Here is a 56,964-nt window from a genome sequence, read left to right as displayed (position 1 = left end):
GGCCCGGAGCAGCGGCGGCTGACGTCAGCGCAGTACGCCGGCCAGCCGCTCCATACCGGCGGCGATCTCGGTCGGCCGGTGTGCGGAGAAGGAAAGACGGAGGGTGGCCGGGTCGGCCGCCCCCGTGAAGAACGGGGCACCGGGGACATAGGCCACACCGGCGTCGACGGCGGCGGGCAGCAGGGCCGTGGCGTCGTACCCCTCGGGCAGTCGGACCCAGACGAACATCCCGCCGTCCGGGCGGCTCCAGGTGCTGCCGGGCGGCAGGACACGCGGCAGCGAGCCGAGCATGGCCTCGCACCGCTCCCGGTAGAGGGCCCGCGCGGACACCAGCCGCGCGTCCAGGTCGTGGGTCGTCAGATACCGTGCGGCAGCCGCCTGATCGACCGTGGAGGAGTGCAGGTCGAGGGCCTGCTTGGCCAGCACACAGGCACGGGACAGGGCCGCGGGTGCGCGCAGCCAGCCGAGGCGCAGCCCGGGGGCGAGGACCTTGGAGAGGCTCCCCAGGAGCACCGTGCGGTCCGCGGCCTCGGGGCGTGCCGCGATCGGGCGCACCGGTGCGCCGCGGAACCGCAGTTCGCCGTACGGATCGTCCTCGGCGATCCAGAAGCCGTGCCGGGCGGCGAGGCGGGCCACGGCGTGGCGGCGCTCCGCGGGGAGGGTGTGCCCGGTGGGGTTCTGGAAGGTGGGTACCAGATAGAGCAGCCGGGGGCGTTCCCTGGCGACGACGTCCGCCAGCGCGTCGACGACGATGCCGTGGTCGTCGGTCGGTACGGGGACGACGCGCGCGCCCGCGTAGCCGAAGCACTGGAGGGCGGCCAGGTAGGTGGGGTTCTCCACCGCCACGACGGCACCGGGGTCGAGGATCGTGGTCGCCAGGAGGGACAGGGCCTGCTGCGCTCCCGTGGTGATCACCAGGTCGTCCGCGCCGCTCGGCAGCCCCTGCCGGGACAGACGCCCGGCGACGGCATCGCGGAGGTCGGGGTCGCCCTGTGTGGTCGCGTACTGGAGTGCGCGGTGCGGGGACGCGCTGAGCACCTGGTCGAACGCCGCTCGTATGCCGTCGACGTCGAGGAGTTCCGACGCGGGGAGCCCACCCGCGAAGGAGATCACCTCGGGGCGGCCGGTCAGCGCGAGCGCTTCGCGGATCACCGAACTGCCCGCCGAGACGGATCTGGCGGCGAGGCCGGGAGGAGGAGTGCGCTGGTACATGGGCAGGACGGTCTCCGGTGTCAGGGGGTGCGGTGGTGGTCGAGCAGGGTGAGGACCGTGTCCATGAACCGGCCGGTGGTCCCGTGGCCCCCGATGTCGGGGGTGGCCGTCGGGCCGTCGGCGGCTTCGCGCACACAGGTGCGAAGGAGTTCCGCGGGGGTGCCGTGCCCGAAGTGGTCGAGCATCAGGGCCAGGCACATCAGCGCGGCGTACGGGTTGGCCGTGCCCTTCCCCGCGATGTCGGGGGCGCTGCCGTGCACCGGTTCGAACAGCGCGAAGTGCGTCTCCGGGCACACGCTCGCGCTGGCCGCGAGCCCCAGACCGCCCATCAGGGCGGCGCCGATGTCGCTGATGATGTCGCCGAAGAGGTTCGACGCCAGGACGCCTTCGTACGGCGTCGGGTCGCGGACCAGGTGGTAGCAGAAGGCGTCCACGTACTCCTCGGAGCCGGTCAGCTCGGGGAACGCCGCGAGCTCCCGCCGGAACACGTCCTGCCACAGTCGGCCCGTGTTCGGCACCGCGTTGGACTTGTGCACCAGCGTCACCTTGCGCCGCCCGTCGTCGCGGAGCCTGCGCAGGCAGTACCGGACGAAGTCCTCGACCGCCGCGCGTGTGTGCACGCACTCGTCGATCGCCACGGTGACCGCGCCGGACCGGGTGACCGAACCGCCGACCCCGGCGTAGAGGCCCTGGGTGTTCTCGCGGTAGATGTCGATGACGCCGCTCTTCAAGGCCACGGGGCGGTGGTTCACATAGAGGTCGAGCCCCCGGCGCAGGCCGAGCAGGATCTCGCGGCCGTGGGCCATGTCAGGGATCCGCGGGTCTCCGAGGGCGCCGAGGAGGACGGCGTCGTAGTCGCGGGGGAGGCGCTCGACGGCGCCGTGGGGGAGACCCACACCGGTGGCGAGCCAGGTGTCGGCTCCCCAGTCGAGGACGTCGTACGAGATGTCCAGCCCGAAGGCCTCACCGAGGGCCGTCAGCGCCGGGAGCGCCGCGGGGACGACCTCCTTGCCGATGCCGTCGCCGGGAATCACCGCCAGCCTCATGCCCGTACCCCCGTCCCGAACATGTCCTCCACCGAGCTGAGGCGTCCCGCGATCGCCGTGGCCGCGACGATGTAGGGGGAGGCCAGATACACCTGACCCGGCCCCGAGCGGCCCGGGAAGTTGCGGTTCTGCGCGCTGACCGTGACCTCGTCGGGGCGCTCGGACACACCGGGTCCCGCGTTGATGCACGCGCCGCAGGAGGGGGGCAGGACCTGCACCCCGACCTCCTCGAAGAGGGCGATGTAGCCCCGCTCGACGGCGTACCGCATGACGTTCTCGCTGCCGACCTGGATGTACGCCTGGACGTCCGCGGGCACCTTCGCGCCGCGGGCGCGCGCGAGCTCGAAGACGTCGGCGTACATGTCCATGTCGTAGGCCTTGCCGCCGGTGCAGGACCCGCCGTAGACCTTGTCGACCTTGACCTCCTCGCGGACCGACGCGAGGGGGACGGCGTTGCGCGGGTCGCCGGGGAGCGCCACCATCGGTTCGACGTCGGCCGGTGTGATGTCCACGACCGAGGCGTACGTGGCGTCCGCGTCCGATGTGGGGACCTCCGGGGGCGCGGAAGCGGAGGCACGGGCGTCCCGCGGGTGTGCGGCCAGGTAGGCGTACGTCACGTCGTCGGGCTCGAACAGGGCGGTCATGCCGCCCGCCTCGACGGCCATGTTGCAGAGGGTGGCGCGCTCGTCGATGTTCAGGCCCGCGCATCCCGGGCCGGTGAAGAGCAGGACCTTGCCGAGGGTCTGGCTGCCCTCGATCCGCGGGTGTGCGAGCAGGGCCAGCATGAGGTCCTTGGCGCTCACGCCGGGGCGAAGGCCGCCGAGGAGGTTGATCCTGATGACCGCGGGGACCTTCACGAGGATCTCGCGGTTGTACCAGGAGTTCGCGATGTCGGTCGCGCCCACCCCGAAGGCGAGTGCGCCGACGGCACCGGCCGTGCAGGTGTGGCTGTCCGTGCCGACGATGACGTCGCCGGGCCCGGCGACGTGTTCGAGGATGTGGTTGTGGCAGATGGCGCGGCTGCCCCCGGAGTCCGAAGGACCGATGAAGTGACCCCCGGCGAGTTCGGCGAACTCCTGCTGCCGGCGGCCGAGGTCGTCGACGCGCGCGATGAGTTCAGGGCCGCCCTCGCGGCGCTTGAGCACCTGGTCCGCCAGCGACAGATGGTCCTGGAAGAAGTAGCACGACTCGGGGTCGGCGAGCCGCGCCTGCGGGCCGAACTGCCGACCGAACATGCCGGCCGCCATGGGCGTCACGTACTCGTGCGAGAACCTGACGTCCGTCTCCACGAAGTAGGACTCGCCGATGCGCACGCTGTCGTCGCCCGGCGGGCGGTTCCGGGGTGAGAGCCGACTCTGGATGATCTTCTCGACCACGTTCAGTGGTCTGCGCCCGCTGAACGCGGGGCGGATCGCGGACTGTTCGCCGTCGTGGTGTGCGCGGTGTGCGCGGTGTTCGCGGTTGAAGCCGAACAGGCCGCCGCAGTCGATGATGGCGCGCTCGATCTCGTTGGCGCCGCGCGTGAACGCCTCCAGGGGCAGCTCCTCGCCGTCGAGCAGTGCGGCGAGCACATCGAAGTCGTCGCACGTGACGATGCCGACATTGCGGCAGTTCTGCTGGTAGATCCGCTCGAAGGAGCGGGCGAACACGAGCTGGACCCCCGAGTACTTCTCGGCGTACACCGCGTGCTCGCGGGAGGACCCGCACCCCTTCGCCGCACCGCTGACGACGATCTGCGGCGCGAACCGCTTCACGGCACCCTCGCCGAACGTCCGGTCGCGCAGGCCGAGGTAGGCGTAGTCGCCGAGTTTCTCGTCGTACCAGTAACAGCACCAGCCGGGGATGATCTCGTCGGTCGATATGTTGTCGCGCAGGGGCTCACGCAGCAGTTCCGCCGCCGTGCGGGTACCGCTGCCGTCGAGCTGGGCGGCGAGCAGGTCCGGGTCCTCCGTGACGACCAGGACGTTGCCGCGCAGACTGATGGTGCGGTCGGGGCCGCCGCCCGTGAAATCATCCGGCCGTTGCAAGGATCTGTCCTATCTCGTCGTCCGTCAGCGGGCCGTTGCCGGCCTTCGCCTTTTCAAGAACCTTTTTGATGACATCGGGGTTGTCGGCGGCGTATCCGTGGACGGTCAGCCAGTATTTGACGTTGTTGCTGCCCGAGGAGGCGTCGATGAGGACTTCCTGTTCCCGGCCGAGCAATGCGGCGGGGACGCCCGCATAGACGCTGTCCTTGAGCAGAGTGTTTCCCTTTGTATGGGCTTTGAGGATCGCGGAGGCGTGTACGCCCGCACTGGTCTTGAACACATCGCGGCCGAGCGCGGGATAGTTCTGCGGAATGTCCACGCCGAGTACGGGCGCCGCATAGGAGCAGTAGGCGCGCAGGGCCTTGAGATCGTAGGAGTGGTGGCCGTCCAGGCTGCTGTTCACCATGAGTTGGTCCAGGGGAGCGTTTCCCGCGCGTTCACCGATTCCCAGGACGGTGCCGTGCACGCGCAGACAGCCCAGTGAAAGCGCGGTGAGGGAATTGGCGAGCGCGAGGCCGCGGTCGTTGTGCCCGTGCCATTCCAGTGCCATGGCGTGACCGCGTTCCGCGAAATAGCGCTGCGTCCACCGGATGAGGGCCTCGGTCCCGTTCGGCACGGCCGTCCCCACGGTGTCGCAGAGGGTGATCCTGCGGGTGCCCGTGTCGACGGCCACGTCGTAGACGGCGTCGAGCACCTCGGGGGTGCACCGGACCGTGTCTTCCAGGACCAGGACAAACTCAGCGCCCTCGCGCCGGCAGGTGGCCGCCGACCTGCGGATGGCGGACCGGACCCGTTCCATGTCCCAGTCCTCCACGTACTGCCGGATGGGACTCACCCCGATGAACGCGTACGCCTCGACGCCGATCCCCGCGGTCTGCCCGATCTCGCAGATGGCGTGGATGTCCGCCGGGTGTGTGCGGCCCGCGAAACCGGGTGTCAGCGGAAGGCGGTTCGCGACGATGTGCTCCGTGATCCGGGTGCACTCCTGGGCGGCGCTCACATCCGATCCCGGGAATCCCAGATCGGCGGACCGTATTCCGGAACGCACCATGTGATCCACGATCGCGAGCTTCTCCGCAAGGGCGGGATTCCGCACGTGCGGGGTCTGGAGTCCGTCGCGGAGCGTCTCGTCGAAAAGCGTTCCCGTACACGTCGGTTGGGGAGGCGCACCCTCCGTTCTGACGGTGTTCCAGTTGAACCACACCTCAGTTCCTGGCGCGGTGTTCGCTGAGGTCGATCCGCTCATGTGGACTCCGGACTGCTCGACATGGGGGCGCGTGAGTGCGTGCTGACGGTGCCGTTCACGACCGTGCGCGAGATGTGTGCGCAGGGCGCTTTCCAGGAGGCCCGCACGGCATGAAAGGAATGGCGTGAACTTACCCCAGGAGTTGCTGCACGGCAGCTTCCCTCTGACGTTTCTCACCAGCTCAGAAGGGTGCTTGGGGATTTTTCGTCCCGCTGACAAGACAGCGAAATCACGCCGCGCCGGGAGCGTTGGAACATTCTCATGCGGTCCGTTCCGCACGCCCGTGACATGCCTGCGACGCAGGTGGCGGGCGGATGTGACCGCCCGCCTTCCGTTCTCACCGTCGCCGGTGTCCGGGTACGCGTGGCTTACGCACGTTGCGGTCGTGGCGGGTGCGGGAGCGCGGCCTGCTGGAGCGGTGCCTGTGCCGGACAGCGTCCCGGCGGGCGGTCACGCGATCGTCAGCCGCAGCAGACCGGGACCGTCAAGGAGGCCGCGGCGAGGATCCGTCCGCCACTGTCGTCGACCGTGAACTGTCACACGCTGCTGAGTCTGCACCCGGAGATCGCGAAGCCCGGGCCGAAGCCGAGGAGCACTCCCCGGTGGCCCGGCTCGGTGTCGTCGAAGGAGCGACGCAGCACGTCGAGGACGGAGGCCCCGCCGAGGTTGCCGCACTGCTCCAGGCTGTCCCAGGAGTGCCGCAGCGGTCCCGTGCGCCCGCACTCGCCGCCGTCCGGGCCGAAGGCGCCCCACAGGACTTCTTCCGCGCTGTTGAGGATGGCGGGCCCGCCCGCGTGCACCACGCAGAAGTCGGGTGTGAACGGCGCGCCCGCCTCGCTCAGCCACGCGTGGAGGGCGGGGGCCGTGCGGCCGATGGCGCGGGTCGCCTCCCGGGTGGAGTCGAAGTGCAGCCCGTAGGAGTCGAGGCGCCCTTCGTAGACGGTGAGGCTGCCGGGCAGGGCGTACTGCCAGGTGTCGTCGATCCGGAACCGGGGCCCGCCGCCGTCGGCACCGTCGGCCTCGCGGCCGGAGACGACGCAGGCCGCGGCGCTGTCGCCGAAGAGGACCTTGTAGATCATGCTTTCGCGGCTGGTGTCGACCGGGTTGTAGGTCGCGGCGCTGAGGCACTCGGCGACGACGATGAGGACGCGGGCGCCCGGGTGAGCCGCGATGTGGTCATGGGCGAGGGCGAGCGCCTGCGCCCCGCCCGCGCACCCCTGCGAGCCCAGCGGTATGCGGGATATGTCCAAACGGAGCCCGTCCCGGCCGAGGGCCTGCACCAGGTCGATGTCGAGGCTCGGGGCGGTCCAGGATGTGGTGTGGCTGGTGATGACGCAGTCGATGTCCGCGAGTGCGAGCCCGGCGTTCTCCAGGGCTCGGGGCACCGCGCGCAGGGACAGTTCGAGCGCGTCGTCGTAGGCGGCGCGATTGCGCTCCTCGAACGACGCGTCACCGGCGACGGTGGCCGAATCCAGCGGTCTGGTGAAGTACCGCGTGAGCACGCCGGTGGACCGCGCCGTCCGCAGATAGGCGGCGAGCCGGGGCAGATCCGCGTGCTGACGGGCCATGTCCGCCGTGATGTCGTCCAAGGAGACGGCATGTCTGCCGAGTTCGACGTGGGGTCTGGCGATCAACGCGGGGGACATGGGGTGGCGCTCCTTCGGCCGACGGGCAGAGGAGCAAATCTACGCCGACGCGGGGCACACACTTCGGCCACGGTGTGGATCTTCGAAGCGTAGATTGACTTCATGACAGAGGGGACGAAGACCGGACGAATACGCCGGTCCCACAGGAAGCAGCGGCGTGGGCGGCACGCCGCGCCCGGAGCGACGAGGGTGACGAAAAGGGGTGCGGCCGAGAGCGGGGCGGGCAAGGGGACAGGGCTGATGCGGTCGTCGCTGCTGATGGCGGCGGGCACCGTGGTGTCCCGCGCGACGGGCCTGATCAGACAGGTCCTGCAAGCGGCCGCGCTGGGCACAGGACTGCTCGCCACCACGTACACCCAGGCCAATACCGTGCCGACCAGCCTGTACTTCCTGTTCATCGGCGGCGCGCTGAACTCCGTCCTGGTGCCGCAGTTGGTCCGGGCCAGGACCGAGCACGCCGACGGCGGGCGCGCCTTCGAGCAGCGGCTCGTCACGCTGGTGCTGTGCGTCCTCGGCGTCGGGACGGCGCTCGCCGTGTGGGCCGCGCCGGGGATCGTCAGCCTGTACCAGAGCGATACGCCCGCCAATCACGAGGCGTTCGAGCTGACCGTGACGTTCGCCAGGTTCCTGCTCCCGCAGATCTTCTTCTACGGCCTGTTCAGCATCCTGGGGCAGGTCCTCAACGCGCGGAACCGCTTCGGCGCGATGATGTGGACCCCCGTCCTGAACAACGTCGTCCTGACCGCGGTGTTCGGCGCGTACGTGGCCCTGCTGACCGTCCCCGAGCGGGTGGAGGACATCACCCCCGCGCAGGTGACGCTCCTTGGCGTCGGCACCACCCTCGCCCTGGCGGTGCAGGCGCTCGCCCTGATCCCCTTCGTGCGGGCAGCGGGCTTCCGGTTCCGGCCCCGCTTCGACTGGCGGGGCACGGGCCTGCGCAAGAGCGTCGGCGCCGCCCGCTGGACCCTGCTGTTCGTCCTGGCCAACCTGATCGCCGGGACCGTGGTGACGCGCTACGCCTCGGCTGCCGACCAGGCCCTGCCCGAGGACGGCGTGGGCTTCACCGCCTACTCCAACGCGCAGACGATCTGGATGCTGCCCCAGGCCGTCATCACGGTCTCCCTGGTCACCGCACTGCTGCCGCGGATGAGTCGTGCCGTCGCCGAGAAGCGCCTGGACGATCTGCGTGCGGACCTGTCCCGCGCGCTGCGGATCAGCGGCGTCGTCATCGTGCCCGCCGCGTTCTTCTTCCTCGCCTTCGGGCCGCAGATCGCCCAACTCCTCTTCGCACACGGCGCGGCGGGACCCGACTCGGCCCGCCCGCTGGGATACATGCTCCAGGCGTTCGGCCTGGGCCTCATCCCGTTCTCCGCGCAGTACCTGCTGTTGCGCGGCTTCTACGCGTTCGAGGACACCCGCACCCCCTTCCGCCTCGCCGTGGGGATCGGTGCCGTCAACATCGCCCTCGTGGCAGCCTGCCACCAGTTCCTGCCCCCGCGCTGGGCCGTCACCGGCATGGCGGGGGCGTACTCCGTGTCGTACGCCGTCGGCCTGCTCCTCAGCGCGCTGCGGCTGCGGCGCCGTCTCGACGGGCGCCTCGACGGCAGGAGGCTGTGCCGTACGTACGGCAAGCTGTCCGTGTCCGCGGTGGCGGCCGGAGCCCTCGGCTGGCTCGTCGCCCACGTGTGCGCCGCCTCGTCGGCGGACCCGGCGTCGTGGGCCCCCGCGACGGCCCTGGCGGCGGGTGGCCTCACGATGGTGCTGACGTTCCTGCTCCTGGCGCGTGCCCTGCGGGTCAGCGAGCTGCCGAGGCTGCGCCTTACGGGCCTGACCTGAGACAACGCATCGCGGTCCACCCCGTAGCCTTGCCGCGTGACGATGAACAGGGCCGTAGACGTGAGTGTTGACGCAATGATCGAGGACCTCAGGGCGCTCGTCGAGGTCGAGTCGCCCTCGCGCGACATCGAGGCCCTGACGGCGTCGGCCCATGTCGTCGCCGCGATCGTCGGGAAACGTCTGGGCGGGCAGGCGGTGCTGATCGACAGCGAGGCCGGGCCGCACGTCCACTGGTCGGGCGGCGGCGAGCCGAAGGTGCTGATCCTCGGCCACCACGACACGGTGTTCCCGCTCGGCACCCTGCGACGCCGTCCGTTCCGGGCCGAGGACGGGTACGCCACGGGCCCCGGGGTGTTCGACATGCTCGGTGGCCTGGTGCAGGCAGTGCACGGGCTCGCGTCGCTCGACGACCTGTCCGGCGTCGAGCTGCTCGTGACCGCAGACGAAGAGGTGGGCTCCCCCTGCTCGCGTGCCCTCATCGAGGAACGGGCCCGTGCCTGCGGTGCCGTCCTGGTGGTGGAGGGCGCCGCCGACGGCGGCGCCCTGAAGACGGGCCGCAAGGGCTGCGGCACGTTCCGGGTCGCCATCCGCGGCCGGGCCTCGCACGCGGGCCTCGAACCCGCCGCCGGTGTGAACGCCCTGATCGAGGCCGCGCACCAGGTGCTCGACATCGCGAGCCTCAGCCGCCCCGCCATCGGCACGACGGTGACCCCGACCGTCGCGTCGGCGGGCACGGTGGCCAACACCGTACCGGCGGAGGCGACCGTCCTCGTCGACGTGCGGGTGGAGTCCGTCGACGAGAAGAAGCGCGTGGAGTCCGCGTTCGCCGTCCTCGAACCGCATCTCGCCGGAGCCGACCTCACCGTGCACGGAGGCGTCGGGCGGCCACCGATGCCCGAGTCGGCGTCGGTCGAACTGTTCGCCGTGGCGCAGGCGTTGCTCCCCGGCATCGAGGGCAAGGCGGTCGGCGGCGGCAGCGACGGCAACTTCACGGCCGCCATCGGCGTGCCCACCCTGGACGGTCTCGGCGCCGTCGGCGGTGGCGCCCACGCCGACCACGAGTACGTGGTGATCGACGCCATGGCCGAGCGGGCGCACCTGATCGCCGGTCTCGTCCACGCCCGTCAGCACGCCTGAGGAATCGGGCTTCGGGCGGGGGCGTCCGAAGCCGTCCCCGCCCTTTGGACAATCGGACTAGTTGCACATGCTGCAACAAACCCTGTTTTGAACGGTAGTTCGGACAGTTTTCTCAATGCAGCTATTGCGCCACACCTGTCTCATGGGGCAATCTCATGATCGATCATCGTTCGATGCAACTTCAACTTCCTGTGTGCGCAAACCCGTTGGGGGAGTGTGTCCGTGAGAAAGACAAACAAGGCAAACGAGTCGGACGTGGCGAAGCAGGACAGACAGGTGGGCCGTAGATCCCTCCTCACCGGCGCCGCAGCGGTCGCCGGCGGGGCGGCCCTGTCCACCGCGCTGCCCACGACAGCCGAAGCCGCGCCGCGCTCGGGCGCCGCGGCTGTGGCCGCGACCACCGTCGCCGACGCGGGGACCACCGTCGCCACGACCGACTACATCACCGTCGTCCCGAACGACTCACGCTTCCCCGACCTGGTGCGCGGCATCAACCAGCGCTGGGTCGCGAGCCCCGACTACGTCCGTCTGGTCACGACCACCGCGCAGGCGGTACGGGCCGTGCAGGAGGCCGTCTCCGCCGGCAAGAGGCTCACCGTGCGCAGCGGCGGCCACTGCTACGAGGACTTCGTCTTCAACAAGGACGTCCAGGTCGTCATCGACATGTCCGGGATGACGCAGGTCTACTACGACAGCGGCAGGAACGCCTTCGCGGTCGAGGGCGGCGCCTCCAACCTCCAGGTCTACGAGACCCTCTACAAGCTGTACGGCGTCACGCTCCCGGCCGGGTCCTGCGCGTCCGTCGGTGTCGGCGGCCACATATCGGGCGGCGGCTACGGCCTGCTGTCCCGCCTCCAGGGCCTGACCGTCGACCACCTCTACGGCGTCGAGGTCGTCACGGTCGACAAGAACGGCACCGCCAAGGCGGTCGTCGCCACCCGCGACTCCAGCGACGCCGCTCTGAAGGACCTCTGGTGGGCCCACACCGGCGGCGGTGGCGGCAACTTCGGCCTGATCACCCGCTACTGGCTGCGCTCTCCCGGCGCCACCGGCACCGACCCGTCCAAGCTGCTTCCCAAGCCGCCGTCCGAGGTCTTCGTGCACGCCACGTCCTTCCCCTGGAAGGACATGACCGAGGCGTCCTTCACCCGGCTCCTGCAGAACTGGGGCGCCTGGCACGAGAAGAACAGCGCCCCGGACTCCAAGTACAACTCCCTGTTCGGCCTGCTGAAGCTGAACCACAGCTCCAACGGCCAGATCGGTCTGCTCACGCAGATGGACGCCACGGTCCCCGGCGCCCAGGGCCTGCTCGACGACTACCTGGCCGCTGTCACCGCGGGCGTGGGCGTCACGCGTCAGGCGATGACGAACCGCATGGGCGAGCACGCCGCCATGCCGCAGTTCGCCGCCCCGCGCAAGCTCCCCTGGTACATCGCCACCGACTACCTCAGCGGCGGCAACCCCACGCTGTACGGCAAGTACAAGTCGGCCTACGCGCGCAAGGGCTTCTCCGCCACGCAGATCAAGGCGATGTACAAGCACCTGTCCCGGACCGACTACAGCAACGGCGACGCCCTGGTCCAGGTCGACTCCTACGGCGGCCGCATCAACGCGGCCAAGCCCGGCGACACCGCCGTGCCGCAGCGCGACTCGGTGCTCAAGCTCCAGTACCAGACCTACTGGACCGACCCGGCCGACGAGGCCCGCCACCTGGCGTGGATCCGGGACTTCTACCGGGACGTGTACGCGGAGACCGGCGGCGTCCCCGTACCGAACGAGATCAACGACGGCTGCTACGTCAACTACCCCGACAAGGACCTCGGCGACGCCGCCTGGAACACCTCGTCGGCGACGTGGAACAGCCTGTACTACAAGGACAACTACGCCCGCCTGCAGAAGACGAAGGCGGCCTGGGACCCGAAGAACATCTTCCGGCACGCACAGTCCGTCCGCCTGCCGTAACCCCGTACACCACCACGGCGCCGAACCCTCCGGACCGAACGGCTCGCCCGCCCGGTCCGGGGGGCACCGCGCGGTCGGCACACACATAGTCCGCTTTGCGGACAGTCTCTGTCCTTTGACGCGTGCATAGTGGGATCCATGACGAGTGACATGACCGCACGCGTCCTGCGGCTGCTGTCCCTGCTGCAGGCCCGGCGGGAGTGGGCGGGCGAGGAGCTGGCCGACCGGCTGCACGTGACCGCGCGCACCCTGCGCCGGGACATCGACCGGCTGCGGGACATGGGATATCCGGTGCACAGCGCCCGCGGCCACGGCGGCGGCTACCGCCTGGCCTCCGGCACGGCACTGCCGCCCCTCGTCCTCGACGACGACGAAGCCGTGGTCGTCGCCGTCGCCCTGCGCACCGCGGCCGGCGGGCTCACCGGCATGGAGGACTCCGCCCTCCAAGCCCTGGCCAAGCTCGAACAGGTCCTGCCCCGCCGACTGCGCGGGCAGGTCGCCGCCCTCCAGACCACCCTGAGCGGCATCTCCTGGGAGGACCGCGGACCGCGCGCCGACCCCGCGCTCCTCGCCACCCTGGCCGGTGCCTGCCGCGACCATGAGATCGTCACCTTCGACTACACCACCCGGGACGGCGCCGCCGCCCCACGCCGTGCCGAGCCCTGCCACCTGATCGCCTCCGGCGACCTGTGGTACCTGCTGGCCCACGACACCGCCCGGGACGACTGGCGCCTCTTCCGCCTCGACCGCATGGCCGACCCCGCCCCGACAGGCCGCCGCGTCCCGCCGCGCCCCGTACCCGGCGGCGACCCCGCGGCGTTCGTGGCCCGGCACCTCACCGCCGCGCCCACCCGCCACCGCGCGATCGCCACCGTCGACGCCCCCGCCGAACAGGTCCGCGCCCACACCCACGGCCTGGGCGCCCGCATCAAGGCCCTCGACGACCACACCTGCCGCGTCGACGCCTCCGCCGACGTCCTCACCCGCGTCGCGCAGACCCTGGCGGCACTGGACGCCGACTACACGCTCGACGCGGACCCCGCCGTCCGCGAGCACCTCCGCGCCACCGCCGACCGCGTTCTGCGCGCCATGGAATGACCGGCCGGCTGCCCGGCCCACTGCCCGTAGGTGCTTGCGCCGGACGAGGTACGTGTAGTGCGCTGACACCCATGAGGAAAACGAGAGTTGGTGTACTGACCGTCGCCCTCGCGGCCGGGTCGCTCCTTGCGGGCATGATGGGCCCGAACGCGGTGGCGGCCGGCCCCGACGCCGAGAACCGGCCGACCGGGTCGTCCGCCCTGAAGGGGATCGACCTGGACACAGTGACGATCCCCCAACTGCAAGCGCGCATGCACAAGGGGTCCCTGACGTCGTCGGCGCTGACCCGCGCCTACCTGCGGCGGATCGAGACCGTCGACCCGAAGATCAACGCGGTGCTGCACACCAGCCCGGCGGCGCTCCGCCAGGCCGCGGCCAGTGATGCCAGGCACCGGCGCGGCGAGGCACGCGGGCCGCTCGACGGCATCCCCGTACTGCTCAAGGACAACGTCGACACCCGGGACATGCCGACCACGGCCGGGTCCCTCGCCCTCGCAGGCGAGCCACCGGCCAAGGACGCCGTCCTGGTGACCCGGCTGAAGCGGGCGGGCGCGGTGATCCTGGGCAAGACCAATCTGTCCGAGTGGGCCAACTTCCGGGCGGCGAAGCCGACATCGGGCTGGTCGGCCGTGGGCGGGCAGACCAACAACCCGTTCGTGCTCGACCGCAACCCGTGCGGGTCGTCCTCCGGATCGGCCGCCGCGCTCGCCGCGTCCTTGTCCCAGGTGGCGATCGGCACCGAGACCGACGGATCCATCGTGTGCCCGGCCGGGATGAACGGGGTGGTCGGCCACAAGCCGAGCCTCGGCCTGGTGAGCGGGACCGGCGTGGTGCCGATCTCCGCCGAGCAGGACACCGCGGGGCCCATGGCCCGCAACGTGATCGACACCGCGCTCACCCTGTCCGTGATCGGCGGCGACAACTCCGGGCGACTCGGCGGCGACCGCTCCACGGGCCGCGGCGAGCGCCTCGCCCCCGGCGGGCCGCTCGACCCGCGGAACGTGCGGAAGGGCGGGCTGCGGGGCAAGCGGATAGGGCTGTGGCGGCTGCCGTCCCTCGGCCCCGACGTCGACGCCGTGATGACCCGTACGGCACAGAAGCTACGGGGCGCCGGTGCCGAGGTCGTCGAGGTGACGCCCCCGTACCAGGCGCGCCTCGCCGAACTTGAGTTCCCGGCGCTGCTCAGCGAGTTCCACCGGGACATCGACGCCTACCTCGGCACCCGCGAGGGCCCCCGCGACCTCGCCGCGCTGATCGAGTTCAACCGCACCCACCCGCAGGAGCAGACCTGCTTCGCCGGACAGGAACTGTTCGAACAGGCCCTGGCCGCACCGTCCACCACCGACCCCGAGTACCGCGCCATGCGCGCGGAGCTCGCCGACCTGTCGCGGCGCTCGATCGACGAGACGATGGCCGCCCACGACCTCGACGCCATCGCCTCGCCGGCGAACCCGCCCGCCTGGACGACCGACTGCGCGCGCGGTGACAACGACGTGATCCCGTCCTCGACCCCCGCGGCCGTCGCGGGCTACCCGTCCCTCTCGGTGCCCGCCGGGTCCGTGGGCGAACTCCCGGTCGGCGTCCTGCTGATGGCCGGTGACCACCAGGACGCCGCGCTCCTTTCGCTGGGAGCCGCGGTGGAGCGACAGCTCCACGCCTGGCGCGCACCCCGCTACCTGCCGTCGGTGAGCCCCGCAACGCCCTGACAGTCCGGCGCCGGACCCCTCAGAAGACGGCCGGACCCCTCAGAACACGGAGAGCCCGGTCAGCGTGGTGAAGCGGTCGAGGGCGGCGACGCCCGCCACCGAGTTGCCGCGCCGGTCGAGGCCCGGGCTCCAGACGCACACGGTGCAGCGGCCGGGGACGACCGCGATGATGCCGCCGCCCACGCCGCTCTTGCCGGGCAGGCCCACGCGGTGTGCGAAGTCCCCGGCCGCGTCGTAGGTGCCGCAGGTCAGCATGACCGCGTTGACCTGCTTGGCCCGGCTGCGGGTGAGCAGCGTCGAGCCGTCGGCCCGTATGCCGTGCCGGGCGAGGAATCCGGCGGCCAGTGCGAGGTCGGCGCAGGAGGCCTCGACCGAGCACTGGCGGAAGTACTCGTCGAGGAGGGCGGGCACGGGGGTGCCGATGTTGCCGTACGACGCCATGAAGTGGGCGAGGGCGGCATTGCGGTCGCCGTGCGCGGTCTCGGAGGCGGCGACCTTCTCGTCGAAGCTCAGCCCGTCGTTGCCGGACTCGGCGCGCAGGAAGGAGAGCAGCGTGCCGGACGCGTCGCCGGTCAGGGTCTGGAGACGGTCGGTGACGACGAGGGCGCCCGCGTTGATGAAGGGGTTGCGGGGGATGCCGTTCTCGTACTCCAACTGGACCAGGGAGTTGAAGGGGTTGCCCGACGGCTCACGGCCGACGTGCTCCCACAGCACGTCACCCTCCAGGGAGAGGTCGAGGGCGAGGGTGAAGACCTTGGTGATGGACTGCGAGGAGAAGGGGTGCTGCCAGTCGCCCACTCCGTAGACCGTGCCGTCGAGTTCGGCGACCGCCATGCCGAAGCGCCGGAGGTCGGCGCAGGCGAGCGCCGGGATGTAGTCGGCGGGGCTGCCGCGCCCCGGCAGGGCCTCGATCTCGGCGGCGATGCGGTCAAGGACCGGCTGGAGGGTCGACGGCACGGGAACTTGCTCCGTTTTCGTACAGCAATGCGGTGGGGTGTCCGCCATACCTTACGGCGGCGGACCGCCCGGGACGGGACCGCCCGTGCGTCGCGCCGGGGGAGCCGCGGCCGCGGGCCCTGCCAGGGGCATCCGCGGCCGTGGACTCTGCCCCTGCCGGGGGAGCCGGTGGCCTGACGATCACCGGCGTCGATCGGCCCGCCGCTCCGGTTCGCCGGGTGCCGCCCGGAGCATGCACCAGGTGCGGGGCCCGCCGTCGGGCAGTTCGATATCGGCGGTCACCACGAAGCCGAGGCGCTCGTAGAACGACACGTTCCGCTCGCTGGACGTCTCCAGGAACGCCGCGTGCCCCGCGCGGTCCGCCGCGTCGAGGCCGGGCGCGAGCACCGCCCGGCCGAGACCCTGTCCCTGTGCGTCGGGGGCGACGCCTATGGTCGCGAGGAACCACACGGGCTCGGTCGGCCGGTGCGGCCCCAGGGCCTGCTCGGCGGAGGCGAAGGCCGGTGCGCGCTCGCCCGCGAGCTCCGCGAGGCGCGGCCCCACCTCGGCGAAGCCCGGCCCGGGGTCCTGCTCCGGCGTCGTCCACACGGCCACGGCCCGCGCGTCGTCGGTGACCCACACGCGCCCGTACGGAAGGCCTATCCGGGTCAGGAACAGCTCCTGGAGCCGCCCCACGCGCTCGGCGTGCCCCTCCGCGGCCACCACGTGCCGGGTGAAGGGGTAGTCGGCGAAGGCCTGTGTGAGCGTCCGGACGGCGGCGGGCGAGTCCTGCTCCGTGGCGGGGCGGACGAGGGGTGTGGCTGCCATGTTCTCTCCCTGCCTGTGAGGTGCTGCGTACGCGTCGGACAACGGCACCGCCGTACGGTCCGGATGCGGCGTACGGTACGGACGCCCGAACCGTCGAAGTACGGTTCTGATGCCCGAACCGTCGAACGATCAAGGCGGTCGGCGCGTTCCCCCCGACGGAGCCGGGCGAACGGGCACGTGCGCGTGCTCGGCGCGACAGGCCGTGCGCGGTCGTGGACGGACGGCCTCCACTGACCGATGCTCACGCCCATGCCCAAGCCCATGCCTGCGCCCAGGCCCTCGCCCTCGTCGACCGACAGCACCACGCGCCGCAGTTGCTACGGCGTACTGGTCACCACCCTCACCGCCGCCTGCACGCTGGCGCTCACCACCACCCCGGGCACGACGACCGCGGCGGCCCGTGAAGCACCGTCGGAGACCGCCGCCGACCGCGCGCTCCGCGCCTTCCTCGACCACGGACCCAAGGCCGCTGTGCTGACCGCCGCCCACCGCGGCCAGTGGCGCAAGGCCCCCGAGAACAGCCTGCCCGCGATCGAGGCGGCGTTCGCCGACGGAGCCGAGATCGTCGAGGTCGACATCCAGCTCACCAAGGACGGCGTCCCCGTCCTGATGCACGACGAGACCTTGGAGCGCACCACCAACGGCACGGGACGCGTCGCTGACATCACCTACGCCGAGCTGCGGGCGCTGCGCCTGCGCGTGGGTCTCGGCGGCCGTCAGGCGGCGCTCACCGAGCATCATGTGCCCACGCTCGCCGACGCCATGAAGGCGGCCAGAACCCGCGGACTCGTCAACCTCGACCAGGCCTGGCGGGAACGGGAGGCCGTCATGGGCGTCCTGAAACAGACCGGTACCGTGCGCAACGGCCTGTTCAAGTCCCGGGCGGCCGTGCCCGAGGTACGGGCGTTCCGCACCCGCCACCCGGACGCGCTCTACATGCACCTCGTCGACGACGACAACGCCGGTTCGGTCAAGGAGTTCGGTGACGCCGCCCCGCCCGCTTTCGAGGTCGTCTTCGACGACGTCAAGGACGCGGTGGCCGACGCCGCCTTCCTGAAGGGAGTGCGGGGCACCGGCCGCGTATGGATCAACAGCATGCGCGACGAGTTCGCCGCCCGGCACACCGACGAAGCCTCCCTGATCGACCCCGCGCGCGGCTGGGGCAGGCTCATCGACACCTACCAGGCGACGGTCATCCAGACCGACAACGTCGAGGAGCTGAAGACGTACCTGGCCAAAGGCCCGGTGAACCAGGTGCCGCCCGGCGCGGTGCGGGTCCAGGGGGAGGCGTACGCACCCGGCGAGGAGGGGGTCGCCTACCACGACACCGATCCCGGGAACCGGGGCGACGGACCCGGCCGGCCCGGCGACGGGGTCGACATCTGTGACCACGACGGCGCGGTGGTGGTGTGCTGGATGCGCGGCACGGAGTGGCTGACGTACACCGTGGACGTGCCGCGGACCGGTGACTACACCCTCAGGGCCCGGGTGTCGTCGCCCTACTCACCGGCAGGGACCTACCGCGTCGCCTTCGACCGCGGCCCGGCGAGCGGCCCCGTCCGGGTGGTCAACACGACGGCGCACCACGCCTTCGCCCTCCAGGGCAGCGGTGTCACGCGCCGCCTGAACAGCGGCAGGCACACCCTGCGGCTGTCCCTTGACGACAAGGTGCCGCAGAACTGGAACCTGGACTACCTCCAGTGGGAGCCGGTGCGCCGCTGAGCCCCGCCGCGGACAGCGGACAGCGGGCGGCCCCGGTACCGGGAGGTACCGGGGCCGCCCGGGGGAACGGGACGTCAGTCCAGGTCCATCTCGCCGAAGGTCGGTGTGGAGTTGCCGATGGCGTGGACGGTGGCGTGGACGTTGGTGACGCGCTCGGGAGCGTCGTCGGCGGCGGCGGTACCGGCGGCGGCGACGGTGGCTGCGGCCGCCAGGACGGCGGCGGCGAAGGCGGTACGAATACGCATGGAATTGCTCTCCTGTGGGGAGGGAGGGAGCTGACGTTCTCCATTTGATAGGACTCGGCCGCCGACTGCGAGGAAGCGCAGTGGTGCGTCAGGGTGAAGGGGCGGAGCGGGCCGTAACCTACTCGAACCGGGAGGTGTCCCCGGCGCCCCGCCGGACGATCTCGACGTCGCCGCCGGAGAAGTCGATGACGGTGGTCGGCTCCGTGCCGCAGTCGCCGGAGTCGATGACCGCGTCCACCACGTGGTCGAGACGCTCCTTGATCTCCCAGCCCTGGGTCAGCGGGGCCTCCTCGCCGGGCAGCAGGAGGGTGCTGGAGAGCAGCGGCTCACCGAGCTCGGCGAGCAGGGCCTGGGCGATGGCGTGGTCGGGGATCCGGACCCCGACCGTCTTCTTCTTCTGGTGCAGGAGCTGGCGCGGCACCTCCTTCGTCGCCGGGAGGATGAACGTGTAGCTGCCCGGCGTCGCCGCCTTGATGGTGCGGAACACATCGTTGTCGAGGTACACGAACTGCCCCAACTGCGCGAAGGTCTGGCACACCAGGGTGAAGTGATGACGGTCGTCGAGGTTGCGGATCGAGCGGATCCGGCCGATGCCGTCGCGGTTGCCCAACTGGCAGCCGAGCGCGTAACAGGAGTCCGTCGGATACGCGATGAGCGCTCCGGATCGGATGCTGTCCGCCACCGTGCTGATGGTGCGTCGCTGCGGGTTCTCGGGGTGCACGTCGAAGTACTTCGCCATCCGGTGAGTTTAAGTCCTGTCCGAGGGGACGGCGTGGTGCGGCGCTCAGTCGCCACGCCGTACCCGGGCGGTGACGTAGCGGGTCTGCACCGCGAGCCATGCCGCCGTCGCCGCCCAGGCCATCGGGCGGGTGGCGGCGGTCAGTGCTTGGATGTGCTGGACCCCGGCGAGCTGCGCGGTCGCGGTGGCGTACATGCCCGCGGGGAAGACGACGCACCACAGGGCGGACTCGTACGCGAGCGGCACCCGGTGGCGCAGGTGTCGCCAGACCCCGGCGGCGAGCAGGGCCGGGATCAGGGCGGTGGCCCACACTCAGAGGGTGACGACCGTGCCGGCGAGCAGGGCGTGCAGCGGACCCGGCAGGACGTCCGCCGGGGCGAGGAGCCGGGCACCCGCAAGGATGCTGATGGCGGCGGCCCCCATGGTGACCCAGTAGACGGGCGTGAGCCGGGCGGGACCTGGCGGGTCGCGCAGCAGTCGGCGGACGATCACCGTGAGCGTGGCCGTATAGAGCAGTACGCCCGTACACCAGAGGGAAGTGCCGACGAGCGTGACGGTGTCGCCGGGGTGCAGTCCGGTGAGCGCGACGACGAGGGACTGGAGCCCGACGGCGAGCAGGAACCACGTGCCGTCCGCCTGCTCGGCCGCCTCACCCCGGCCGGTACGCAGGATCCGCAGGACGCACACGGCGAGCACCGGCCAGACGGCACCGGCGAGCCCCAGGAGCGCCCATCCCGCCCAGCGCGCCGGGCCCTGGGTCAGCCGGGCCGCCAGCACACCACTGGCGGCGACGAAGGTGAAGTGACCGAACACCCGCGCGGGGTCGCGGAGTTCCGACCTGAGGCGGTCGGGACAGTGGGCGACCTTGGTCACGGTGGCGGTGAGCAGGACGCAGTAGAGGGCACAGGCGACGCCGAAGAGGAGCTGCGAGACGCGGTGGGTGTCCGGGCGGGCCAGGGCGCGGGAGACGATGCCGGTGGCCATGACGGGGGCGAAGCAGGCCGGTGCCAGCTCCCGGCTCCACCGCGGGGGCACCGCGGGGCGCCGCTCCATGTGCCCGCGCTCCGTCACCACCCGCGGTTCCTGGTGCGCGTCACCGCCGCGCGACGGCGTCCGGCGGCGGCGCGTGCGGGCCCGGGGGCGGCGTCGGGTGCGAGCCGGGCCGTGGCGTCGGGGCGTGCCGGGCGCCGCGGGAGCGGTAGACGACGTAGGGCCGGGCCAGATAGCCGAGGGGCGCCGTGAAGGCGTGCACCAGGCGGCTGAAGGGCCACAGGGCGAACAGGGCCAGGCCGAGCAGCGCGTGGAGCTGGTGGACGAGCGGGGCGTCCGACATCGCGGACACGTCGGGGTCCAGGCCGAAGAGCGAGCGGAACCACACCGAGACGCCGACGCGGTAGTCATAGGGGTGGGGTCGCAGGGTGGTGGCCGTGGCGGCGAGCCCGGCCAGGATCACCGTGAGGAGGACGGGGTGGACGACGCGATCGCTGCGGCTGGTCGCCGCGCGGACGGCGGGCACCCGCAGCCGCCGGTAGACCAGGATCACGAGCCCCGCGAGGGTGGCGAGGCCCGCGGTGCCGCCCACCAGGAGCGCGTTGGCGTGGTACAGCCGCTCGTGGACGTGGGCGCGTTCGGTCCACGACTCGGGGACGGCCAGGCCGATGACGTGCCCGGCGACGACGAAGAGCAGCCCGAAGTGGAACAGCGGGCCGCCCACGCTCAGCAGCCGGTGTTCGTGCAACTGGCTGGAGCGGGTGGTGAACCCGAACCGGTCGTAGCGGTACCGCCAAGCGGTCCCGGTGACCAGGAGAGCGACGCAGAGATAGGGCAGCACGCCCCACAGGGCGGTGTGCAAGTGGTTCACCGTGCGGCCTCCGTGGGCTGTGGGGGGTGCGGGTGCGGAACGTGCGGGAGGGGCAGGTCGACGGGCCCGGGCGGGGCCTGCCCGGTGAACGGCAGCAGGCCGACGGTCTCCGTGGGCGGTCCGGTGCGTGCCAGGCGCAGTGCGGCGGCGCGGTCCGCGGGCGAGGCGCCCGGGAGGGTGTGGCAGACGGCTTCCAGGACGTGGACGTAGGGACTGCGGTGGTCGTCGAGGGCGAGGCGGAGGAGTTCGAGGCCCGCGCGGTGCTCCTGGAGCGCGCGCACCCCTGGCCCCGGGCAGCGGGCGGCGAACTCCAGTGCCAGGGGCAGGAAGTCGGGCAGTTCGTCGGCGGGCGGCCGCCAGCCGTGCGTGCGGTACAGGTCCTGCCAGGTCAGCAGGGACTGCCCGCGACGGCGGGTGTCGCCGTCCGTGTAGTAGGTCAGATGCAGGGTGCGGCGCCGGCTGCGGTCGAAAGTGACGATGTAGCGGGCCGACAGATCGAGGACAGGGACACCGGCGAGGGCGTCGCAGCAGCGCCGCAGCGACCGCTCCGCGGGCCCGGGCACCGCGGCCAGGCAGTCCGTGACGAGACGGATCCTGTCGGGCCACCGGTCGTCGGGGTGGATCAGCAGGAGCGAGGCGGCCTGATGGACGAGCGCGGCGGCCTCGTGGCCGCGCGCGGAAGTCGCGGGGGCGCGCGAGGAGGCGGTGGGGGTGCGGGAGGTGTTCACTCGGGCTTGTCCCCTCGGCGCGGGAAGAGACCGGCGGGACGGCCGCGCCCGTTCCAGCCGAGGAGGTTGACCCGGCCGCGCAGCGACGTCCCCGCGTGCTCCGGCTCGGGGCCGCCCGGCAGCACGGAGGGGCCGCCCGCGGGCGCGTCGACCAGCGGGGCGTGGAAGGTGTCCGCGCCGTACATACCGGGGCCGCCGTCGTGGTCGAGGCTGCAGCCGCCGTCGTCGGCGCCCGGCGTGGGGGCCGTGTAGCTGGTGGGGATGACGTAGCGCTCCTCGTACTTGGCCAGGGCGAGGAGGCGGTACATGGCCTCGATGCTCTCGGTGTCCATGCCCACGGCCGCGGCGATGGCCGGGTCCCGCTCCTCGCCGAGGTTCACCCGCCGCATGTGGCTGCGCATCGCGGCCAGGCGGCACAGGGAGGCCTCGACGGGCACGGGGTCGCCCGCCGTGAACAGCTCCGCCAGATACTCCACGGGGATGCGCAGGGAGTCGATGGCGGCGAAGAGCTTGGCGGGGTCCTCGCCGTCGTGTCCCGTCGCGGTGAGGGACTCGACGACCGGGGACAGCGGCGGGATGTACCAGACCATGGGCATCGTGCGGTACTCCGGATGCAGCGGGAGCGCCACGCGGTAGCGGGAGATCAGGGCGTGCACGGGGGAGCGGCGGGCGGCGGTGATCCAGTCGTGCGGGATGCCGGAGGCCTCGGCGGCGCGCGCCACTTCGGGGTCGTCCGGATCCAGGAAGCAGTCGAGCTGCGCCTCGTACAGGTCGTGTTCGCCGGGCGTGGCGGCGGCCGCGCCGACGCGGTCGGCGTCGTAAAGGATCACGCCGAGGTAGCGCAGCCTGCCCACGCAGGTCTCGGAGCACACGGTGGGCTCGCCCGCCTCGATGCGCGGATAGCAGAAGGTGCACTTCTCGGCCTTGCCGGAGGAGTGGTTGAAGTAGACCTTCTTGTACGGGCAGCCGGTGACGCACATGCGCCAGCCGCGGCAGCGGTCCTGGTCGACGAGGACGATGCCGTCCTCGATGCGCTTGTAGAGGGCGCCGGACGGGCACACGGCCACGCACGAGGGATTGAGGCAGTGTTCGCAGATCCGCGGCAGATAGAACATGAAGGCCTGCTCGTACTCCAGGCGCACATCGGCGTTCATCTTCCTGAGGACCGGGTCGGCGGCGAGGTGTTCGGGGCCGCCGCCCAGGTCGTCGTCCCAGTTCGGCCCCCAGGTGACCGCGGTGGGCCTGCCGTCGATCAGGGAGCGGGGCGGCGCGGTGGGCACGTCGTCGCCGAGGGGCGCGGAGATCAGGTTCTCGTAGTCGTACGTCCACGGCTCGTAGTAGTCGTCCAGAGAGGGCAGTTCGGGGTTGGCGAAGAGGCGGGCGAGGCGGCGCGCCCGGCCGCCGCTGCGGGGCACGAGCCGGCCGTGCTTGAGGGCCCAGCCGCCCTTCCAGCGGTCCTGGTCCTCGTAGGTGCGGGGGCAGCCCTGGCCGGGGCGGGTCTCGACGTTGTTGAACCAGGCGTACTCGGTGCCGGACCGGTTGGTCCAGGTCTGCTTGCAGGTGACCGAGCACGTGTGGCAGCCGATGCACTTGTCGAGGTTCATGACCATGGCGACCTGTGCCATGACACGCATCAGTACGTGACCTCCTGGGAGCGACGGCGGATGACGGTGACCGCGTCGCGCTGATTGCCGGTGGGGCCGTAGTAGTTCGGGGCGAAGGAGAGCTGGGCGTGGCCGCCGATCAGATGGGTGGGCTTGATGAGCAGCCGCGTGAGGGCGTTGTGGACGCCGCCGCGCCGCCCGGTGGTCTCGGACTTGGGTACGTTCACCAGGCGTTCCTGGACGTGGTACATGAACACCGTGCCGGTCGGCATCCGGTGCGAGACGATCGCGCGCGCCACCACGACGCCGTTGGCGTTGACCGCCTCGATCCAGTCGTTGTCGGCCACACCGATCGACGCGGCGTCGGCCACGCTGATCCAGATGACGGGCCCGCCGCGCGCCAGGGTCTGCATCAGCAGGTTCTCCTGGTACTCGGAGTGGATGGACCACTTCGAGTGCGGGGTCAGATAGCGCACCGTCACCGACTTCCCCTCGCCGCTCGCCTGCGGCTGTTCGCCGAGGACGGCCTGGTCGAGGGGCGGCCGGTAGACGGGCAGTTGCTCGCCGTACTCGGCGATCCAGGCGTGATCGAGGTAGAAGTGCTGGCGTCCGGTGAGGGTGTGCCAGGGCTTGCGGTGCTCGGTGTTGACGGTGAACGGGGCGTAGCGGCGGTCGGGGGCCTCCTTGCCGGACCATTCGAAGCTCGCCCCGACCTGCACGGGCCGCGCCTGGGTGTCGGAGAAGACGATGCGCCGCTCGGCGACCGAGGCGGCCAGTTCCCGTAACTCGGACGCGGGCCCGCAGCGTGTGGCGAGCTGCCGGAAACCCTCGGCGGCGACGCGCCCGTTCGTGGTGCCGGACAGGGCCAGGATCGCCTCGCACATCTTGACGTCCGTGTCCAGGAGCGGCCGCCCGGCCGCCGGGCCCCGCGAGACCGTGCCGCAGCGGGCCGCGAGCCAGCGGCTCTCCGGCTCGGCGCGTACGGTGATGCCCTTGGCCGTGAGGCCTGCGGTGTCCGGCAGCGGTCCGAGGGCGGCCATCTTGTCGGCGACCGCGGTGAAGTCCCGCTCCACCAGGTGGAACTGCGGGCCGGTGGCGTCGTCCGGCGGTGCCTCGCCCGGGGTGTCGTGCTGGAGGGCGGTGGCGACCAGGTCGTACGCCGTCTCCAGGCGTCCCTCGGCGAGGCGGCTGACCTCGGCGGCGAGGCCGTGGAAGATCTCGAAGTCGGTGCGGGCCTGCCACGGCGGCACGATCGCCGGTGAGAAGGCGTGGACGAAGGGGTGCATGTCGGTGCTGGACAGGTCGTGCTTCTCGTACCAGGTCGCCGCGGGCAGGACCAGGTCGGCGTACAGGGTGGTCGACGTCATCCGGAAGTCGAGGGCGAGCAGCAGGTCGAGCTTGCCGCGCGGGGCCTCCTCCCGCCAGGTCACGTCGCGGGGCCTGGCCTCCGGCGGTGCCTCGTCGGCGCTCGCGTTGTCGGTGGCGCCGAGGAGATGCCGCAGGAAGAACTCGTTGCCCTTGGCCGACGAGCCGATCAGGTTGGCCCGCCACACCGTGAGCACGCGTGGCCAGTTGGCGGGGTCGTCCGGGTCCTCGCACGCGTAGCCGAGGCGTCCGGCCGCGCGCTCGTCGGCGATCCAGCGCGCGGGGTCCACGCCCGCCTCACGCACCCGCCGCCCGAGGTCGAGGGGGTTGGCGGAGAACGTCGGGTACGACGGCATCCATCCCTTGCGGGCGGAGTGCGCCACCAGGTCCGCGGTGTGCAGGCCGCCGAGGCCGCCGGGCGCGGTCGGCGACGCGAGCAGGTCGGCGGTGAACTTCTCGTAGCGCCACTGGCCGGTGTGCAGGTACCAGTACGGCGTTCCCGGCATCTGCCGTGAGGGGCGCGCCCAGTCCGAGGCCGTCGCCAACTGCTGCCAGCCGGCGTACGGACGGACCTTCTCCTGCCCCACGTAGTGCGCCCAGCCGCCGCCGTTGACGCCCTGGCAGCCGGTGAGGAGCAGCAGCGAGAGGAACGAGCGGTAGATCGTGTCGGAGTGGAACCAGTGGTTGGTGCCGGCCCCCATCACGATCATGCAGCGGCCCCGGGTCTGCTCCGCGGTCCTCGCGAACTCGCGCGCGGCCCGCACCACCGCCCCGGCAGGGACGGACGTGATCGCCTCCTGCCACGCGGGCGTGCACGGGGTGGACGCGTCCTCGTACGAGACGGGCCACTGCCCCCCGAGGCCGGGGCGCGCCACCCCGTACTGGGTCAGCATCAGGTCGAACACCGTGGTCACCAGGCGTCCGCCCACGCGGCGCACGGGGACCGCGCGGCACACCGTGGCGCCCTCCTCGTCGAAGCGCGGCAGCGTCACCTCCGCCGACCGCGTCCCCGGCCTGCCGTACAGGCTCAGGAGCGGCACGGTCTGACCGAGGTCGAGGTTCCAGCGCCCCTCGCCCTCCTTGGACCAGCGGTCGCCGAGGGTGCCGCCCGGCACGACCACGCCGTCGGTGGCCTCGTCGTAGAGCACCGGCATCCACCGGCGCGTCCGCGCGGCGGCGTCCGGCGCCAGGTCCAGGTCCTCGGCGGTGACGAAGGCGCCGGGCGTGTGCGTGCCGTCGTCGCGCTCGTCCAGGGCGATGAGGAAGGGCAGATCGGTGAACTGGCGTACGTAGTCCTCGAAGTACGGCACCCTGCGCTCGACGAAGCACTCGCGCAGGATCACATGCCCCATCGCCATGGCGAGCGCCCCGTCGGTGCCGGGGTGCGGGTGCAGCCACTCGTCGGCGAACTTCGTGGCGTCGGCGTAGTCGGGGGAGACCACGACGACCTTCTGGCCGCGGTAGCGGGCCTCCGCCATCCAGTGCGCGTCCGGCGTGCGGGTGACGGGGACGTTCGAGCCCCACAGCATCAGATACGCCGCGTCCCACCAGTCGCCCGACTCCGGTACGTCGGTCTGGTCGCCGAACACCTGCGGCGAGGCGATCGGAAGGTCGGCGTACCAGTCGTAGAACGACAGCATCGGCGCGCCGATCAGCGCGTGGAAGCGGGCGCCCGCCGCGTGCGAGGCCATCGACATCGCGGGGATGGGCGAGAACCCGGCGATGCGGTCGGGCCCGTACTCCTGGAGGGTGTGCACATGCGCGGCCGCGGCGATCTCCAGGGCCTCGGCCCAGCCGATGCGCACCAGGCCGCCCTTGCCGCGCGCCGACTGGTAGCGGCGCCGCCGGTCGGGGTCTCCGGTGACCTCGGCCCACGCCGCCACCGGGTCACCACCATGGCGGTGCTTTGCTTCCCGAAACATTTCCACGAGGACGCCGCGGGCGTGTGGGTAGCGCACACGCGTGGGTGAATAGGTGTACCAGGAGAAGGAGGCGCCGCGTGGGCAGCCCCGTGGTTCGTAGTCGGGGCGGTCGGGTCCCGTGGAGGGGTAGTCGGTCGCCTGGGTCTCCCACGCGATCAGACCGTCCTTGACGTACACCTGCCACGAACACGAGCCCGTGCAGTTCACTCCGTGGGTCGAGCGCACCACCTTGTCGTGGGCCCAACGCTCCCTGTACGGCTGGTCGTTGACCGATTGATCGGCGCGGAGGACTGCTCTCCCCTCGGGCGTCGTCGGCGCCCGCCGCAGCAGCCGCCCGGCTTCCAGTAATCGTTCGGCGGCTCCTGCCGCGGCACGTTCCGCCCTCGCTCTGCCACGCCCCATGCACGGACTCCCCTCGGGGACGGGCACCGGACTGATCGCGTCCGGCGCGCCACACCACGACGGGGGACAGACTCCTCCCGAGGCGCTCGTGAAAGGAATCACTTTTTGGCCAGTTGGTTGTACTTAGAACCTTCTTTTCCCGCCCTTTGCACTCCTCACCCTTTGCGATGGCGGATTCCGGCCAAGTGTCATATGCGGGTGTTTGCGAGGCGTACACGCGGCACGGGCGCTCACAGCGACACTGCGTAGCCGATCAGTCCGACGGCGACGAGGACGACGAGCGCGAGGATGATGATCAGCGGGGCTTTGGCCCAGCCGGTCGTGGGGTTGTGGGACTCGTCGGGGCCCGCGCCCGAGATGCTGCCCTCCGCAGGTGGGGTCTCGCCCGGCGGTACGCCGCCGCCCGGGTCGAGGCCCGGTGTGCGGAGGGGGTCAGGGTCTGGATTTTTCCCATTTGTCTCACTCATGGCCGCCGAGTGCCCCGATCACGGTGATCGACACGCCGATCCCGCGATCGGTGCACGGCCAGGGGCGCCTGCGGCGGCCGGTACCGGCGCACCGGTCAGTCGACATACGATTCAAGCCCTCCGCGGCGCCGGACATCGAGAGTGGCGCAGTGGAACGACCCCCCGAACGGCGCATAGTGCAGCAGGTCGCAGGGGATCGGCTCGAACCCCCATCTTTCGAGCGCCCGCAGGGTGTCGGTGTGGTGCCGATCCGCGATCACCCGCTTCTCGTCGATCATCAGCAGATTCATGCTGAGCCACTTGCCGCACATCGACGTGAGCTTGAGGAGGCGCTCGTCGATCGGATCGGGCTCCGGGGCGAGCAGGACGTCCCAGGACTTGAGGACGTCCGGCAGTTGGTCCACGTCGATGTACTCCGGGTTGACGAGCACCTTGCCGGGGGCGAGCGGCATGAGCGTGGTGTCGATGTGCATGGGCGTGCGGCAGCGGCTCTCGATCTCGTGGATGCGATAGCCCGGGCCCAGATGGCGGCGCATCCACTCGATGCCCATGCCATTGGTGACATTGCTCCGCAGGACGAACAGGTCCCGGCCCGCGCGCACGAAGTCCGCCGCGTCGAACACCGGCTCGAACTCGGTCAGGAGGTAGCGCATGGGTTCGTCCGCCGCGGGTGTCCGGTAGTCCGGCCGGTACAAGGCCTCGGAGAGCTGCGGCTTGGGGGCGGCCGTCCAGCGTGCGCCGCGCCGGAAGTAGTCCTTGAGGAGCGTGCGGTAGGAGTGCGTCTCGAAGTACCGGCACGGCCAGGCCATCGGGGTCTCGATGATCTCGTCGCCGACCACCAGCAGGCTGTCGCGCGGACAGGCGTTGCAGAAGCCGCGAGAGGTCCACTCCGGCGTGCCGAAACGCTTCCTGCCGTCGACTGCGTCCGGCCGGGTGACCGTGACCCCCAGGGACTGAAGGAGCACGATGAACTGGTCGAGCTCGCGCTGTGCCCGCTCGACCAGCATCCGCGGGTAGGAGAACCCGGAGACCACCCCTTGCACCCTGCCCGCCCACCGCGGCACGTTGCAGGTCACGACCGGGTGGTCCGAAGGGAACGCCGCCCCGTCGAGCCGCCCGACGATGACCTCTTCGAGTGGGTCCCACTCGTTGTGCGAGTTGACCGGCGAGACGAGCGGGCCTGGAGCGGCCGCGGCCGTGGCCGCGTCGGTGCCCATGCCTGTGCGGATGCCGGTGCCGGTACCGGTGCCGGTGTGGACATGGGTGTGGGCATTGGCGTCGGGAGGCATGGCCGGTGATGGTGCTGTCATGACTGCGTTTCACCTCGCGTCTCAGGTGTGCCGGTGTTCCGCCGTTGCCACCAGGAATATCCCCACCAGGGCCAGCCAGAGGCCACCCAGGTCGTCGGCGAACACCACCTGCGCGAGACCGAGCAGCAGCAGCGGCCACCCCACGTAGCGCCCGGCCGCGCCCGCCACCGCCGTGGCGCGTGACCGGTCCCCCGTACGCCGCCACACCACGGCGTGCAGCAACCGGGCGCCGTCGAGCGGCGTACCCGGCAGCAAGTGGCCCACGGCAAGCAGCACATTGACCGCCGCCAGCCACGCGAGCGTCTCCGCCGTCAGTTCCGAGAGCCCCGCCGCATCGACCAGATACGCGGCCAGTGCCGTCACCAGGGCGATGCCGAGGCTGACCAGCGGGCCCACGACGGCCGTCCGCAGCCCCGCCCCCGGAGTCGGCGCCGTGTTCCACGAGCGCGCGGTCCCGCCGGAGGAGGACCGCAGCAGGGACGAGCCGACGGCCACCCCCTGGCGCCCGGCCACGGCCGCACGGGCACCGTCACGCGCGAGCAGCGACGCGAAGCAGACCACGGCGGCCACCAGGCCCACCGCCCAGTACACCCACGGGGAACGACCCGGATGGACGGCGGGCAGCCGCGCCTCGGCGAGGCCCGCGACGGCCAGCGCGAAGGCGACCGGCACGGCCCGGTGGACGTCCACCCGCATGCCGACCGGGTGCCTCAAGGGCAGGCTCTTCGTCATGGATGGCGCCTCCTCACGGCTCGTTTCCAGCGTGGTCTGCTGCGGCGCCCCCCTGCGAGCAGCGGTACCGGCTCCGCCCGGGGGACGGTGCGACAGAGAGGGGCCTGAAACGAGTGACCCGTGTGAAGGGCCGTCAAACACGGGCGCCGCCATCCGGGGCGGGGCCGCCCGGCGGGTCAACCGGTGTCCGGGTCGCGGCACACCCGGTGTCCGAGTCTCGGCTCACCCGGTGTGCGAGTCGCGGCTCACCCGCTGTCCGCGTCCAGCAATACGCGTGTCACCGCGTCCCAGTCGATGTGGCTCGATTCCTCGCCCACGGGGCTGAGCCGCCGGGTGACCTCCAGCCACTGGCTCAGCACGGCGTGCGCGATCTCGATGACCGCGCCGCCTCCCGGGGGGCCGAGACGCACCCGCACCACGTCGGCCCCCAGCCCGCGCGACACCGGCCAGGCGGCGACGTCGCCCATCCCGTCGTGGCCGAGCAGGGAGCACAGGAGGAGGTCCCGGGACAGGGTCCACGTCACGGCCGCGGTACCGGCCTCGAGCAGCATGTGCACGGCGAAGGGGTCGTGCAGCGAGTACCGGAGGCTGAGTCCGAAGGGGGCCGGGGGCTGCTGATCCCGTACGAGGTGCGCGGTGCAGCGCAGGACCGTGAACGGCCACGGATCGGTTTCGACGAGCGTGACAGGGATCGACATCAGGTGCCGCAGCCTTCCCGTGGGCATGGTGCGCCGCCCGCGGCCGGGAGGGACACCATGGTGGTGCCGGGCAGCGGCGGGTGCCGGCTGCGCCGGGTTCTCGGACAACCTCCGGCGCGACGAGTTGCCGTAAACGCTTTCGCCAAACCCTCCGGCGACGGGAAACACGTACGTCCGGGCCGGCCCCGACGGGACCGGCCCGGACGTGGACGTCGGCTGTGTCAGGCGACGTCGAACCGGTCGAGGTCCATCACCTTGCTCCACGCCGCGACGAAGTCGTTCACGAACTTCTCCTTCGCGTCGTCGCTCGCGTACACCTCGGCGAGCGCCCGCAGCTCGGAGTTCGAGCCGAAGACGAGGTCGGCACGGGTGCCGGTCCACTTCACCGCGCCGGTGGCGTCACGGCCCTCGAACTCGTCCTGCGCCTCGGACGTCGACTTCCACGTCGTGTCCAGGTCGAGCAGGTTGACGAAGAAGTCGTTCGTCAGCGTGCCCGGCCTGTCGGTGAGGACGCCGTGCCTGGACTGGCCGTGGTTGGCGCCGAGGACGCGCAGACCACCGACGAGCGCGGTCATCTCGGGTGCGCTCAGGGTCAGCAGGTTCGCCTTGTCGAGCAGCAGGAACTCGGCGGGCAGCCGGTTGCCCTTGCCGACGAAGTTGCGGAAGCCGTCGGAGGAGGGCTCGATCGCGGCGAAGGACTCGACGTCCGTCTGCTCCTGGGAGGCGTCGACGCGGCCCGGGGTGAAGGGCACCTGGACGTCGTGGCCCGCGTCCTTGGCCGCCTTCTCCACGGCCGCTCCGCCCGCGAGGACGATCAGGTCGGCGAGGGAGACCTGCTTGCCGCCCGCGGCGTCGAAGGACTCCTTGATGCCCTCCAGCGTGCGCAGCACCCGCGCGAGCTCCTCGGGGTTGTTGACCTCCCAGTTGCGCTGCGGCTCCAGACGGACGCGGGCGCCGTTGGCGCCGCCGCGCTTGTCGCTGCCGCGGAAGGAGGAGGCCGAGGCCCAGGCGGCGGAGACCAACTGGGAGACCGTGAGGCCGGAGCGGAGCACCTGCTCCTTGAGGGAGGCGATGTCCGCGGTGTCGACGACCTCGCCGGTGCGCTCCGGCAGCGGGTCCTGCCACAGCAGCACCTCGGAGGGGACCTCAGGGCCGAGATAGCGGACGACCGGGCCCATGTCGCGGTGCGTCAGCTTGTACCAGGCGCGGGCGAAGGCGTCCGCGAACTCCTGCGGGTTCTGGTAGAAGCGGCGCGAGATCGGCTCGTAGACCGGGTCGTAGCGCAGCGACAGGTCGGTGGTCAGCATCGTCGGGCGGTGCTTCTTCGTCGCGTCGTGCGCGTCGGGGATGATCTCCGGGGCGTTCTTCGCCACCCACTGGTTGGCGCCCGCCGGGCTCTGGGTGAGCTCGTACTCGTACTCGAAGAGGTTCTTGAAGAATCCCATGCCCCACTGGGTCGGGGTGGTGGTCCAGGTGACCTCGAGGCCGCTGGTGATCGTGTCGGCGCCCTTGCCGGTGCCGTACGTGTTGTGCCAGCCGAGGCCCATCTGCTCCAGGGACGCGGCCTCGGGGTCCGGGCCGACGTTGTCCGCGGGTCCTGCGCCGTGGGTCTTGCCGAAGGTGTGGCCACCGGCGATGAGGGCGACGGTCTCCTCGTCGTTCATCGCCATGCGGCGGAACGTCTCACGAATGTCACGGGCCGCCGCGATCGGGTCCGGGTTGCCGTTGGGGCCCTCGGGGTTGACGTAGATGAGGCCCATCTGGACGGCGCCGAGAGGGCTTTCGAGCTCGCGGTCGCCGGTGTAGCGCTTGTCGTCGAGCCAGTTGGTCTCGGGGCCCCAGTAGACGTCCTCCTCCGGCTCCCACACGTCCTCGCGGCCACCGGCGAAGCCGAAGGTCTGCAAGCCCATGGTCTCCAGGGCCACATTGCCGGTGAGGATCAGAAGGTCGGCCCAGGAGATGCTCTGGCCGTACTTCTTCTTGACCGGCCACAGGAGGCGGCGGGCCTTGTCGAGGCTCACGTTGTCCGGCCAACTGTTGAGCGGGGCGAAGCGCTGCTGACCGGCACCGGCGCCGCCGCGGCCGTCGCTGATCCGGTACGTGCCCGCGCTGTGCCAGGCCATGCGGATCATGAGCGGGCCGTAGTGCCCGAAGTCGGCGGGCCACCAGTCCTGCGAGGTGGTCAGGACCTCGGCGATGTCCCGTTTCACGGCCGGCAGGTCGAGGGCCTGGAACGCCGCGGCGTAGTCGAACTTTTCGCCCAACGGGTTCGCCACGGCGGGGTTCTTGGCAAGGATCTTCAGGTTCAGGCGTTCCGGCCACCACTGCCGGTTTCCACCGCCCTGTGTGGGGTGCGGGGCGCGGCCGTGGGCGACCGGGCAGCCGCCGGTGCCCTCCGACGTCTCCTCGAACTTCGGGTCGGTGACGATTGCGTCCGGGTTCTCAGCCATGGGAAACCTTTCGAACTGGTGACGGCCGACGCCGACCTGTCCAACCCTCGGTCACCGTCGGGGAACCGATCCTACGATGGACAGAGTCCAGGTCAAGAAGCTCAACTGGTCCGTATGCAATCGGAATTCGTACCGCTACCGGTAACCTTGGTGCAGTCAACCGATCCTGGATGGGTGAACCGACATGAGTGACCTGCTGGAGCGGCTGCGGGGGCGCGGCTGGCGCGTGACCTCCCAGCGGCGCGTCGTCGCGGAGGTCCTCGACGGCGATCACGTGCACCTCACCGCGGAGGAAGTGCACGCGCGCGCCGCGGAGAGACTGCCCGAGATCTCCCGGGCGACCGTCTACAACACGCTGGGCGAGATGGTCTCCCTCGGTGAGGTCATGGAAGTCTCCACCGACGGCCGCGCCAAGCGCTACGACCCCAACGCCCACCAGCCGCACCAGCACCTGGTGTGCTCCGCCTGCGGCATCATCCGCGACGTCCACCCGAGCGGCGACCCCCTCGCCGATCTCCCCCCTGCGGAACGGTTCGGTTTCACGGTGTCCCAGGTCGAGGTCACCTATCGCGGGGTGTGCGCGTCCTGCGCCTGACCGGTCGACCGGTCGGCAGCGGCCGCGGGTGACCGTCGGGCGTCGGCGGTGAGGTCCTCGACGCCGCCGGTGGCGATGTCGAAGACCCAGCCGTGCAGCCGCACGCGGCCGGTGGCCAGAGCCCGGGCCACGGGCGGGTGGGTGGCGAGGTGCGCCAGTTGGACCATGACGTTCTCCCTGACGAGCGCGGCCACCTCGGGCGGCTCGCCGGCGGCGGCGGTGGCGCGGCCGAGGGCGGTGTCCGCGTGGCGGAGCCAACGGCCCATGGCAGGGACGCCCGACAGGTCGTGCCCTTCGGCGAGTGCGGTCATCGCGCCGCAGGCGGAGTGCCCGCACACGACGATGTCCGCCACCCCGAGGACGGCGACCGCGTACTCCACGCTCGCGACGACTCCGTCGGCGACGCCACCACCGGGCTCTCCGGGTACGTGGGCGGGGACGAGGTTGCCGGCCGTACGGACGACGAAGAGGTCCCCCGGTTCGGCCTGGGTGAACAGTTCGGGGACGACGCGGGCATCGCTGCACCCGATGAACAGCGTGCCCGGCCGGTGGGTCGTGGCGAGGCGGGCGAAGAGCTCCGCACGGCCGGGGAAGACCTCTTTCCGGAATCTGTCGATCCCCTCCGCGAGATGGCGCATGAACTCCTGTTCCCTTCGGTGGTGCGTGGCGGTGCGACCGCTGTCGTTCTTGCAGGGCCGCTCCAGTGCCGTTCCTCCACGTCGTTCCTCGCGTGCCGTTCCTCGCGGTCGCCGAGCGTGCGCCTTTCACCCGTGCCGCCGCAGAACTACACACGTTCGCCCGCCCGGCCGTGGCGGTGACCACGCGCGCCGGGGGGCGGCCGATCACCTCGGCCGCCCCTGAGCGCACCCTCGACGGTCACGCCTTGGGCATCAGGACCGTGTCGATGATGTAGACGTTCGCGTTGGCGGTCCTGACGTTGCCGCAGACCACCTTCGCGCTGTCGTTGACCTTGTAGTCCTCGCCGGAGCCCGCGGTCATGAGCTTGGACTTCTCCAGGGTCGCGTAGGAGCCCTTCTCCAGGTCCTTCGGCGTCAGCTTCTGGCCCACCACGTGATACGTGAGGATCTTGGTGAGCTGGGCCTTGTCGTTGAGGACCTTGTCCAGGTCGGCCTTGGGGATCTTGGCGAAGGCGTCGTTGGTGGGCGCGAACACCGTGATGTTCTCGGCGTTGTTGAGGGTGTCGACCAGGCCCGCCTTCTTGACGGCGGTGACGAGCGTGGAGAGCGCCGGGTTGTTCGACGCGGCGGTGGCGACGGGCTCCGCCGCCATGCCGTCGAAGCTGCCCTTGCCGTCCTTGGGCACGGAGGAACAGGCCGGGCCGAAGGGCTCGGTCATGCTCGCCGTGTCGTCGGCGGGGGTCTCCTCGGCGCCGGTCCCGGAGTCCGCCGACTTCTCGGACGCGGACGCGGCCTTGTCCTTGTCGCCGCCGTCGCCGCCGTCGTCGTCGGAACAGGCCGTCAGCGTCAGGGGCAGGGCGAGAGCCGCGGCCGCGGCGATGACGGTACGACGGAAACGAAGGGTCTGCGTGTTCATGGTCTTCTCCTGATAGAGGGTGGGGGGCTGAAGGAAGCGGGGGAGGGGGAGCGGTTCGGTGCCGCGGGTCAGGTCACGGTGACCACCACCGAGTGGCGGCCGCTCGCGCCGTCGGGGACGGTCCGGGTCCGTCTCGCGGTCTGGACCCGGCCCGTCCGGTCGGTGGCGCGGACGGTGAGGGTGTGGTTGCCCGGAGTCGCCCGCCAGCGGAAGGACCACTGCCGCCAGGTGTCCCGGGTGTCCTCGGCGGCGAGTTCGGCCCGCTGCCAGGGCCCGTCGTCCACCCGCAGCTCGACCCTGCCGATGCCGCGGTGCTGTGCCCAGGCGACACCGGCGACCGTCACCGTGCCCGCCTTCGGCCTGGCGAAGGGTTTGGGGGTGTCGATCCGGGACTGGGTCTTGATCGGCGCCTTGCGGGCCCAGTCGCGCTTGACCCAGTAGGGGTCATAGGCGTCGAACGTGGTCAGCTCGATGTCCTCGATCCACTTGCAGGCGGACACATAGCCGTACAGACCGGGAACGACCATGCGTACGGGGAAGCCGTGCGAGAACGGCAGCGGTTCGCCGTTCATGCCGAGGGCGAGCATCGCGTCGCGGCCGTCCATGACGTCGTCCACGGGGGTGCCGAGGGTCATGCCGTCCACGGACCGGGCCACCAGTTGGTCCGCGGAGCCGCCGCGGGCCGGGGGCTCCACACCGCACTCGGCGAGCAACTCGGCCAGCGGGACCCCGAGCCAGCGGGCGTTTCCCACGTAGGGGCCGCCCACCTCGTTGGACACACAGGTCAACGTGATGTCCCGCTCGATCAGCCGACGGCGCAGCAGATCGTCGAAGGACACGGTCACGGGTCGGCCCACGCCCTCGCCGTGGATCCTCAGGCGCCAGGTGTCCGCGTCGACCTTCGGCACCACGAGCGCGGTGTCGACCCGGTAGAAGTCCTTGTTGGGCGTGCGGAACGCACTGATGCCGGGCACGCGCAGGCGGGCTCCCGCAGGCACCGGTGCCGCCGCCGAAGCGGGGGCGGGCAGCGTGATCCGCTCGCGTGAGGCGACGGCGTCCTTGCCCCGTGCGGCGTTCAGCGCCCTGCCGAGGACACCCGCCCCGGCGGATGCGACGGCCACGGCACTCGTCGCCACGACGAACCCGCGCCGGTCCCACCCCGGGTTCCGGCCGTCACCCACCGGATCCGCACCGCTGCCACCGAGGCCCAGCGGCCCTCCTCCGCCGACCACTTCACCGCCCTGGGCAGGCCCCCGCCGCACGGGCCGAGCGGCACGTCCCACAAGCCCGTACAGGATTACCGCCCCGGCGACGGCCCCCGCGACGGACGGCAGCGCGTCGGTGAAGCCGGTCGAGTCCGGCCTGCCCGTGGCCGCCCACGCCCCGACGACGCCGAAGAGCAGCACCCCCGCCGCGCCGACGACACGGTGGCGTACGGCGACGACGCCGAGCGCCATCGCGAAGAGGGCGAGGACGGTGAGGATGCCCCACTGCAGGACGAGTTTGTCGCTGGTGCCGAACTCGCGGATCGCCCAGTCCTTCACCGCGGACGGCGTACGGTCGATCGCCGCGCCGCCCACCGCCACCACCGGACCGGCCTCGGGCCGCACCGCCGCCGAGACCAACTCGGCGACGGCCAGCGCGGCGAACCCGGCGACCACTCCGCTCAGGCCGCCTGTCAGGCTGCCTCTCAGTGCGGCCCGCCAGACGCTGCCTCGTACGGCGCCGCTCGTGCCCGTGCTGCTTCCCGATGTCCTCACACCAGGGATTCGGTGCCGAAGGCCCGGCGGATTGGTCGATTTCTCTACAAGCCGACCCGTCCTCTACAAGCCGACCCGCTCAGGCCGGGAAGTCGAGGAGCGCCACGGGCTCCGTCGTCGGCTCGGGCGAGCCGCCCGCGGGTTCCACCGTGACGCCCATGCCGGTGGCTTCGCCGACGCGTCCCCGCATCACGAGGGCCGACGTGGTGCGGCCAGGGTCCATCAGACCCGCGGGACGCATGGTCCCCTTGTCGTTGAACCAGAGCTGGTAGACCTTGCCGCGGGGTGGCTCGGCCATGCCGGTCGCGAGGAAGGCGGCCCGGTCACGGCTTTCGGACACCACGACCGTGGCGCGGGCACTGCCGGCGAGTCCCGCCGTACGTGTCCGGGCGTCGGGGGCGGCGAGCAGCGACGCCAGCTCCGCGGTCCGTTCCTCGGCGCTCCGCTGTACCTCCCGGGCCCGGTCACGCGCGTCGTCGGCCTCCTGGTGCTGCCAGATCGCGGTGGCGCCGAACGCGGTGGCCGCCGCGAGGCAGGCGGCCAGAGCCCACCGGGACGCGCGGCGCAGCGGGTGCCGGGCGGCCGTGCGGTCCGGCGGTTCGGGTTCGGTGTGCGGCGCCTCCTGGCGGACCGTGGAGATGCTGCGCAGCACCTGGTCCTTCATGGCGGTCCGGGGCACGACGGCCGCCGCGAGGCCGAGGCGGGCCGCGGTGGCCGACAGTTCCCGCACCTCCTGGGCGCAGGCCGGGCACTGGCCGAGATGTTCCTCGAACTGGGCGCGCTCGTCGTCGTCGAGGGAGTGGGTGGCGTACGCGCCGGTGAGGGTGTGCAGGTCCGCCCGGTTCGTCATGCGCTCACTCCCATGCAGTCGCGCAGTCGGATGAGTCCGTCGCGCAGGCGGGTCTTGACGGTGCCGAGCGGCAGTGCGAGCAGCTCGGCGACCTGTCGGTGGGTCAGCCCTCGGTAGTAGGCGAGCGTCACCGACTGCCGCTGCATCTCGGTGAGCCCGCGCAGGCACCGGCGCACCTGCTCGCGCTCGAAGCGGGCCTCGACCTGTTCGCTGACCTCGTCGAACTCGGGTGTCTGCGCGAGGAGCGCCGCCTTGTGGTCACGGGCGGCGGCGGCCTCCACCGAGCGGACCCGGTCGACGGCGCGCCGGTGCGCCAGCGTGAGCACCCAATTCATGGCCGTACCAAGGGTTTTGCGGTAGCGCGGCGCGGTGCGCCACACCTCGACCAGGACCTCCTGGGCGACCTCCTCGGACTGGGCGTGGTCGCGCAGCACGCGGCGTACGACACCGAGAACGGGGCCCGCCACGACGTCGTAGGCGGACGCGAAAGCTTCCTGGTCGCCGCGCGCCACCCGGGCGATCAGCTCTTGGAGATCGGGCCCCGGCGTCGTCCGGGAACCGATGTGCACTACTTCTTTCAACGCGGTGGCCCTTCGGGGCAGCGGTCCAGATACACCCTTCATCCGTAGCCGGAGTGCTCGGGGATTGGTCCGAGCCGAAGAGACATGTGCATCTGCCGGGAGAGACCCGAGTACCAGGAACCGGCGGAGTCAGTCGCCGAGGCCCCGCAGCACCTTGTCCGGCGTCAGCGGCAGCTCACGGAAGCGGACCCCCGTGGCGTGGTGGGCGGCGTTGCCGATGGCGGCGGCGGTGCCGACGATGCCGATCTCACCGACCCCCTTGCTCCCCATCGGGTTGAGGTGGGGGTCGGTCTCGTCGATCCAGTGCGCTTCGATGTCGGGCACGTCCGCGTGCACGGGTACGTGGTACGAGGCCAGGTCGGACTCCGCGAAGTCACCGAACGCGGGGTCCATCGTGCTGGTCTCGGTGAGCGCCATGCCGAGCCCCATGGTCATGCCGCCGACGAACTGCGACCGCGCGGTGCGGGCGTTGAGGATGCGGCCCGCCGCGTAGACGCCGAGCAGCCTGCGGACCCGGACCTCGCCGGTGACGGTGTCGACGGCGACCTCCGCGAAGTGCGCGCCGAAGGCGTGGCGGGCGTAGGCGCTCTCGGCGTCGGCTCGGCCCTCGGTGTCCGCGCGGGCGGTGAGCCCGTCCACGGGCGGTGATCCGCCGTGGTCGGCGAGCCGCTCCGCGAGGCGCGCGCACGCCTCGTGCACCGCCCAGCCCCAGGAGGACGTGCCCGACGAGCCGCCCGCCAGCGGAGCCGCGGGCAGGGTGGTGCAGCCCACCTCGGTGCGCACCCGTTCGAGGGTGACCCCGAGGGCGTCCGCCGCCACCTGCGCGAGCACGGTACGGGCGCCGGTGCCGATGTCGGTGGCGTTCACCCGCACCACGAAGGTGCCGTCGGGCCGCGCCTCCGCCTCCGCGGTCGACGGCGAGACGAGGACCGGGTACGTGGCGGCGGCCACCCCCGTACCGATCAGGAGAGGGCCTTCCGCCCGGACCCCGGGGCGCGGGTCACGCCCGGACCAGTTGAAGCGCCGGGCGCCCTCCCGCAGACAGTCCACGAGATGCCTGCTGCTGAACGGCTTGCCGCTGTCCGGCTCCCGCTCGGGATCGTTGACGGCCCGCAGCTCCACCGGATCCATGCCCAGCTCGCAGGCGAGCTCGTCCATGGCGGACTCCAGCGCGTACATGCCCGGAGCCTCGCCGGGGGCCCGCATCCACGACGGGCTCGGTACGTCGAGGCGCACCACGTGGTGGGTGGTGAAGTGGTGCGGCGCGGCGTACATGACGCGGGCCGACACCGCCGCCTGCTCCACGAACTCCCTGACGTGCGAGGTGTACGTCGTGACCTCGTGGGCCAGTGACACCAGACGGCCGTCGCGCGCGGCACCCAGGCGTACCCGGTGCAGGGTGGGGGCCCGGTGCCCCACGACGGCGGGCAGGTGGCGCCGGGGCAGCGAGACCGTCACGGGACGCCCGGTGGCCCGCGCGGCCATCACCGCGAGCACCACGTCGGGGCGGGGCGTGCCCTTGGAGCCGAAGCCCCCGCCGACGTGGTCGGACACGACGGTGATGTGCTCGGCGGACGTCTCGAACATCGTCGCGAGCGTGTCGCGCACCGTGGTGCTTCCCTGGCTGGAGGAGTACACGGTCAGCCGGTCCTGGTCCCAGTGCGCGGTGCTGGCGTGCGGTTCCATCGGGTGGTTGTGCAGCGGCGTCACCTCGTACCCGACGTCGACGTGCACGGCGGCGGGGGTGCCGTCGGGGCCGCCGATCTCGCGGCGGCCGGGGAAGTCGCCGTTGACGGTCTCGGGCTCGTACGCGTCGGGGTGATCCGTCGTCAGGGTGACGTCGTGCTCGGCCACGGCGTAGTCGACGCGGACCGCCGCTGCGGCGGCGCGGGCGGTCTCCAGGGTCTCCGCCACGACGAGGGCGACGAACCAGCCGCGGTGCGGTACGGACGCGTCCTGGAGGACGAGGAGGGTGCGGTCGTCGGGCTCGGCGAGCCGCGGGGCGTTCTCGTGGGTGAGCACGGCGAGCACCCCGGGCATCCGCAGGGCGGCCGTCGCGTCGACGGCCGTGACCCGGCCCCGGGCGACGGTGGCGGGCACCGGCCAGGCCTGGGCCCGGCCGGGCCGTGGGTGCTCGGCGGCGTAGCGGGCGCCGCCGGTGACCTTCAGCCGCCCCTCGCGCCGCTCGGCGGAAGCTCCCAGGGCGGAGTGCGTAGCCCCGGGCGCGGTACCGGTGCCGGCCATGAAGTCCTCCTGTGACGTGACGGTTCGAGCCCTGGCGGTTCGAGCCCGTCGGTTCGAGCCCGTCGGTTCGAGCCCCGGCGAGCTGCGGTCAGGGCGCTTCGGCCGACGCGAGCCGGGTCAGGACGTCGACGGCGATGTTGCGGGCGAGCGGCACTTTGTAGCCGTTGTCCCGCAGCGGCCTGGCCGCGGCGAGTTCGAGGCCGACGGCGTGCGCGAACGCGTCCGGCGTGGCGGGGCCGCCGACGAGCGCCTCCTCGGCCCTCGCCGCCCGCCAGGGCCGGTGGGCCAGTGCGCCGAAGGCGATGCCCGCGTGCGCGACGCGCCCGTCCGCGACCCGAAGGACCACGGCGACGGACGCGAGGGCGAAGGCGTACGACGCCCGGTCACGGGCCTTGCGGTAGGCCGAGGGCAGCCAGGCCGTGGCGGCGGGCAGCACCACCGAGGTGATCAGCTCTCCGGGACGGATCACCGTGTCCCGCTCAGGGCGGTCCCCGGGCAGCCGGTGGAACTCGGCCGCGGGGACGCTCCGGGCGCCCCGCTCGTCGAGCAGCTCCACGCGGGCGTCGAGCGCGGCGAGCGCCACGGCCATGTCCGAGGGGTGCGTGGCGATGCACTGCTCGGAGTGCCCGAGCACCGCGTGGTCCCGGTGCACGCCCTCGCGCGCTCCGCAGCCCTGCCCGGGCTCCCGCTTGTTGCACGGCTTGGCCGTGTCCTGGAAGTACGGGCACCTGGTGCGCTGCAGCAGATTGCCGCCCGTGGTGGCGGCGTTGCGCAACTGTCCGGAGGCGCCCGCGAGGAGCGCCTGGGACAGCACCGGATAGCGGTCGCGGACCAGGGGGTGCGCCGCCAGGTCACTGTTGCGGACGGCCGCGCCGACGCGCAGCGAGCCGTCGTCGAGCTCCTCCACCGCGTCCAAGGGCAGCCTGCTGACGTCGACGAGGACGGCGGGACGCTCCACACCGAGCTTCATGAGGTCGACGAGGTTGGTGCCACCGCCGAGGTAGCGGGCGCCGGGATGCGCGGCGAACGCCTCGGTGGCCTCCTCCACGCTCGCCACCCGTACGTATCCGAAGGGCTTCACGGCACCACCACGTCCTCCACGGCTTCGACGATGCGCGGGTAGGCGCCGCAGCGGCACAGGTTGCCGCTCAGCCGCTCACGGATCTCGTCCGGATCCAGCGGCACGGGACGCCCTGAGGGCGTGGCGGGCCCGGTGACGTGCGAGGGATGCCCTGCGGCCGCCTCCGCCAGGGCGCCGACGGCCGAGCAGATCTGCCCCGGTGTGCAGTACCCGCACTGGAACGCGTCGCGGTCGAGGAACGCGCGCTGTAGGGGGTGCAGCTCCTCGCCCTCGCCTGCGAGCCCTTCGACCGTCGTCACCTCGCAGCCGTCCAGGGCGACCGCGAGCAGCAGACAACTGTTGACGCGGCGCCCGTCCACGAGCACCGTGCAGGCGCCGCACTGGCCGTGGTCGCAGCCCTTCTTGGCGCCGGTGAGGTCGAGGTCCTCCCGCAGCACGTCGAGGAGTACCCGCCGGTGGTCGAGGTCGAGGGTGTGGCGCTCCGCGTTGATCCGGAGCGTGGTCGCGGTGCGCTGCTCGGCCGGCGGCGCCGAGGCACCGTCGTGCGCCGCGCCGTCGTCGTTCTCGCTGCCCATGCGTGGGAGACCTCCCGGTCGGGCTGGGGGTGCTGTGCAGACCGCGTGCCCAGGCTGACACAGGTGACACATCCCGGCACGCGGAGCACGCCCGCCGTCGCGGGACGGCACGGTGCTTGGCAGAGTTGCTTCGCGGAGCGAGACCCGCGGGCAGCCGTGACCCCGCGGCCGACGGTGAACGGAAGGGCGGACATGACGGGACCCGATGCCGAGGAGGGCCTTGGGGCACAGCCCCTGAGCAAGGACTGCGTCCCTGCCTGGCTGGAACTCCTCGAAGCCGTGGAGCAGGTCGACCGCGCCGGTGAGCACATCGACGCCGAGGAGCTCCACGAGGCGCTGAGCGACCCCAAACTGGACCTGGAACACGACACCCTGGGCCTGTGGGACGGCCCGCGCCTCGTCGCGTACGCCGTCGTGTACACCCCGCACGGCGCCCTCGACGTGGCGCGCTTCCAGGGCGACGCGGCGGTGCACCCCGAGTGGCGGCGCCGCGGCATCGGGTCCCGGCTGGTCGCCCGGATGGAGGACCGCGCGGCCGCCCGGCATGCCGCGCATCCGGATCTCTCCGCGCTGCCTGGCGAGTTGCTGCTCGACGGACAGACGAAGGACGAAGGCCTGCGGCACCTGGCCGAGCGGAGCGGTTACACGCCGTGCCGCTGGTGGTTCGAGATGAAGCACCCGCTGACCGGCGACGTCCCACCGGCCCGTCCCGCGCCCGATGGCACCCGACTGGTCCCCTTCGACGCGACGTACGACGATGCCACCCGACTCGCCCACAACGACGCGTTCCGCGACCACTGGAACTTCACCCCGTACGACAGGACGGACTGGAACACCTGGGTCACGGGACCGGGATCGTTCCGGCCCGCGATGTCACGGCTGCTCGTGACGGAATCCGGCGGGCCGGGCGACACGGCGGAAGGCGCGGCGGCGGGCGGCGAGGTGGCGGCGTACCTCCTCGCGGAGGAGAGCGACGCGGAGACCGCCGCGACGGGCCGCAGGGACTGCCACGTCGGCTACCTCGGCACCCGCCGGGCCCACCGCGGCCGGGGCGCCGCTCCGGCCCTCCTGAGCGAACTGCTGCGCGCGGCACGCGAGGCCGGGTACGACACGGCGTCGTTGACCGTGGACACCGTCAACCCGTCCGGCGCCCTCGGGTTCTACGAAGGGGCGGGGTTCGTGGTGAACCGCGAATCCGTCACCTACGCCCGGCCGTTGCGCACGGCCCGCGCGTCCTGACCCACAGGAACGGGCGGCATTGTCAAACGGGCGGCATTGTCACCTGAGTGGCTAGACCGGCGCGCCGCATCGGTTCACCGTGGTCCCTCCTGTCCATCGCGGAAGGGACCCAGCAGTGAGACGAAGACGATTTGTCGCAGGGACGGCCGGGGCGCTCTCGGGAATCGCCGTCGGCGCGGGAACGGCCCGCGCCACCGCGCCCGCCGCCCGTGCCCAGGACTGGCGACCGGTGCCCGCGCCCGGCAGCACCCCGGCCGCGCAATTGCGCCGCATCGCCGCCGCCGGACCCGGACTTGCCTGGGCCGTCGGTGAGGAGGGCCGCTACGGCTCTGCGGACGGGCGCGCCCTCGGCATGCTGTGGAACGGCAGCGCCTGGACCAAGACCGATCTCGCGCATCTGAACCACTCGCGGCTGCTCGACGTGGCAGGCACCTGCGCCACGGCGGCCTGGAGCGTGGGCATGCCCAACGGCACGGCGAGCCCGCTCCTTCGCTGGGACGGCACCACCTGGCGCGAGACCGGGTTCCCAGGTTTCCCGGGGTCTTCCGGCAGCGGTGAACAGGACGTCCGGCTGACCGCGGTGGCCGTCGGACCCGACCGGCGGGTGTGGGTCGGCGGCACCCGCGACGGCGCCTTCGCGCTGCTGCGCGGCGACGGCAAGAGCTGGCGCTGGCTCGACCCGCTGCCCGCGACGGGCGTCAACGTCTACCGCATCCTGCTGCGCCCCTCGGGCGAGGTCTGGGTGGCCGGGGACCAGGGGGCCGGCGGTGGCTGGGCGGGATTCGTGGCGCGCTGGAACGGGTCCTGGACGGTGCTTCCCACCGTCCAGGGGGTTCGCCTGGCCGTCAGCGACCTGCACCCGGACGCCGTGGACGACGTGTGGGTGGTGGGCTCCGACTTCGGCGTCGGCGGTCCGCCGGGGCGCCCGGGCGCGGCCGTCCTGAGCCACTGGGACGGCACGGCCTGGACCCCGGTGCCGCCGGGCTTCTCCCTCGGCGCGCTGAGCGGCATCGCCGCCGACGCGCGGGGCCGCGCCGCCTGGATCACGGGCTGGGACTACCGGGACCAGAGCCGCAGCACCTATCTGCGCAGGGACGGCGGTGCCTGGACGGTCGTGCGCGGCCCGGCGGGACCGGCACCGGCGCCGTACCTCAACGACGTCACACGCGTCCCCGGTACCTCCACATTCTGGTCGGTGGGCATGTCGCACTCCAACCCGACACCACCGACCGAGGCTTACGTCGAACACCTGGACGCCTGAGCCGCCTGCGCCGCAGGTCGTCGCCGTGTCCGCCACCCCACCGGTGACGGCGTCCCCGTAACCGGTGGGGAGTATTCGGCACAACCCAGGGCACCCGGATGAGGACGGGGGGTCAGTACAAACCGCTAGATCTAGGGGAACTCATGGAGATCTCGGGCCTTATCAGTGCGATTCTGATCGGCGCCGTCATCGGGATACTCGGACGGCTTGCCGTCCCCGGACGCCAGCGCATCGGCGTCCTGTGGACCATCGCCGTCGGCATCGTGGCGGCTCTGATCGGTACGGCCATCGCCTCCGGTCTGGGCGTCGCCGACACCGACGGCGTGGACTGGGGGGAGTGGCTCATCCAGATCGTCCTGGCCGCGCTCGGGGTGGCCGCGCTGTCGCGGGTCAAGGTGCGCCGCTGAGCCCGGGCCGGATTCGGACGCTTCCCTCCGCGCCCGCCTCCTGGACCGAGGCGGGCGCGGTCAGCGGTGCCTCAGTGGCCGCGCAGCGCGAAAGTGTGTCCTGCGGGGTCGGAGTACAGACGTTTGTCCTGACTGCCGTGCGGGTTGTTGTCGACGGGGCGGGCGCCACGCGTGATGATCTCGCGCTCCGCGGCGTCCATGTTCTCCTTGGACACGAGCAGTTCCAGGTGCGTCTGGTGGGCGTCGTCGGGCCGGGGCCAACTCGGGGGCGTGAAGCCCGTGTCCCGGCGGAAGCCCATCCGCGTACCGGAGTCACTGATGACCTCGAACCGGTCCGACTCCGGATTGAACTCGCTCTGCCCGCCCAGCAACGCACGGTAGAACTCGGCCAGTTTCTCGGGCTCTCCGCAGTCGAGAACCACGATGCCGGCTTCGACGATGGTCATGGTCGCCCTCCTTCCGTCGTGGTGCCACATCCCCCCGGCTCCGTGAACCGGGTTCCGGTCGTGTACCCCGCCTGCTGCTCTTGAGCCGTTCGGCCATTCGGCAGCCTGCGCGTGTCGTCCCGACTTCGCAGGGCAAGCGGACCGGAGGAGGAGCAGCCGGCTCCTGTGTCCGATTGCCCGTGCCGTGGAGGTTTCCCCTGATGTTTGACGCCCACCTCACTGAGCGGGGCGGTGAAGACTGCCGGACCGGTGAGGCGCAAGTGCGGGAGCTGGAGGAGGAGATCAAGCAGTTGCGGTCCGCCCTGGCGAGCAACGCGCCGGTCGACCAGGCGGTCGGTGTGATCCTCGCGGTGGCGCGGACGACGGTGGCCGACGCGTGGGACGACCTGCGGGAGATGTCGATGCGCACCGGCGTCAAGGTGGGCTCCCTGGCGGAACAGCTCGTCGAATGGGGGCACACGGGCCTGCTGTCCGACGACATCCGGACGGAGCTGGAACGACGGCTCTCGGTACGGCACAACGAGCGCAGAGCCCGTAGACAGCCGCCGTAGCGCGAAACCGCCGCAACGAGCGAGCCGCAGCGAAACCGCCGTGAAAGCGAGCAGCCGCCTGGGCGAAAATGGCCGCATGGGAAACAACATCGCGGTGCGCCGACTCGACCTGGGGTATTTCATCCGGCCCGCGGCGGAAGCGGGCGGCCGGGAACCACGCGTCGAACCGGCACTCGCCTATCTGGTCCGCCACGCGCGGGGCCTGCTGCTCTTCGACACCGGGATAGGCCACGCCGACCCCGAGACCGAAGCGCACTACCGCCCCCGGCGCCGCCCCTTGCAGGAGGCCCTCGCGGCCGCCGGAGTCACACTCGGGGACATCTCCCTGGTCGTGAACTGCCACCTGCACTTCGACCACTGCGGCGGCAATCCTCTTCTGGCAGGCACGCCCGTCCTCGTCCAGGACGTCGAACTGGCCACCGCCCGCCGCGGGAACTACACCGTGGACGCGCTCGTGGACTTCCCCGGCGCGGTCTACGACGAGCTCTCCGGTGAGAGCGAGACATGGCCGGGCGTATGGGTCGTGCCGACACCGGGGCACACGCCGGGGCACCAGTCGCTGGTTGTGCGCCAGGAGGACGGCACCGTCGTCCTCGCCGGACAGGCGCACGACCTGGCCTCCCACTTCGCGGCGGAGCAACTGGCCCGCCGGGCGGCGCTGGACGGGGCGGAACAGCCGCTGCCCGGCTACCGGCCCTGGCTCGACCGCCTCGCGGACTTCGACCCCAGACGCGTCCTCTTCGCCCACGACTGCTCCGTCTGGGAACCGTCCGTCGGCGGCGGGGACGCCTGAGGGCCTGCGATGAGCGGGCCCGGTCCCGGGCGGTGGCGCGCCCGGGACCGGGGGCGCGTCAGTACAGCTTGTTCACGGCCGTGGCGGTCGTCTTCTTGAAGTCGGCGACCTGCGCGTCGGCGAAGCCGCCCATCTGGCCCCAGTGGACGAGCGTCACGGTGTCGCCGTCCCGTCCGACCGAGTACAGGTTGATGTCGGAGGCTCCCCAGGAGGCCTCGGTGTGGACTCCGTAGACGTGGGCGCCCTCCTCGGCGTCGACCTTGCCGTAGTACTTCTGTGCCGCGGTGATGTCGGGGTGCTGCTGCGCCACCTTCTTCGCGCAGTTGGCGAGGTCCTTGCGGAGCAGCTCGGCGAGGTCCTTCGCCCGCTGTGGGCTGCGCTCGACGACGGTCACCTGCAAGGCCCCGGTGTCGAGGTCCGTGCGGTAGGTCCGGTGCACGGAGATCGACGGCAGCGCCTCGCCCCCGCACATCGGCAGCGGGTCAGGCTGTCCCGGCGTCACCTGGCCCGCGTACCAGTCCGAGGACGCGTGCGGCGGCAGCTCGGACGGCGCCAGGAAGCGCGGGGTGCCGGAGGCAGCCGCGGCTGCCGGGACGGACCCCAGCGCGATTCCTGATGCGGCCACGGCGGCGGTCAGCGCCAGCAGCTTCACCTGCCGACGCCCAGGCGTACGCCCAGCCACGCGTTCGGTCGTACACCCAGTCATGCGCCCGGTCATACGTGCGGTCACCCGTGCAGTCATACGTCTCATCTCCCCACGTTCGGTTCGCTCCGCCCGCAGTCCGGTCCGTCCGGGCGGATCGAATCGCCCCCAAGCGGCGACTCACGCTCCCTACGACCCGCGAGGCGGCGAACCCGTTGTCCCCACGCGTGTCACGGCTTCGTCCCGCATGTCGCGGAATGGCAACGGCCGCTTCAGGGCCGGGAGTTCAGCAGCCGTGCGCCGCTCAGTGGGTGGGGAGCACACATTCTCTGACGGGGCGCCAGCCATTGAGGCGGCCGTTTCGGGCGTTGTACCGAGTAGCACAGGGCCATTCAGGTGTCAGAAACGAAGACGCGGGCACTCAGTGACTGAATCGAGCCAACGAAAAAATCCGCATAGTTCCCGCTAAGTCACTATCAGTGAGCGCTCTGGTGGTGGTCGGTGGAGAACCGGCGGAGGGTGAAAGCAGGCCCCTCTCGTGGGCCCCGAGCGACGGGAGATGCCTAATGAGTGCGGAGATGAGTGCGGAGACGCATCCGCAGCCGCTGACACACACGTGCGCGCCGTCCGGAGCCGCGCGACTCGCACGTCTCTTCACGCTGCCCGGTGTCTACGCACCGCAGCACGACACGAACCTCCTCACCCGCTGCCTGCGGCGTGAGGCCATCGACGAGAACACCACCGTCGTGGACCTGGGCACCGGCTCCGGGGCGCTCGCCGTCGCCGCGGCCTCGCTGGGGGCCCGGGTGACCGCCGTCGACATATCCCGGCGCGCGGTGCTCACCACCCGGCTGAACGCCCTGCGCAACGGGCTGCCTGTCACGGTGCGCCGCGGCGATCTGACCGAGGTGCTCCCCGACGACTGCTGCGACCTCGTGGTCAGCAACCCGCCGTACGTACCCAGCCCCTCCCCACATCTGCCGCGACGCGGTGCGGCGCGCGCGTGGGACGCGGGAACCGAGGGCAGGGTGATCGTGAACCGCGTGTGCGACGCGGCGCCCCGTGTGCTGCGCCCCGGCGGCACCCTGCTGATGGTGCACTCCGGGCTGTGCGGCGTCCATGCGACGCTCGACCGGCTCACCCGGCTCGGGATGACGGCCCACGTCGTCGACCGGGCGTATGTCCCCTTCGGACCCGTCCTGAAGTCCCGCCGGGCCTGGCTGCGCCGCGCGGGGCTCATCGACGACACCGAGACCCAGGAAGAGCTGGTGGTGATCCGTGCCCAGCTCCGCTGAATCGGTGCCCGGCTCCGCTGAACCCGTGCCCGCATCCGCCGAGCGCCCACGCGAGCGCCCCCGCCGGGTCACGGTCGACCGTGAGGGCCCCCTCCTGGTGGAGGGGCCGGTCGAAGTGGTCTGTGACGACGGCAGCGTCGCCGTGTCGGACCGCTTCACGGTCGCGATCTGCACCTGCCGCCGCAGCCGCACCTACCCCTGGTGCGACACCAGCCACCGCCGCAGGACACGGCCGGACACGGCGAACGCTCCCGGCCCCGGGACCGAAGACACCGAAGACACCGAAGACACCGAAGACAAGAAGAACGCCGGAGTCACCTCCACCCCCCGGCAGACGAAGGAGGAGCCGCCGTCATGACCACCGTCCGCGCCGAGCCGTCACCCCACCGCGGCCCCGGAGCCGCCAGCGACGTCCCCGAGTCCCGCCGGCGCAGCCCCGAGCTGCCCGCTCCCCGCGGCGAGCTGTCCGGTGCCGTCATCGACTCCCTGCGGCACGGCGGCGGCCCCTTGCCGCAGTCGGCGCCGGAGCACGCCGACGCGTACGGCGACGACCTACAGCTTGCCCTCTACGTCCTCTACGAACTGCACTACCAGGGCTTCGCCGGTGTGGACGAGGACCGGGAGTGGGACCCGGAGCTGCTGGTCCTGCGCCGCTCACTGGAACAGCGTTTCCTTATGGCACTGCGTGCCGACGCGACCGGTCCGGAAAGCGCCGAGGAAGCGATCGCCGGGCTCCTGACCGAGCCCGTCGGGTACGACGGGACGAGCGTCAGCCACCACCTGCAACGCGACGGCGAGCTGTGGCAGGTACGGGAGTACGCGGCCCTGCGGTCCCTGTACCACCTCAAGGAGGCCGACCCGCACGCCTGGGTCATACCGCGGCTGCACGGGCGGGCCAAGGCCGCCATGGTGGCCGTGGAGTTCGACGAGTTCGGCGCGGGGCGCCCGGAGGACATCCACGCGCGGCTGTTCGCGGACCTCATGGCGGACCTCGGCCTTGACACCTCGTACGGACACCATCTGGACGCCGCTCCGGCCGAGGCCCTCGTGGTCGTCAACCTGATGTCCCTCTTCGGGCTGCACCGGGCCCTGCGCGGGGCACTGGTCGGGCACTTCGCCGCCGTGGAGATCACCTCGTCGCCCGGTTCCCGGCGCCTCGCGGCCGCCCTGCGGCGGGTCGGGGCGGGTCCCGCGGCGCAGCGGTTCTACGACGAGCACGTGGAGGCGGACGCCGTGCACGAGCAGGTGGTCCGCCGGGACGTCGTCGGGGGGCTGCTGGCCGCCGAGCCGGCGCTCGACGCCGACATCGCCTTCGGCGTGCACGCCACCGGTTTCGTCGAGGACCGCCTGGCTGCCCACATCCTCGACGCCTGGCGTGCGGGACGCAGCGCCCTGACCGCCCCGGCTGCGTAGCCCCGGTCGGCGGGGCGCCCCTGACGGGGCGCCCCTCAGGGCGCGTCGTCGACGGCGCCCGGGGCCAGCGCGGGCGCCGGGAAGGCGTGCCGCGTCTCACCGCCGGACCACCACACGCCGATGGCGAACACCGCGGTGGCTTCAAGCAGCGCGGCGCGGTGCAACCCGCCGCAGAACTGCGGGGCACAGCCCATCGAGGTGATCAGCTCCGTCGCCAGGGCGGTGGCGTGCGGGGTGTCCGTACAGAAGGGCACGGCCAGCGGCGCACCCTCGAAGGCCGGCCGCGGCAGGGTCCAGATGCTCTCGTGCAGGATGCCGAAGACTTTGACGACCTGGGCGTCAGGAGCCGCGGCCGCGAGGCGTACGGCCACCGAATCCGTGCCGCCGAGCGTCGTCAGGGCCGGGCCGTCGGCGGCGGGGGCCATCGGCACCGTGCAGTCGAGCACGGTCCGCCCGGCGAGGTCCGCGGCCAGCTCCTCGGCCAACCGCGGTGCGACGTCCGCAGGCACGGCCACCAGGACGGCCTCGCCGTACCGCGCCGCTTCGGCGGGGCTTCCGTACCCGGCGGCTCCGATACCGGCCGCGGTCCTGGCCGCCGCCGCGGCGTCCCTGCCGCCCACCATGACCTCGTGCCCGGCCCGTACCCAGGCCCCGCCGAGCGCGGCCGCCATCGCTCCCGTACCGAGAATGCCGATGCGTATCGTCCTGCTCCCGCCGTCCCCGCCGTTCCCGTCGTCGATGATGTTCAGTTCGTTCGCGTTGTGGGATGTCATGCCGGGAACGCTAGGAGTTTCGACGCACACCGTCCGGTAGGCATCGAACGCGGCAGGATGTCCACATGGGAGAGCGCGTACAGCAGCCGCAGCCGCAGGAGCCGTACGATCTGGGCGGGGAGCCGTTCGCGGCGGACTGCCGGGCCCGGATCGCCTTCGAGGTGCTGGCCAACCGCTGGGACAGCGTGGTGGTCCACGTCCTCGGGGAGAGCGGACCGAAGCGACCGCGCGAACTCCGCGCCCGGATCGGCGGGATCAGCCCCAAGGTCCTGAACGAGGCCCTGCGGCGCCTTGAGTACAACGGCCTGGTGGAGCGCCGCCGCTACGCCGAGGCCCCGCCCCGCGTCGACTACAGCCTCACCGAGGCGGGCACCGCCCTGCTCGCCCCGATCCGGGCCCTCGGCGCCTGGGCCGCGGCCCACGCGGACGCCGTCCTCGCGGCACAGAACCGCCACACCCGGTGACCCGCGGGGGCCGTCAGCCCTTGACGCCTGCACGTGCTCGACACGCTGAGCACACGGGGCCGCATCGCTCGATCAGCGGCCGAGGGCCTGCTTGAGTTCCTTCTTGTTCATCGACGAGCGGCCCTCGATGTTCTTCTTCTTGGCCTCCTCGTACAACTGGTCGCGGGTCGGACCCTGGGCGCCGCTGTGGGAGCGCTCGCCACCGCGCTGGGGCGCGGACTTCTTGTCGCGCGTGGAGGTCTTGCTCGCGGTCTTGGACTCGCCGGAGCGCGCGCGTTCCTTGTTGACGGTGCGGGCGGCGATCTCCTTGGCCCGCTCGGTGGAGGCGCCCCGGTCCTCGGCGCTGTCCTTGATGTGCTCGTACTGCCGTTCACGCTTCTTGCTGGATCCAGCGGGCATGGAGCAAAAACCTTTCCGATCGGTTGTTCTGTTACGGGGCGACGCCCATCGCCTCGGCGCGTACCTGACTGCAGGACTTGGTGATGAGGCGGGAGACGTGCATCTGTGAGAGGCCCAGTTGCTCGGCGATGCCGCTCTGTGTCATACCGCGGAAGAACCGCAGGTAGAGGATGGTCTGCTCGCGCTCGGGCAGATGGCGCAGGCCCTCCCTGGCGGTTTGGCGGTCGATGACCAGGTCGTAGCCGGGGTCGGGGGCCCCGAGGGTGTCGGCGAGGTGATAGCCGTCGTCCGACGCGGTGTGCATGTCGGCGTCCAGGGACAGGGACTGATAGGCATCAAGGGCTTCGAGGCCGTCTTCACCGGTGATGGTGGGCACCGCGTAGCTCTCGAAGGCGCCGCGTCCGGGCTCGTAGCGGTTGACGGCCTTGACCAGGCCCATGGCGGCGACCTGACGGAGGTCGTCGAGGTTCTCGCCGCGGTTGCGGAAGGTGTGGGCGATGCGGTGGGCCATCGGCAGCCAGGCGGCGACCAGTTCCTCGCAGAGCAGCTCGCGTTCGCGGCCCTCGGGCAGCCCGGCGAGGTGCTTGAAGGCCTGCTCCGTCTCCGGGCGGTCGTGGTGAGCGCGCCGGGACGCGCCGGAGGAGGTGGTGCTCGGCATGGGGATCGCTCCTGGGCCGTGACGACGTGTGAGTGATGTCGCGGCACGGCCTCGCGCCCAACTGGACAGGAGGCCGCGCGCCAAGCGGCTCTGCCGCTCCGCTGTCGCGCCTCCTGTCCGAAGCACGGTGAATCGCCTGCCCTTCCACTTTCCTCGCAAAAGCACGAGTCCGCAGCTTGGGACGGGCCGCACGGGTCCGTACGGCTCAGGTCGTCACGGGCGGCCCCGGTCCGGCGGCGCCGCAGCGTGGTGTCAGTCCAGGCCGCGCACGATGTTGACCTCGAATATGTAGTCGTCCCGGTTGACGGGCTCCGTGGCGGAGGGCAGGGCGGGCACACATGTGCGCACGGCTCCCGCGTCCTTCGCGGGGGCCACCGGGCCGGTGACGGCGCTCCTCGCCTCGAAACCGCCGGGCGGTTCATGGAGCGTGGTACGCGGCAGTTCCGGTGCGGCGGGTTCCGTGGCGGACATACGGCCTCCTCAGGCGTCGTTGGGTACCGGGTGCCTTGTACGGCGCGCGTCATGCATGAAAACGGTCGGCTTGTGTCGTCCTGTGTCACAGCGCACGCAGCCACACGGTCGCCAGGGGTGGCAGGGTCACCCGTAGACAGCCGTGCCCGTCGCCCTCGCCGTCCCCGTCGCCGTCTCCGAGGGCGTCCGGTTCGGGCTTCAGGACCCCGGTGTTGCGGACGTCGCTGCCGCCGTAGCGGCCGGCGTCGGTGTTGAGGGCCTCCTCCCAGGCAGCGACCGCGGCCGGCACCCGCAGCGGGTAGTCGTGCCTGACCACGGGGGAGAAGTTGCACACGGCAAGGAGCACGGTGCCGTCCTTGGCGTGGCGCAGGAACGCCACGACGTTGTCCTGCGCGGCGTCCACCGCCACCCAGGAGAAGCCCGCGGGCACCGTGTCCTGCTCCCAGAGGGCGGGCGCGCACCGGTACCGGTCGTTGAGGTCCCGTACCGTAGGCGCGGTGGTTGGCGCGCTGCTGCCACCAGTCGCCGGGCATCTTCGACACCAGGGACCGCTTGCCGTGCACCACCTCGTCGTGCGAGATCGGCAGCAGGTAGTTCTCGCTGTAGGCGTAGACCATCGCGAAGGTCAGTTCGCCGTGGTGGTACTTGCGGTGCACCGGCTCGTGCGCGATGTACTCCAGCGAGTCGTGCGACCAGCCCATGTTCCACTTCATGCCGAAGCCGAGGCCGCCGATGCCGCCAGGACCGGTCTCGTGGGTGGCGCGGGTGACGCCGTCCCACGCGGTGGACTCCTCGGCGATGGTGACCACGCCGGGGCAGCGGCGGTAGAGGGTGGCGTTCATCTCCTGGAGGAAGGCGACGGCGTCCTCGTTCTCGCGGCCGCCGTGCTCGTTCGGGGTCCACTGGCCGTGTTCGCGCGAGTAGTCGAGGTAGAGCATCGAGGCGACGGCGTCCACGCGCAGGCCGTCGATGTGGAACTCCTCGCACCAGAACGTGGCGTTGGCGACCAGGAAGTTGCGCACCTCCTTGCGGCCGTAGTCGAAGGTGAGGGTGCCCCAGTCGGGGTGTTCCGCACGCAGCGGGTCCCCGGGTTCGTAGAGATGCTCCCCGTCGAACTTCGCGAGCGCCCAGTCGTCGCGCGGGAAGTGCGCGGGCACCCAGTCCATGAGGACGCCGACACCTGCCTGGTGGAGGGCGTCGACGAGGTGCTTGAAGTCGTCGGGGGTGCCAAGGCGTGCGGTGGGTGCGTAGAAGCCGGTGACCTGGTAGCCCCAGGAGCCGCCGAAGGGGTGCTCGGCGACCGGCATCAGCTCCACGTGCGTGAAGCCCAGGTCGGCCACGTAGGCAGGGAGTTGCTCGGCCAGTTGACGGTAGGTGAGGCCGGGGCGCCAGGACGGCAGGTGGACCTCGTACACGGAGAACGGGGCCTCGTGCACGGGTATGCCGCCGCGCCGCCGCATCCACTCCTCGTCCCGCCACTCGTGACGTGACACGTCCACGATCGAAGCGGTCGCCGGTGGCACCTCCGTGCGGCGCGCAAGCGGGTCCGCGCGCAGGGTGTGTGTGCCGTCGGGGCGGGTGATGTCGAACTTGTAGCGGGAGCCCTCGCCGAGGCCGGGGACGAACAGCTCCCACACGCCGGTCGAGCCGAGGGACCGCATCGGGTACGCGGCGCCGTCCCAGTGGCAGAAGTCCCCGCACACCCGCACCCCTCCGGCGTTCGGCGCCCACACCGTGAAGCGGGTGCCCTGCGTGCCCTGATGGGTCATGGGGTGCGCCCCCAGCGCCTGCCACAGTTCCTCGTGCCGGCCCTCGCCGATGAGGTGCAGATCGAGTTCGCCGAGGGCGGGCAGGAAGCGGTAGGGGTCCTGGACCGCGGTCTCCTCGCCGTCGTAGGTCACCCGCAGCTCGTACTCGGGCACCGCGGTGAGCGGCAGCACCCCTGAGAAGAGGCCGTCGCCCATGTCGTTCAGGCGCGTGGTCCGGCCGTCGACAACGAGGGCGACCGTCTGCGCGTACGGCCGCAGGACCCGGAAGGCGACACCGCCGGACACCGGATGCGCACCGAGCAGCGCGTGCGGGTCGTGGTGCGCCCCGGACAGGAGACGCCTGCGCTCCGCCTCGTCGAGCGGGGCGTCGGGGGGGCGTTCGAGGAGGGCGGCCGAGGGTTCGGGAGCGGACGTGTCGATGCTGGCCACGGGGTGGGCTCTCCTCTGCTGGACGGGAACGGCTGACGGTGGGGGCAGAAGCTGAAGGGGACGGCGGGCGCCGGGGGAGGAGGCCGGGTCAGCGGTCCTCCGCGAGCCGGGCGAGGGCCGCCATGGGCACGGGCAGCCAGTCGGGGCGGTGCCTGGCCTCGTAGAGCGCTTCGTACACCGCGCGGTCGGTCTCGTGGGCGCGCAGCAGCGCGGCCTCCTCGCGCGGGTCCCACGCCGCCACCGCGGCGTAACCCGCGCAGTACGCGTCGCGGCAGCGCCGCGCCCACTGCGGCTGCCAGGGGCGTCCGGAGTGCGCCGCGTAGTCGAACGAGCGGAGCATGCCCGCCACATCGCGTACGGGGGTCTCGACCCGCTTGCGTTCCACGAGCGGCCGGGCCGGTTCGCCCTCGAAGTCGATGACGAACCACCGGTCCAGGTCCCCGGCGCGAAGGACCTGGCCCAGATGCAGATCGCCGTGGATGCGCTGGTCCGGCCGGTCGGCACCGCCCGCGGCGAAGGCGTCGTAGGCGGCCCGCAGTCGGGACACGTACGGAACGAGCGCGGGCACCTGCCGTGCGGCGGCCTCCAGACGCCCGGTCATCGCGGCGGCGAGCAGGCTCCGGCCGCTGTGCTCCGGCGCTGTCGGCGGGAAGACCTGTGCCAGAGCCAGATGCACCTCCGCGGTGGCCCGCCCGAGTTCGTACGACTCGGCGGTGAAGTCCTCGCCCGACGCGAGGGACCGCAGCGCCAGCGTCCAGCCGTCCGTCGCCCCGCGCAGGAACGGCTGGAGCACGCCGAGTGTCGTCCTGCGCGGCTGCGTGGTCCAGAACCAGGCCACGGGGGCGGGCACGCGCGCACAGCCCTCACCGGCGAGCGCCCACGGCACTTCCAGGTCCGGATTGGTGCCGTACTGGATGCGGCGGAAGAGCTTGAGTATGTAGCGGTCGCCGTACACCAGCGAGGTGTTGGACTGCTCGCCTTCGAGGAGCCGGGGGGCGAGCCCGGAGGGTACGGCGGTCCGCCCGTCACCCTCGAAACGCAGCGGCCCCGCCTCGCCAGGCGTACGGAGCCGTTCCAGGAGCAACCCCGCCGACCGGGGGTCCAGGAGCGCGTCGTACACGCTCAGTCCCGCGAGGGGGCCGGTGCCGGGGCGGCCGATGAGGGCGTGACGCAGTTGTGGCGGCAACTCCTCGCGGACGCCGAGGACGAGTTGGTAGCAGTGCGCGGACCTCGCGCTGTGACTGGTCCTGATCAGCAGATGCAGGCATCCCGGATGGAGTTCGGTCATCGACACCACGGAGAAGTCCGTGATGGGCCAGCCCTTCGCCGCGAACCACCGCTGCCTCGGCAGCCACTCCCGGAGCAGTCCGGCGAGCGACGTCAGGAGCAGCGGAGGGCTGAGGTCGGCGTCCGTGTGCGGTGCGGTCTTCAGCATGTCTGCGGCACGTCCCTTCAGAGGCGGACGGCGGTTTCCGCCGGGCGGGGGAGGTGGAGGTCGTCGCGCAGCCGGAACCAGTAGAAGCCGTGTCCTGTGAGAGTCAGCAGGTAGGGGAGTGCACCGACGGCTGGGAAGCGGACACCGCCGGTCAGCTCCACGGGATGGCGGCCCTCGAAGACCCCCAGGTCTAGTTCGGTGGGCTGGGCGAAGCGCGAGAAGTTGTGCACGCACATGACCAGGTCGTCCCGGTACTCGCGCAGGAAGGCGAGGACGGCGGGGTTGGAGGAGGGCAGCTCGGTGTAGGAGCCGAGTCCGAAGGCGGGGTTCTGTTTGCGGATCTCGATCATGCG

At 71.7% G+C, this 56,964-nt stretch carries 50 protein-coding genes and 2 pseudogenes; 16 read left to right on the top strand and 36 right to left on the bottom strand.

The genetic code is table 11. The annotated features are described in order from the left end of the window. Positions 1–24: 24 nt before the first annotated feature. The 5 genes from IG78_RS0134445 to IG78_RS0134420 all read right to left on the bottom strand — a co-directional run bounded on the left by IG78_RS0134445 (position 25) and on the right by IG78_RS0134420 (position 7,177). Complete coding sequence (locus IG78_RS0134445) at positions 25–1,212, bottom strand: aminotransferase-like domain-containing protein (protein WP_030571214.1); 1,188 nt, start codon at positions 1,210–1,212, stop codon at positions 25–27. 20 nt (positions 1,213–1,232) lie between these two features. Further along, a complete protein-coding gene (locus tag IG78_RS0134440; RefSeq protein ID WP_030571211.1) occupies positions 1,233–2,258 on the bottom strand; it encodes an isocitrate/isopropylmalate dehydrogenase family protein in 1,026 nt (341 codons plus the stop codon). Continuing rightward, positions 2,255–4,285: an aconitase family protein gene (locus IG78_RS0134435; RefSeq protein ID WP_051853198.1), complete on the bottom strand. Its 2,031-nt coding sequence runs from the start codon at positions 4,283–4,285 to the stop codon at positions 2,255–2,257. The genes IG78_RS0134440 and IG78_RS0134435 overlap by 4 nt, the downstream gene beginning before the upstream one ends. Further along, positions 4,269–5,531, bottom strand: coding sequence for a LeuA family protein (locus IG78_RS0134430; RefSeq protein WP_030571207.1), 1,263 nt, complete (start codon positions 5,529–5,531; stop codon positions 4,269–4,271). Before IG78_RS0134430 ends, IG78_RS0134435 begins: the two co-directional genes overlap by 17 nt. Positions 5,532–6,067: 536 nt before the next feature. After that, complete coding sequence (locus tag IG78_RS0134420; RefSeq protein WP_030571203.1) at positions 6,068–7,177, bottom strand: beta-ketoacyl-[acyl-carrier-protein] synthase family protein; 1,110 nt, start codon at positions 7,175–7,177, stop codon at positions 6,068–6,070. A 102-nt stretch (positions 7,178–7,279) separates the two neighbouring features. Here IG78_RS0134420 and murJ point away from each other — a divergent pair, with 102 nt between their 5' ends. The 5 genes from murJ (at position 7,280) to IG78_RS0134395 (ending at position 14,916) form a co-directional block, all read left to right on the top strand. Beyond that, positions 7,280–9,013, top strand: a complete 1,734-nt coding sequence (murJ, locus tag IG78_RS0134415) for a murein biosynthesis integral membrane protein MurJ (protein WP_078965797.1) — start codon at positions 7,280–7,282, stop codon at positions 9,011–9,013. Between the two features lie 42 nt (positions 9,014–9,055). Then, on the top strand, positions 9,056–10,150 hold the full coding sequence (locus tag IG78_RS0134410; RefSeq protein WP_051853192.1) for a M20 family metallopeptidase: 1,095 nt from the start codon (positions 9,056–9,058) through the stop codon (positions 10,148–10,150). Positions 10,151–10,372: 222 nt separating this feature from the next. Next, positions 10,373–12,112 (top strand): FAD-binding oxidoreductase, encoded by a 1,740-nt coding sequence (locus IG78_RS0134405; protein WP_051853191.1) that lies wholly within the window; start codon positions 10,373–10,375, stop codon positions 12,110–12,112. Positions 12,113–12,250: 138 nt separating this feature from the next. Beyond that, on the top strand, positions 12,251–13,210 hold the full coding sequence (locus tag IG78_RS0134400; protein ID WP_030571192.1) for a helix-turn-helix transcriptional regulator: 960 nt from the start codon (positions 12,251–12,253) through the stop codon (positions 13,208–13,210). A 71-nt stretch (positions 13,211–13,281) separates the two neighbouring features. Further along, complete coding sequence (locus IG78_RS0134395; RefSeq protein WP_030571189.1) at positions 13,282–14,916, top strand: amidase family protein; 1,635 nt, start codon at positions 13,282–13,284, stop codon at positions 14,914–14,916. Positions 14,917–14,955: 39 nt separating this feature from the next. Here the strand turns inward: IG78_RS0134395 and IG78_RS0134390 are convergent, their stop codons facing one another. Together IG78_RS0134390 and IG78_RS0134385 are read right to left on the bottom strand one after the other, a co-directional pair. Continuing rightward, a complete protein-coding gene (locus IG78_RS0134390) occupies positions 14,956–15,921 on the bottom strand; it encodes a glutaminase (RefSeq protein ID WP_051853190.1) in 966 nt (321 codons plus the stop codon). A 132-nt stretch (positions 15,922–16,053) separates the two neighbouring features. After that, on the bottom strand, positions 16,054–16,680 hold the full coding sequence (locus IG78_RS0134385; RefSeq protein WP_030571183.1) for a GNAT family N-acetyltransferase: 627 nt from the start codon (positions 16,678–16,680) through the stop codon (positions 16,054–16,056). A gap of 249 nt (positions 16,681–16,929) precedes the next feature. Here IG78_RS0134385 and IG78_RS0134380 point away from each other — a divergent pair, with 249 nt between their 5' ends. After that, on the top strand, positions 16,930–18,402 hold the full coding sequence (locus IG78_RS0134380) for a glycerophosphodiester phosphodiesterase family protein (protein WP_037687107.1): 1,473 nt from the start codon (positions 16,930–16,932) through the stop codon (positions 18,400–18,402). A 74-nt stretch (positions 18,403–18,476) separates the two neighbouring features. Here the strand turns inward: IG78_RS0134380 and IG78_RS49700 are convergent, their stop codons facing one another. The 12 genes and pseudogenes from IG78_RS49700 to katG form a co-directional block, all read right to left on the bottom strand. Beyond that, the gene (locus IG78_RS49700; RefSeq protein WP_157855985.1) at positions 18,477–18,647 is read right to left on the bottom strand and encodes a hypothetical protein; all 171 of its coding nucleotides are present in this window, start codon (positions 18,645–18,647) and stop codon (positions 18,477–18,479) included. A gap of 118 nt (positions 18,648–18,765) precedes the next feature. Beyond that, positions 18,766–19,386, bottom strand: a complete 621-nt coding sequence (locus IG78_RS0134370) for an L-threonylcarbamoyladenylate synthase (RefSeq protein ID WP_030571176.1) — start codon at positions 19,384–19,386, stop codon at positions 18,766–18,768. A gap of 45 nt (positions 19,387–19,431) precedes the next feature. Beyond that, positions 19,432–20,439 (bottom strand): annotated as a pseudogene (locus tag IG78_RS43140) (tellurite resistance/C4-dicarboxylate transporter family protein). A 40-nt stretch (positions 20,440–20,479) separates the two neighbouring features. After that, positions 20,480–21,247: a respiratory nitrate reductase subunit gamma gene (gene narI, locus IG78_RS0134360; RefSeq protein WP_030571174.1), complete on the bottom strand. Its 768-nt coding sequence runs from the start codon at positions 21,245–21,247 to the stop codon at positions 20,480–20,482. Continuing rightward, the gene (gene narJ, locus IG78_RS0134355) at positions 21,244–21,876 is read right to left on the bottom strand and encodes a nitrate reductase molybdenum cofactor assembly chaperone (RefSeq protein WP_051853202.1); all 633 of its coding nucleotides are present in this window, start codon (positions 21,874–21,876) and stop codon (positions 21,244–21,246) included. The genes narI and narJ overlap by 4 nt, the downstream gene beginning before the upstream one ends. A gap of 95 nt (positions 21,877–21,971) precedes the next feature. After that, complete coding sequence (narH, locus tag IG78_RS0134350; RefSeq protein ID WP_030571168.1) at positions 21,972–23,609, bottom strand: nitrate reductase subunit beta; 1,638 nt, start codon at positions 23,607–23,609, stop codon at positions 21,972–21,974. Beyond that, entirely contained in the window at positions 23,609–27,268 is a 3,660-nt protein-coding gene (locus IG78_RS0134345; protein WP_030571166.1) for a nitrate reductase subunit alpha, read from the bottom strand. The genes narH and IG78_RS0134345 overlap by 1 nt, the downstream gene beginning before the upstream one ends. 230 nt (positions 27,269–27,498) lie before the next feature. Continuing rightward, positions 27,499–27,735, bottom strand: a complete 237-nt coding sequence (locus IG78_RS0134340; protein ID WP_030571164.1) for a DUF6480 family protein — start codon at positions 27,733–27,735, stop codon at positions 27,499–27,501. Positions 27,736–27,830: 95 nt separating this feature from the next. Further along, entirely contained in the window at positions 27,831–28,952 is a 1,122-nt protein-coding gene (locus IG78_RS0134335; RefSeq protein ID WP_030571162.1) for an amidinotransferase, read from the bottom strand. A gap of 114 nt (positions 28,953–29,066) precedes the next feature. Next, the gene (locus IG78_RS0134330) at positions 29,067–29,777 is read right to left on the bottom strand and encodes a site-2 protease family protein (protein ID WP_030571160.1); all 711 of its coding nucleotides are present in this window, start codon (positions 29,775–29,777) and stop codon (positions 29,067–29,069) included. A 245-nt stretch (positions 29,778–30,022) separates the two neighbouring features. Then, positions 30,023–30,502, bottom strand: coding sequence for an SsgA family sporulation/cell division regulator (locus tag IG78_RS0134325; RefSeq protein WP_078965795.1), 480 nt, complete (start codon positions 30,500–30,502; stop codon positions 30,023–30,025). A 194-nt stretch (positions 30,503–30,696) separates the two neighbouring features. Continuing rightward, positions 30,697–32,925, bottom strand: coding sequence for a catalase/peroxidase HPI (gene katG, locus IG78_RS0134320; RefSeq protein WP_030571155.1), 2,229 nt, complete (start codon positions 32,923–32,925; stop codon positions 30,697–30,699). A gap of 184 nt (positions 32,926–33,109) precedes the next feature. Between katG and IG78_RS0134315 the strand changes: the two genes are divergently transcribed. Beyond that, positions 33,110–33,520 (top strand): Fur family transcriptional regulator, encoded by a 411-nt coding sequence (locus IG78_RS0134315; protein ID WP_030571152.1) that lies wholly within the window; start codon positions 33,110–33,112, stop codon positions 33,518–33,520. Here the strand turns inward: IG78_RS0134315 and IG78_RS0134310 are convergent. The 8 genes from IG78_RS0134310 to IG78_RS0134275 form a co-directional block, all read right to left on the bottom strand. Continuing rightward, positions 33,490–34,158: a carbonic anhydrase gene (locus IG78_RS0134310; protein ID WP_051853186.1), complete on the bottom strand. Its 669-nt coding sequence runs from the start codon at positions 34,156–34,158 to the stop codon at positions 33,490–33,492. The two genes, IG78_RS0134315 and IG78_RS0134310, sit on opposite strands and share 31 nt — an antisense overlap. Before the next feature lie 238 nt (positions 34,159–34,396). Further along, positions 34,397–35,074 carry a fasciclin domain-containing protein gene (locus tag IG78_RS0134305; protein WP_030571147.1) on the bottom strand — a complete coding sequence of 226 codons (678 nt, stop codon included), beginning with the start codon at positions 35,072–35,074 and terminating at the stop codon, positions 34,397–34,399. A gap of 68 nt (positions 35,075–35,142) precedes the next feature. Next, complete coding sequence (locus IG78_RS0134300; protein WP_030571144.1) at positions 35,143–36,768, bottom strand: molybdopterin-dependent oxidoreductase; 1,626 nt, start codon at positions 36,766–36,768, stop codon at positions 35,143–35,145. A 145-nt stretch (positions 36,769–36,913) separates the two neighbouring features. Beyond that, positions 36,914–37,684 (bottom strand): anti-sigma factor, encoded by a 771-nt coding sequence (locus IG78_RS0134295; protein ID WP_030571141.1) that lies wholly within the window; start codon positions 37,682–37,684, stop codon positions 36,914–36,916. Then, positions 37,681–38,265: a sigma-70 family RNA polymerase sigma factor gene (locus tag IG78_RS0134290; protein ID WP_030571138.1), complete on the bottom strand. Its 585-nt coding sequence runs from the start codon at positions 38,263–38,265 to the stop codon at positions 37,681–37,683. The genes IG78_RS0134295 and IG78_RS0134290 overlap by 4 nt, the downstream gene beginning before the upstream one ends. A 129-nt stretch (positions 38,266–38,394) precedes the next feature. Then, the gene (locus IG78_RS0134285) at positions 38,395–40,509 is read right to left on the bottom strand and encodes a xanthine dehydrogenase family protein molybdopterin-binding subunit (protein ID WP_030571135.1); all 2,115 of its coding nucleotides are present in this window, start codon (positions 40,507–40,509) and stop codon (positions 38,395–38,397) included. A gap of 88 nt (positions 40,510–40,597) precedes the next feature. Beyond that, the gene (locus tag IG78_RS0134280; RefSeq protein WP_030571134.1) at positions 40,598–41,590 is read right to left on the bottom strand and encodes an FAD binding domain-containing protein; all 993 of its coding nucleotides are present in this window, start codon (positions 41,588–41,590) and stop codon (positions 40,598–40,600) included. Continuing rightward, positions 41,587–42,165, bottom strand: a complete 579-nt coding sequence (locus tag IG78_RS0134275; protein WP_030571131.1) for a (2Fe-2S)-binding protein — start codon at positions 42,163–42,165, stop codon at positions 41,587–41,589. Before IG78_RS0134275 ends, IG78_RS0134280 begins: the two co-directional genes overlap by 4 nt. Positions 42,166–42,357: 192 nt before the next feature. On the opposite strand from IG78_RS0134275, the gene IG78_RS0134270 reads away from it, so the two are divergent. From IG78_RS0134270 to IG78_RS0134260, 3 genes are all read left to right on the top strand, one after another. After that, positions 42,358–43,404, top strand: coding sequence for a GNAT family N-acetyltransferase (locus tag IG78_RS0134270; protein ID WP_051853185.1), 1,047 nt, complete (start codon positions 42,358–42,360; stop codon positions 43,402–43,404). 115 nt (positions 43,405–43,519) lie between these two features. Further along, positions 43,520–44,665, top strand: a complete 1,146-nt coding sequence (locus IG78_RS0134265; RefSeq protein WP_030571127.1) for a hypothetical protein — start codon at positions 43,520–43,522, stop codon at positions 44,663–44,665. 143 nt (positions 44,666–44,808) lie between these two features. After that, positions 44,809–45,072, top strand: a complete 264-nt coding sequence (locus IG78_RS0134260) for a GlsB/YeaQ/YmgE family stress response membrane protein (protein ID WP_030571124.1) — start codon at positions 44,809–44,811, stop codon at positions 45,070–45,072. A 71-nt stretch (positions 45,073–45,143) separates the two neighbouring features. Here the strand turns inward: IG78_RS0134260 and IG78_RS0134255 are convergent, their stop codons facing one another. Next, a complete protein-coding gene (locus IG78_RS0134255) occupies positions 45,144–45,518 on the bottom strand; it encodes a VOC family protein (protein ID WP_030571122.1) in 375 nt (124 codons plus the stop codon). A 200-nt stretch (positions 45,519–45,718) separates the two neighbouring features. Here IG78_RS0134255 and IG78_RS43135 point away from each other — a divergent pair, with 200 nt between their 5' ends. Beyond that, positions 45,719–46,069: an ANTAR domain-containing protein gene (locus IG78_RS43135; RefSeq protein ID WP_051853184.1), complete on the top strand. Its 351-nt coding sequence runs from the start codon at positions 45,719–45,721 to the stop codon at positions 46,067–46,069. Positions 46,070–46,145: 76 nt separating this feature from the next. Then, entirely contained in the window at positions 46,146–46,862 is a 717-nt protein-coding gene (locus IG78_RS0134245; RefSeq protein WP_030571115.1) for an N-acyl homoserine lactonase family protein, read from the top strand. Positions 46,863–46,920: 58 nt separating this feature from the next. Here IG78_RS0134245 and IG78_RS0134240 read toward each other — a convergent pair whose 3' ends face one another. Further along, positions 46,921–47,568, bottom strand: a complete 648-nt coding sequence (locus IG78_RS0134240; protein ID WP_404827802.1) for a hypothetical protein — start codon at positions 47,566–47,568, stop codon at positions 46,921–46,923. 515 nt (positions 47,569–48,083) lie between these two features. Between IG78_RS0134240 and IG78_RS0134235 the strand changes: the two genes are divergently transcribed. Genes IG78_RS0134235 through IG78_RS0134225 form a run of 3 tightly spaced genes read left to right on the top strand, consistent with a single transcriptional unit; the run spans position 48,084 to position 50,213 of the window. Next, positions 48,084–48,800, top strand: a complete 717-nt coding sequence (locus tag IG78_RS0134235) for a HemK2/MTQ2 family protein methyltransferase (protein ID WP_107055061.1) — start codon at positions 48,084–48,086, stop codon at positions 48,798–48,800. 25 nt (positions 48,801–48,825) lie between these two features. After that, on the top strand, positions 48,826–49,158 hold the full coding sequence (locus IG78_RS46720) for a CDGSH iron-sulfur domain-containing protein (protein ID WP_078965798.1): 333 nt from the start codon (positions 48,826–48,828) through the stop codon (positions 49,156–49,158). After that, the gene (locus IG78_RS0134225) at positions 49,155–50,213 is read left to right on the top strand and encodes an iron-containing redox enzyme family protein (protein ID WP_078965791.1); all 1,059 of its coding nucleotides are present in this window, start codon (positions 49,155–49,157) and stop codon (positions 50,211–50,213) included. The genes IG78_RS46720 and IG78_RS0134225 overlap by 4 nt, the downstream gene beginning before the upstream one ends. A 35-nt stretch (positions 50,214–50,248) precedes the next feature. Here IG78_RS0134225 and IG78_RS0134220 read toward each other — a convergent pair whose 3' ends face one another. Beyond that, positions 50,249–50,986, bottom strand: a complete 738-nt coding sequence (locus tag IG78_RS0134220) for an NADPH-dependent F420 reductase (protein WP_225882330.1) — start codon at positions 50,984–50,986, stop codon at positions 50,249–50,251. A 65-nt stretch (positions 50,987–51,051) separates the two neighbouring features. Here IG78_RS0134220 and IG78_RS0134215 point away from each other — a divergent pair, with 65 nt between their 5' ends. Continuing rightward, positions 51,052–51,450 carry a winged helix-turn-helix transcriptional regulator gene (locus IG78_RS0134215; RefSeq protein ID WP_051853183.1) on the top strand — a complete coding sequence of 133 codons (399 nt, stop codon included), beginning with the start codon at positions 51,052–51,054 and terminating at the stop codon, positions 51,448–51,450. 72 nt (positions 51,451–51,522) lie between these two features. On the opposite strand, the gene IG78_RS0134210 is transcribed toward IG78_RS0134215, so the two are convergent. From IG78_RS0134210 to IG78_RS0134185, 6 genes and pseudogenes are all read right to left on the bottom strand, one after another. Next, positions 51,523–51,849 carry a hypothetical protein gene (locus IG78_RS0134210; protein ID WP_030571094.1) on the bottom strand — a complete coding sequence of 109 codons (327 nt, stop codon included), beginning with the start codon at positions 51,847–51,849 and terminating at the stop codon, positions 51,523–51,525. Positions 51,850–51,880: 31 nt separating this feature from the next. After that, a complete protein-coding gene (locus tag IG78_RS0134205; RefSeq protein ID WP_037703097.1) occupies positions 51,881–52,507 on the bottom strand; it encodes a sigma-70 family RNA polymerase sigma factor in 627 nt (208 codons plus the stop codon). 252 nt (positions 52,508–52,759) lie between these two features. Continuing rightward, on the bottom strand, positions 52,760–52,978 hold the full coding sequence (locus IG78_RS0134200; protein WP_030571088.1) for a hypothetical protein: 219 nt from the start codon (positions 52,976–52,978) through the stop codon (positions 52,760–52,762). Between the two features lie 85 nt (positions 52,979–53,063). After that, positions 53,064–55,176, bottom strand: a pseudogene (glgB, locus tag IG78_RS43130) (1,4-alpha-glucan branching enzyme). A gap of 88 nt (positions 55,177–55,264) precedes the next feature. After that, positions 55,265–56,611: a maltokinase N-terminal cap-like domain-containing protein gene (locus tag IG78_RS0134190; protein WP_030571085.1), complete on the bottom strand. Its 1,347-nt coding sequence runs from the start codon at positions 56,609–56,611 to the stop codon at positions 55,265–55,267. Positions 56,612–56,628: 17 nt separating this feature from the next. After that, positions 56,629–56,964 (bottom strand): alpha-glucosidase C-terminal domain-containing protein (locus IG78_RS0134185; protein WP_030571083.1); only part of this gene is annotated, 336 nt, incomplete at its 5' end.

It is taken from the genome of Streptomyces aureocirculatus, assembly GCF_000720475.1.
In the GTDB taxonomy this organism is placed as follows: Bacteria; Actinomycetota; Actinomycetes; order Streptomycetales; family Streptomycetaceae; genus Streptomyces; species Streptomyces aureocirculatus.
The sequence above is the reverse complement of the archived record's forward strand: the minus strand, read 5'-3'. Positions and strand labels throughout refer to the sequence as shown.

Coding starts and splice junctions, on each gene's coding strand:
- IG78_RS0134445 (WP_030571214.1), bottom strand. CDS start 1,212: ATGTACCAGCGCACTCCTCCTCCCGGCCTCGCCGCCAGATCCGTCTCG.
- IG78_RS0134440 (WP_030571211.1), bottom strand. CDS start 2,258: ATGAGGCTGGCGGTGATTCCCGGCGACGGCATCGGCAAGGAGGTCGTC.
- IG78_RS0134430 (WP_030571207.1), bottom strand. CDS start 5,531: ATGAGCGGATCGACCTCAGCGAACACCGCGCCAGGAACTGAGGTGTGG.
- IG78_RS0134420 (WP_030571203.1), bottom strand. CDS start 7,177: ATGTCCCCCGCGTTGATCGCCAGACCCCACGTCGAACTCGGCAGACAT.
- murJ (WP_078965797.1), top strand. CDS start 7,280: ATGACAGAGGGGACGAAGACCGGACGAATACGCCGGTCCCACAGGAAG.
- IG78_RS0134410 (WP_051853192.1), top strand. CDS start 9,056: ATGAACAGGGCCGTAGACGTGAGTGTTGACGCAATGATCGAGGACCTC.
- IG78_RS0134400 (WP_030571192.1), top strand. CDS start 12,251: ATGACGAGTGACATGACCGCACGCGTCCTGCGGCTGCTGTCCCTGCTG.
- IG78_RS0134395 (WP_030571189.1), top strand. CDS start 13,282: ATGAGGAAAACGAGAGTTGGTGTACTGACCGTCGCCCTCGCGGCCGGG.
- IG78_RS0134390 (WP_051853190.1), bottom strand. CDS start 15,921: ATGGCGGACACCCCACCGCATTGCTGTACGAAAACGGAGCAAGTTCCC.
- IG78_RS0134385 (WP_030571183.1), bottom strand. CDS start 16,680: ATGGCAGCCACACCCCTCGTCCGCCCCGCCACGGAGCAGGACTCGCCC.
- IG78_RS0134380 (WP_037687107.1), top strand. CDS start 16,930: ATGCCCAAGCCCATGCCTGCGCCCAGGCCCTCGCCCTCGTCGACCGAC.
- IG78_RS49700 (WP_157855985.1), bottom strand. CDS start 18,647: ATGCGTATTCGTACCGCCTTCGCCGCCGCCGTCCTGGCGGCCGCAGCC.
- IG78_RS0134370 (WP_030571176.1), bottom strand. CDS start 19,386: ATGGCGAAGTACTTCGACGTGCACCCCGAGAACCCGCAGCGACGCACC.
- narH (WP_030571168.1), bottom strand. CDS start 23,609: ATGCGTGTCATGGCACAGGTCGCCATGGTCATGAACCTCGACAAGTGC.
- IG78_RS0134345 (WP_030571166.1), bottom strand. CDS start 27,268: ATGGGGCGTGGCAGAGCGAGGGCGGAACGTGCCGCGGCAGGAGCCGCC.
- IG78_RS0134340 (WP_030571164.1), bottom strand. CDS start 27,735: ATGAGTGAGACAAATGGGAAAAATCCAGACCCTGACCCCCTCCGCACA.
- IG78_RS0134335 (WP_030571162.1), bottom strand. CDS start 28,952: ATGGGCACCGACGCGGCCACGGCCGCGGCCGCTCCAGGCCCGCTCGTC.
- IG78_RS0134330 (WP_030571160.1), bottom strand. CDS start 29,777: ATGACGAAGAGCCTGCCCTTGAGGCACCCGGTCGGCATGCGGGTGGAC.
- IG78_RS0134325 (WP_078965795.1), bottom strand. CDS start 30,502: ATGCCCACGGGAAGGCTGCGGCACCTGATGTCGATCCCTGTCACGCTC.
- katG (WP_030571155.1), bottom strand. CDS start 32,925: ATGGCTGAGAACCCGGACGCAATCGTCACCGACCCGAAGTTCGAGGAG.
- IG78_RS0134315 (WP_030571152.1), top strand. CDS start 33,110: ATGAGTGACCTGCTGGAGCGGCTGCGGGGGCGCGGCTGGCGCGTGACC.
- IG78_RS0134310 (WP_051853186.1), bottom strand. CDS start 34,158: ATGCGCCATCTCGCGGAGGGGATCGACAGATTCCGGAAAGAGGTCTTC.
- IG78_RS0134305 (WP_030571147.1), bottom strand. CDS start 35,074: ATGAACACGCAGACCCTTCGTTTCCGTCGTACCGTCATCGCCGCGGCC.
- IG78_RS0134295 (WP_030571141.1), bottom strand. CDS start 37,684: ATGACGAACCGGGCGGACCTGCACACCCTCACCGGCGCGTACGCCACC.
- IG78_RS0134285 (WP_030571135.1), bottom strand. CDS start 40,509: ATGGCCGGCACCGGTACCGCGCCCGGGGCTACGCACTCCGCCCTGGGA.
- IG78_RS0134275 (WP_030571131.1), bottom strand. CDS start 42,165: ATGGGCAGCGAGAACGACGACGGCGCGGCGCACGACGGTGCCTCGGCG.
- IG78_RS0134270 (WP_051853185.1), top strand. CDS start 42,358: ATGACGGGACCCGATGCCGAGGAGGGCCTTGGGGCACAGCCCCTGAGC.
- IG78_RS0134260 (WP_030571124.1), top strand. CDS start 44,809: ATGGAGATCTCGGGCCTTATCAGTGCGATTCTGATCGGCGCCGTCATC.
- IG78_RS0134255 (WP_030571122.1), bottom strand. CDS start 45,518: ATGACCATCGTCGAAGCCGGCATCGTGGTTCTCGACTGCGGAGAGCCC.
- IG78_RS43135 (WP_051853184.1), top strand. CDS start 45,719: ATGTTTGACGCCCACCTCACTGAGCGGGGCGGTGAAGACTGCCGGACC.
- IG78_RS0134245 (WP_030571115.1), top strand. CDS start 46,146: ATGGGAAACAACATCGCGGTGCGCCGACTCGACCTGGGGTATTTCATC.
- IG78_RS0134240 (WP_404827802.1), bottom strand. CDS start 47,568: ATGACTGGGTGTACGACCGAACGCGTGGCTGGGCGTACGCCTGGGCGT.
- IG78_RS0134235 (WP_107055061.1), top strand. CDS start 48,084: ATGAGTGCGGAGACGCATCCGCAGCCGCTGACACACACGTGCGCGCCG.
- IG78_RS0134225 (WP_078965791.1), top strand. CDS start 49,155: ATGACCACCGTCCGCGCCGAGCCGTCACCCCACCGCGGCCCCGGAGCC.
- IG78_RS0134220 (WP_225882330.1), bottom strand. CDS start 50,986: ATGACATCCCACAACGCGAACGAACTGAACATCATCGACGACGGGAAC.
- IG78_RS0134215 (WP_051853183.1), top strand. CDS start 51,052: ATGGGAGAGCGCGTACAGCAGCCGCAGCCGCAGGAGCCGTACGATCTG.
- IG78_RS0134210 (WP_030571094.1), bottom strand. CDS start 51,849: ATGCCCGCTGGATCCAGCAAGAAGCGTGAACGGCAGTACGAGCACATC.
- IG78_RS0134205 (WP_037703097.1), bottom strand. CDS start 52,507: ATGCCGAGCACCACCTCCTCCGGCGCGTCCCGGCGCGCTCACCACGAC.
- IG78_RS0134200 (WP_030571088.1), bottom strand. CDS start 52,978: ATGTCCGCCACGGAACCCGCCGCACCGGAACTGCCGCGTACCACGCTC.
- IG78_RS0134190 (WP_030571085.1), bottom strand. CDS start 56,611: ATGCTGAAGACCGCACCGCACACGGACGCCGACCTCAGCCCTCCGCTG.